This window comes from Pseudoxanthomonas jiangsuensis (assembly GCF_010093185.1).
Classification (GTDB): Bacteria; Pseudomonadota; Gammaproteobacteria; order Xanthomonadales; family Xanthomonadaceae; genus Pseudoxanthomonas; species Pseudoxanthomonas jiangsuensis.
In genome coordinates this window covers 1-52142 of record NZ_PDWL01000025.1, presented here as the reverse complement: position 1 = coordinate 52142, position 52142 = coordinate 1, and the positions used below count along the sequence as shown (strand labels likewise).

General features: G+C 70.4%; 69 protein-coding genes and 1 pseudogene (1 of these 70 running past the window's edge). 15 read left to right on the top strand and 55 right to left on the bottom strand.

The window, feature by feature from the left end; genetic code table 11:
* Window positions 1-621: the 3' portion of an arginyltransferase gene (locus CSC62_RS14315; protein WP_162407367.1), read on the top strand. Its footprint begins 126 nt before the window's first position; the window shows 621 of its 747 coding nt (coding positions 127-747); its start codon lies beyond the left edge, outside the window; it ends in the stop codon at window positions 619-621.
* Between the two features lie 72 nt (window positions 622-693).
* Window positions 694-1917 carry an endonuclease/exonuclease/phosphatase family protein gene (locus tag CSC62_RS14310; protein WP_162407366.1) on the top strand — a complete coding sequence of 408 codons (1224 nt, stop codon included), beginning with the start codon at window positions 694-696 and terminating at the stop codon, window positions 1915-1917.
* An 18-nt stretch (window positions 1918-1935) separates the two neighbouring features.
* On the opposite strand, the gene purT is transcribed toward CSC62_RS14310, so the two are convergent.
* A complete protein-coding gene (purT, locus tag CSC62_RS14305; RefSeq protein WP_162407365.1) occupies window positions 1936-3141 on the bottom strand; it encodes a formate-dependent phosphoribosylglycinamide formyltransferase in 1206 nt (401 codons plus the stop codon).
* A gap of 1009 nt (window positions 3142-4150) precedes the next feature.
* On the bottom strand, window positions 4151-4927 hold the full coding sequence (locus CSC62_RS14300; RefSeq protein WP_162407364.1) for a DNA adenine methylase: 777 nt from the start codon (window positions 4925-4927) through the stop codon (window positions 4151-4153).
* A 197-nt stretch (window positions 4928-5124) separates the two neighbouring features.
* Between CSC62_RS14300 and CSC62_RS14295 the strand changes: the two genes are divergently transcribed.
* A complete protein-coding gene (locus CSC62_RS14295; RefSeq protein ID WP_162407363.1) occupies window positions 5125-5751 on the top strand; it encodes a hypothetical protein in 627 nt (208 codons plus the stop codon).
* Here the strand turns inward: CSC62_RS14295 and CSC62_RS18210 are convergent.
* The 32 genes from CSC62_RS18210 to CSC62_RS14135 all read right to left on the bottom strand — a co-directional run bounded on the left by CSC62_RS18210 (window position 5709) and on the right by CSC62_RS14135 (window position 32581).
* Window positions 5709-6509, bottom strand: a complete 801-nt coding sequence (locus CSC62_RS18210; RefSeq protein ID WP_162407362.1) for a hypothetical protein — start codon at window positions 6507-6509, stop codon at window positions 5709-5711. The two genes, CSC62_RS14295 and CSC62_RS18210, sit on opposite strands and share 43 nt — an antisense overlap.
* Window positions 6510-6511: 2 nt before the next feature.
* Window positions 6512-8476, bottom strand: coding sequence for an SPRY domain-containing protein (locus CSC62_RS18205; protein WP_162407361.1), 1965 nt, complete (start codon window positions 8474-8476; stop codon window positions 6512-6514).
* Window positions 8473-9177 carry a LamG domain-containing protein gene (locus CSC62_RS14280; protein WP_162407360.1) on the bottom strand — a complete coding sequence of 235 codons (705 nt, stop codon included), beginning with the start codon at window positions 9175-9177 and terminating at the stop codon, window positions 8473-8475. The genes CSC62_RS18205 and CSC62_RS14280 overlap by 4 nt, the downstream gene beginning before the upstream one ends.
* A complete protein-coding gene (locus tag CSC62_RS14275) occupies window positions 9174-9572 on the bottom strand; it encodes a putative Ig domain-containing protein (RefSeq protein ID WP_162407359.1) in 399 nt (132 codons plus the stop codon). Before CSC62_RS14275 ends, CSC62_RS14280 begins: the two co-directional genes overlap by 4 nt.
* Complete coding sequence (locus tag CSC62_RS14270) at window positions 9569-11083, bottom strand: hypothetical protein (protein ID WP_162407358.1); 1515 nt, start codon at window positions 11081-11083, stop codon at window positions 9569-9571. The genes CSC62_RS14275 and CSC62_RS14270 overlap by 4 nt, the downstream gene beginning before the upstream one ends.
* A complete protein-coding gene (locus CSC62_RS14265; protein WP_162407357.1) occupies window positions 11080-16134 on the bottom strand; it encodes a tape measure protein in 5055 nt (1684 codons plus the stop codon). The genes CSC62_RS14270 and CSC62_RS14265 overlap by 4 nt, the downstream gene beginning before the upstream one ends.
* Before the next feature lie 10 nt (window positions 16135-16144).
* Window positions 16145-16381 carry a DUF1799 domain-containing protein gene (locus CSC62_RS14260; RefSeq protein ID WP_162407356.1) on the bottom strand — a complete coding sequence of 79 codons (237 nt, stop codon included), beginning with the start codon at window positions 16379-16381 and terminating at the stop codon, window positions 16145-16147.
* Between the two features lie 104 nt (window positions 16382-16485).
* On the bottom strand, window positions 16486-16851 hold the full coding sequence (locus tag CSC62_RS14255; protein WP_162407355.1) for a hypothetical protein: 366 nt from the start codon (window positions 16849-16851) through the stop codon (window positions 16486-16488).
* Window positions 16852-17002: 151 nt separating this feature from the next.
* Window positions 17003-17989: a hypothetical protein gene (locus CSC62_RS14250; protein ID WP_162407354.1), complete on the bottom strand. Its 987-nt coding sequence runs from the start codon at window positions 17987-17989 to the stop codon at window positions 17003-17005.
* Between the two features lie 6 nt (window positions 17990-17995).
* Entirely contained in the window at window positions 17996-18220 is a 225-nt protein-coding gene (locus CSC62_RS14245; RefSeq protein WP_162407353.1) for a hypothetical protein, read from the bottom strand.
* Window positions 18217-18666, bottom strand: a complete 450-nt coding sequence (locus CSC62_RS14240; protein WP_162407352.1) for a phage tail terminator protein — start codon at window positions 18664-18666, stop codon at window positions 18217-18219. Before CSC62_RS14240 ends, CSC62_RS14245 begins: the two co-directional genes overlap by 4 nt.
* The gene (locus tag CSC62_RS14235) at window positions 18663-19172 is read right to left on the bottom strand and encodes a gp436 family protein (protein ID WP_162407351.1); all 510 of its coding nucleotides are present in this window, start codon (window positions 19170-19172) and stop codon (window positions 18663-18665) included. Before CSC62_RS14235 ends, CSC62_RS14240 begins: the two co-directional genes overlap by 4 nt.
* Window positions 19173-19175: 3 nt before the next feature.
* Window positions 19176-19577, bottom strand: a complete 402-nt coding sequence (locus tag CSC62_RS14230) for an HI1506-related protein (protein WP_162407350.1) — start codon at window positions 19575-19577, stop codon at window positions 19176-19178.
* Window positions 19578-19936: 359 nt separating this feature from the next.
* A complete protein-coding gene (locus CSC62_RS14225; RefSeq protein WP_162407349.1) occupies window positions 19937-20836 on the bottom strand; it encodes a Mu-like prophage major head subunit gpT family protein in 900 nt (299 codons plus the stop codon).
* 34 nt (window positions 20837-20870) lie between these two features.
* Complete coding sequence (locus CSC62_RS14220) at window positions 20871-21272, bottom strand: hypothetical protein (RefSeq protein ID WP_162407348.1); 402 nt, start codon at window positions 21270-21272, stop codon at window positions 20871-20873.
* A gap of 32 nt (window positions 21273-21304) precedes the next feature.
* On the bottom strand, window positions 21305-22435 hold the full coding sequence (locus tag CSC62_RS14215; protein ID WP_162407347.1) for a phage protease: 1131 nt from the start codon (window positions 22433-22435) through the stop codon (window positions 21305-21307).
* Window positions 22407-22646 carry a ribosome modulation factor gene (locus CSC62_RS14210; RefSeq protein ID WP_162407346.1) on the bottom strand — a complete coding sequence of 80 codons (240 nt, stop codon included), beginning with the start codon at window positions 22644-22646 and terminating at the stop codon, window positions 22407-22409. Before CSC62_RS14210 ends, CSC62_RS14215 begins: the two co-directional genes overlap by 29 nt.
* Window positions 22647-22839: 193 nt before the next feature.
* On the bottom strand, window positions 22840-23391 hold the full coding sequence (locus tag CSC62_RS14205) for a phage virion morphogenesis family protein (RefSeq protein WP_162407345.1): 552 nt from the start codon (window positions 23389-23391) through the stop codon (window positions 22840-22842).
* Window positions 23392-23532: 141 nt separating this feature from the next.
* Entirely contained in the window at window positions 23533-24717 is a 1185-nt protein-coding gene (locus CSC62_RS14200; protein ID WP_162407344.1) for a PBECR2 nuclease fold domain-containing protein, read from the bottom strand.
* The gene (locus tag CSC62_RS14195; protein ID WP_162407343.1) at window positions 24710-26296 is read right to left on the bottom strand and encodes a DUF935 domain-containing protein; all 1587 of its coding nucleotides are present in this window, start codon (window positions 26294-26296) and stop codon (window positions 24710-24712) included. The genes CSC62_RS14200 and CSC62_RS14195 overlap by 8 nt, the downstream gene beginning before the upstream one ends.
* Window positions 26290-27858, bottom strand: a complete 1569-nt coding sequence (locus CSC62_RS14190; RefSeq protein WP_211369018.1) for a hypothetical protein — start codon at window positions 27856-27858, stop codon at window positions 26290-26292. The genes CSC62_RS14195 and CSC62_RS14190 overlap by 7 nt, the downstream gene beginning before the upstream one ends.
* The gene (locus CSC62_RS14185; RefSeq protein ID WP_162407342.1) at window positions 27858-28412 is read right to left on the bottom strand and encodes a phage protein Gp27 family protein; all 555 of its coding nucleotides are present in this window, start codon (window positions 28410-28412) and stop codon (window positions 27858-27860) included. The genes CSC62_RS14190 and CSC62_RS14185 overlap by 1 nt, the downstream gene beginning before the upstream one ends.
* Window positions 28413-28418: 6 nt before the next feature.
* Window positions 28419-28721 (bottom strand): VpaChn25_0724 family phage protein, encoded by a 303-nt coding sequence (locus CSC62_RS14180; protein WP_162407341.1) that lies wholly within the window; start codon window positions 28719-28721, stop codon window positions 28419-28421.
* Window positions 28721-29005: a hypothetical protein gene (locus CSC62_RS14175; RefSeq protein ID WP_162407340.1), complete on the bottom strand. Its 285-nt coding sequence runs from the start codon at window positions 29003-29005 to the stop codon at window positions 28721-28723. The genes CSC62_RS14180 and CSC62_RS14175 overlap by 1 nt, the downstream gene beginning before the upstream one ends.
* On the bottom strand, window positions 29002-29217 hold the full coding sequence (locus CSC62_RS14170) for a TraR/DksA C4-type zinc finger protein (protein WP_162407339.1): 216 nt from the start codon (window positions 29215-29217) through the stop codon (window positions 29002-29004). The genes CSC62_RS14175 and CSC62_RS14170 overlap by 4 nt, the downstream gene beginning before the upstream one ends.
* Window positions 29201-29395, bottom strand: a complete 195-nt coding sequence (locus CSC62_RS14165) for a hypothetical protein (protein ID WP_162407338.1) — start codon at window positions 29393-29395, stop codon at window positions 29201-29203. The genes CSC62_RS14170 and CSC62_RS14165 overlap by 17 nt, the downstream gene beginning before the upstream one ends.
* 23 nt (window positions 29396-29418) lie before the next feature.
* Window positions 29419-30075, bottom strand: a complete 657-nt coding sequence (locus CSC62_RS14160; RefSeq protein WP_162407337.1) for a hypothetical protein — start codon at window positions 30073-30075, stop codon at window positions 29419-29421.
* A complete protein-coding gene (locus CSC62_RS14155; protein ID WP_162407336.1) occupies window positions 30069-30749 on the bottom strand; it encodes a transglycosylase SLT domain-containing protein in 681 nt (226 codons plus the stop codon). The genes CSC62_RS14160 and CSC62_RS14155 overlap by 7 nt, the downstream gene beginning before the upstream one ends.
* Window positions 30746-31060, bottom strand: coding sequence for a putative holin (locus CSC62_RS14150; RefSeq protein WP_162407335.1), 315 nt, complete (start codon window positions 31058-31060; stop codon window positions 30746-30748). Before CSC62_RS14150 ends, CSC62_RS14155 begins: the two co-directional genes overlap by 4 nt.
* 155 nt (window positions 31061-31215) lie before the next feature.
* Complete coding sequence (locus CSC62_RS14145) at window positions 31216-31566, bottom strand: hypothetical protein (protein ID WP_162407301.1); 351 nt, start codon at window positions 31564-31566, stop codon at window positions 31216-31218.
* Complete coding sequence (locus CSC62_RS14140; RefSeq protein WP_162407334.1) at window positions 31563-31991, bottom strand: Mor transcription activator family protein; 429 nt, start codon at window positions 31989-31991, stop codon at window positions 31563-31565. Before CSC62_RS14140 ends, CSC62_RS14145 begins: the two co-directional genes overlap by 4 nt.
* On the bottom strand, window positions 31988-32581 hold the full coding sequence (locus tag CSC62_RS14135; protein ID WP_162407333.1) for a hypothetical protein: 594 nt from the start codon (window positions 32579-32581) through the stop codon (window positions 31988-31990). The genes CSC62_RS14140 and CSC62_RS14135 overlap by 4 nt, the downstream gene beginning before the upstream one ends.
* A gap of 44 nt (window positions 32582-32625) precedes the next feature.
* On the opposite strand from CSC62_RS14135, the gene CSC62_RS14130 reads away from it, so the two are divergent.
* Window positions 32626-33258, top strand: coding sequence for a hypothetical protein (locus tag CSC62_RS14130; protein ID WP_162407332.1), 633 nt, complete (start codon window positions 32626-32628; stop codon window positions 33256-33258).
* Here CSC62_RS14130 and CSC62_RS14125 read toward each other — a convergent pair.
* The 16 genes from CSC62_RS14125 to CSC62_RS14050 all read right to left on the bottom strand — a co-directional run bounded on the left by CSC62_RS14125 (window position 33222) and on the right by CSC62_RS14050 (window position 41691).
* Complete coding sequence (locus tag CSC62_RS14125; protein WP_162407331.1) at window positions 33222-33668, bottom strand: gp16 family protein; 447 nt, start codon at window positions 33666-33668, stop codon at window positions 33222-33224. The two genes, CSC62_RS14130 and CSC62_RS14125, sit on opposite strands and share 37 nt — an antisense overlap.
* Window positions 33668-33982, bottom strand: coding sequence for a hypothetical protein (locus tag CSC62_RS14120; protein ID WP_162407330.1), 315 nt, complete (start codon window positions 33980-33982; stop codon window positions 33668-33670). The genes CSC62_RS14125 and CSC62_RS14120 overlap by 1 nt, the downstream gene beginning before the upstream one ends.
* Window positions 33982-34605 carry a DUF3164 family protein gene (locus tag CSC62_RS14115; protein WP_162407329.1) on the bottom strand — a complete coding sequence of 208 codons (624 nt, stop codon included), beginning with the start codon at window positions 34603-34605 and terminating at the stop codon, window positions 33982-33984. The genes CSC62_RS14120 and CSC62_RS14115 overlap by 1 nt, the downstream gene beginning before the upstream one ends.
* 317 nt (window positions 34606-34922) lie before the next feature.
* A complete protein-coding gene (locus CSC62_RS14110; protein WP_162407328.1) occupies window positions 34923-35741 on the bottom strand; it encodes a hypothetical protein in 819 nt (272 codons plus the stop codon).
* Window positions 35734-36042: a hypothetical protein gene (locus CSC62_RS14105; RefSeq protein WP_162407327.1), complete on the bottom strand. Its 309-nt coding sequence runs from the start codon at window positions 36040-36042 to the stop codon at window positions 35734-35736. Before CSC62_RS14105 ends, CSC62_RS14110 begins: the two co-directional genes overlap by 8 nt.
* The gene (locus CSC62_RS14100; protein WP_162407326.1) at window positions 36026-36286 is read right to left on the bottom strand and encodes a hypothetical protein; all 261 of its coding nucleotides are present in this window, start codon (window positions 36284-36286) and stop codon (window positions 36026-36028) included. Before CSC62_RS14100 ends, CSC62_RS14105 begins: the two co-directional genes overlap by 17 nt.
* Window positions 36286-36495 carry a hypothetical protein gene (locus CSC62_RS14095; protein WP_162407325.1) on the bottom strand — a complete coding sequence of 70 codons (210 nt, stop codon included), beginning with the start codon at window positions 36493-36495 and terminating at the stop codon, window positions 36286-36288. The genes CSC62_RS14100 and CSC62_RS14095 overlap by 1 nt, the downstream gene beginning before the upstream one ends.
* Window positions 36492-36716, bottom strand: coding sequence for a hypothetical protein (locus CSC62_RS14090; RefSeq protein ID WP_162407324.1), 225 nt, complete (start codon window positions 36714-36716; stop codon window positions 36492-36494). The genes CSC62_RS14095 and CSC62_RS14090 overlap by 4 nt, the downstream gene beginning before the upstream one ends.
* Window positions 36716-37066 carry a helix-turn-helix domain-containing protein gene (locus tag CSC62_RS14085; protein WP_162407323.1) on the bottom strand — a complete coding sequence of 117 codons (351 nt, stop codon included), beginning with the start codon at window positions 37064-37066 and terminating at the stop codon, window positions 36716-36718. Before CSC62_RS14085 ends, CSC62_RS14090 begins: the two co-directional genes overlap by 1 nt.
* Window positions 37063-37380: a hypothetical protein gene (locus tag CSC62_RS14080; protein ID WP_162407322.1), complete on the bottom strand. Its 318-nt coding sequence runs from the start codon at window positions 37378-37380 to the stop codon at window positions 37063-37065. Before CSC62_RS14080 ends, CSC62_RS14085 begins: the two co-directional genes overlap by 4 nt.
* Window positions 37381-37409: 29 nt before the next feature.
* Window positions 37410-38147 (bottom strand): AAA family ATPase, encoded by a 738-nt coding sequence (locus CSC62_RS14075; RefSeq protein WP_162407321.1) that lies wholly within the window; start codon window positions 38145-38147, stop codon window positions 37410-37412.
* Window positions 38148-38149: 2 nt separating this feature from the next.
* Complete coding sequence (locus tag CSC62_RS14070) at window positions 38150-40363, bottom strand: Mu transposase C-terminal domain-containing protein (protein ID WP_162407320.1); 2214 nt, start codon at window positions 40361-40363, stop codon at window positions 38150-38152.
* Between the two features lie 59 nt (window positions 40364-40422).
* On the bottom strand, window positions 40423-40875 hold the full coding sequence (locus CSC62_RS14065) for a hypothetical protein (RefSeq protein WP_162407319.1): 453 nt from the start codon (window positions 40873-40875) through the stop codon (window positions 40423-40425).
* Complete coding sequence (locus CSC62_RS14060; RefSeq protein WP_162407318.1) at window positions 40872-41261, bottom strand: hypothetical protein; 390 nt, start codon at window positions 41259-41261, stop codon at window positions 40872-40874. Before CSC62_RS14060 ends, CSC62_RS14065 begins: the two co-directional genes overlap by 4 nt.
* Window positions 41258-41413, bottom strand: coding sequence for a hypothetical protein (locus tag CSC62_RS14055; RefSeq protein WP_162407317.1), 156 nt, complete (start codon window positions 41411-41413; stop codon window positions 41258-41260). Before CSC62_RS14055 ends, CSC62_RS14060 begins: the two co-directional genes overlap by 4 nt.
* On the bottom strand, window positions 41410-41691 hold the full coding sequence (locus CSC62_RS14050) for a DNA-binding protein (protein ID WP_162407316.1): 282 nt from the start codon (window positions 41689-41691) through the stop codon (window positions 41410-41412). The genes CSC62_RS14055 and CSC62_RS14050 overlap by 4 nt, the downstream gene beginning before the upstream one ends.
* A gap of 141 nt (window positions 41692-41832) precedes the next feature.
* Here CSC62_RS14050 and CSC62_RS14045 point away from each other — a divergent pair, with 141 nt between their 5' ends.
* From CSC62_RS14045 to CSC62_RS14010, 9 genes are all read left to right on the top strand, one after another.
* A complete protein-coding gene (locus CSC62_RS14045) occupies window positions 41833-42384 on the top strand; it encodes a hypothetical protein (RefSeq protein WP_162407315.1) in 552 nt (183 codons plus the stop codon).
* Between the two features lie 157 nt (window positions 42385-42541).
* Window positions 42542-42688 carry a hypothetical protein gene (locus CSC62_RS14040; RefSeq protein ID WP_162407314.1) on the top strand — a complete coding sequence of 49 codons (147 nt, stop codon included), beginning with the start codon at window positions 42542-42544 and terminating at the stop codon, window positions 42686-42688.
* A gap of 590 nt (window positions 42689-43278) precedes the next feature.
* On the top strand, window positions 43279-44154 hold the full coding sequence (locus CSC62_RS14035) for an SPFH domain-containing protein (RefSeq protein WP_162407313.1): 876 nt from the start codon (window positions 43279-43281) through the stop codon (window positions 44152-44154).
* Between the two features lie 14 nt (window positions 44155-44168).
* Window positions 44169-44462 carry a hypothetical protein gene (locus CSC62_RS14030; RefSeq protein WP_162407312.1) on the top strand — a complete coding sequence of 98 codons (294 nt, stop codon included), beginning with the start codon at window positions 44169-44171 and terminating at the stop codon, window positions 44460-44462.
* A 4-nt stretch (window positions 44463-44466) separates the two neighbouring features.
* Complete coding sequence (locus tag CSC62_RS14025; protein ID WP_162407311.1) at window positions 44467-44646, top strand: type II toxin-antitoxin system antitoxin; 180 nt, start codon at window positions 44467-44469, stop codon at window positions 44644-44646.
* The gene (locus CSC62_RS14020; protein WP_162407310.1) at window positions 44643-44822 is read left to right on the top strand and encodes a DUF4177 domain-containing protein; all 180 of its coding nucleotides are present in this window, start codon (window positions 44643-44645) and stop codon (window positions 44820-44822) included. The genes CSC62_RS14025 and CSC62_RS14020 overlap by 4 nt, the downstream gene beginning before the upstream one ends.
* 11 nt (window positions 44823-44833) lie before the next feature.
* Window positions 44834-44956 (top strand): hypothetical protein, encoded by a 123-nt coding sequence (locus tag CSC62_RS18200; RefSeq protein ID WP_281353322.1) that lies wholly within the window; start codon window positions 44834-44836, stop codon window positions 44954-44956.
* Window positions 44957-45010: 54 nt separating this feature from the next.
* Window positions 45011-45604 carry a PH domain-containing protein gene (locus tag CSC62_RS14015; protein ID WP_162407309.1) on the top strand — a complete coding sequence of 198 codons (594 nt, stop codon included), beginning with the start codon at window positions 45011-45013 and terminating at the stop codon, window positions 45602-45604.
* A gap of 9 nt (window positions 45605-45613) precedes the next feature.
* Window positions 45614-46435 carry a M15 family metallopeptidase gene (locus CSC62_RS14010; protein WP_162407308.1) on the top strand — a complete coding sequence of 274 codons (822 nt, stop codon included), beginning with the start codon at window positions 45614-45616 and terminating at the stop codon, window positions 46433-46435.
* A gap of 121 nt (window positions 46436-46556) precedes the next feature.
* Here the strand turns inward: CSC62_RS14010 and CSC62_RS14005 are convergent, their stop codons facing one another.
* From CSC62_RS14005 to CSC62_RS13985, 5 genes are all read right to left on the bottom strand, one after another.
* A complete protein-coding gene (locus CSC62_RS14005) occupies window positions 46557-47231 on the bottom strand; it encodes a DNA-3-methyladenine glycosylase family protein (protein WP_162407307.1) in 675 nt (224 codons plus the stop codon).
* Window positions 47231-47632 carry a DUF423 domain-containing protein gene (locus CSC62_RS14000; RefSeq protein ID WP_162407306.1) on the bottom strand — a complete coding sequence of 134 codons (402 nt, stop codon included), beginning with the start codon at window positions 47630-47632 and terminating at the stop codon, window positions 47231-47233. Before CSC62_RS14000 ends, CSC62_RS14005 begins: the two co-directional genes overlap by 1 nt.
* A 125-nt stretch (window positions 47633-47757) precedes the next feature.
* Window positions 47758-48936, bottom strand: a complete 1179-nt coding sequence (locus CSC62_RS13995; RefSeq protein WP_162407305.1) for a polyketide cyclase — start codon at window positions 48934-48936, stop codon at window positions 47758-47760.
* A gap of 177 nt (window positions 48937-49113) precedes the next feature.
* Entirely contained in the window at window positions 49114-49755 is a 642-nt protein-coding gene (locus CSC62_RS13990) for a response regulator (RefSeq protein WP_162407304.1), read from the bottom strand.
* Window positions 49752-50951, bottom strand: a complete 1200-nt coding sequence (locus CSC62_RS13985) for a sensor histidine kinase (protein ID WP_162407303.1) — start codon at window positions 50949-50951, stop codon at window positions 49752-49754. Before CSC62_RS13985 ends, CSC62_RS13990 begins: the two co-directional genes overlap by 4 nt.
* Window positions 50952-51160: 209 nt before the next feature.
* Here CSC62_RS13985 and CSC62_RS13980 point away from each other — a divergent pair, with 209 nt between their 5' ends.
* Complete coding sequence (locus CSC62_RS13980) at window positions 51161-51757, top strand: GNAT family N-acetyltransferase (RefSeq protein WP_162407302.1); 597 nt, start codon at window positions 51161-51163, stop codon at window positions 51755-51757.
* 1 nt (window position 51758) lies between these two features.
* Window positions 51759-52091, top strand: a pseudogene (minC, locus tag CSC62_RS13975) (septum site-determining protein MinC); the annotation flags it as partial.
* Window positions 52092-52142: the final 51 nt, after the last annotated feature.

Below are 52142 nucleotides of genomic sequence, written 5' to 3'. Positions count from 1 at the left end.
CACATCTATCCTCAGGCGCTGGACTGGGGCTTTCGCCGCTCCGGCGACATCGTCTACCGCCCGCACTGCGCGCACTGCCGCGCCTGCGTGGCGGTGCGCATTCCGGTGGCCGAGTTCGTGCCCGACCGCAGCCAGCGCCGCTGCCTGGCGCGCAACGCGGAGGTCGAGGCGCGGATCGTGCCGGCGCGGCGCACGCCCGAGCATTTCGCCCTGTACCAGCGCTACCTGGAAGCACGCCACCGCGACGGCGGCATGGACGGGCACGGCACCGCCGAGTTCGACCAGTTCCTGGTCGGCGCCTGGTCCGACACCCGCTTCCTGGAACTGCGCGCACCGGCCACCGCGGACGCGCCCGGCCCCTTGCTGGCGGTGGCGGTCACCGATCGCATCCCCACCGGACTGTCGGCGGTCTACACCTTCTACGAACCGGAACTGCACGCGCGCGGGCTGGGCACGCTGGCGGTCCTGCGCCAGCTCGAATGGGCCCGGCGCGAAGGCCTGCGCCACCTGTACCTGGGCTACTGGATCGACGGCCACGCCAAGATGGACTACAAGCGCCGCTTCCATCCGCTGGAAGCCTTCGACGGCCGGCGCTGGCGGCCGTTCCCGCATTCCCGGTAGATCATCGATACGGCCGCGATGCGCATCGGCGCCGACGCCGCGCCGTCATCGCCACGTGCCAGAATCGCGGCCATGCACATCCGCCTCCGCGCCCTGTTCCCGGCCCTCGCCCCCACCCTCGCCTTGATCCTTTCCGCCTGCGCCGGCCCCGTACCGGTCCCCACGCCCGCTGCCGATACGCCGGCCCGCCTGCGCGTGGCCACCTACAACACCTCGCTGTACGCCGAGGCCGAGGGCGGCCTGGTCGCCCGCCTGCAGGCCGGCGACGCCGGCGCGCGCAAGATCGCCGCGGTTTTGCAGCGCGTGCGCCCGGACCTGGTCCTGCTCAACGAGTTCGACTACGACCCCGCGCACCGCGCCGCCGACCTGTTCCAGCGCGATTACCTGGAACAGGCCCAGCCCGGCGGCGGCGAGCCCCTGCGCTATCCCTACCGCTACCTGGCCGAAGTGAACACCGGCGTGCCCAGCGGCCTGGACCTGGACCGCAACGGCACGATCGGCGGCGAAGGGCGCGACCGCGGCAACGACGCCTGGGGCTACGGCCTGCACCCGGGCCAGTACGGGATGCTGGTGCTGTCGCAGCATCCGATCGACGCCGGCCAAGTGCGCAGCTTCCGCCTCCTGCGCTGGGCGACGATGCCCGGCGCACGGCGCCCGCTCGACCCGGCCACCGGCGCGCCCTGGCACGCCGACGCGGTGTGGCGGCAGCTGCGGCTGTCGTCCAAGTCGCACTGGGACGTGCCGGTGCGCACGCCGGGCGGCACCGTGCACTTCCTGGTCTCGCACCCGACCCCGCCGGTGTTCGACGGTCCGGAGGACCGCAACGGCGCGCGCAACGCCGACGAGATCCGGCTGTGGCAGGAATACCTCACGCCGGGCGACAAGCCCTGGCTGTGCGACGACGCCGGCCGCTGCGGCGGACTGGCCGCCGATGCCCGCTTCGTGATCGCCGGCGACCTCAACAACGACCCGGTTGACGGCGACGGCCACCACGAGGCCATCGTCGGACTGCTCGAGCATCCGCGGGTGCTGCGCATGGCCACCCCGCGCTCGGCGGGCGGCGCCGAGACCGCGCGCGCCTATGCGGCCAAGGGGATCGCCCACCGCGGCGCGCCGGAGCACGTCACCGGCGACTTCGGCCCGCGCGCCGGGGCGATGCGGCTGGACTACGTGCTGCCGTCCACCGGCTTCGTCCTGCACGGCCAGGGCGTGTTCTGGCCGGCATCGGGCGACCCGGACGCGGCCATCGCCGACGCCAGCGACCACCACCTGGTGTGGGTGGACCTGGAACCGTAGGCGGGAAAACGCGCGGACTCAGTCCGCGCGCAGTTCGATCCCGATCGCCTCGGCCGCCGCGCGCGCCACCGTGCGCGCCGCGTCTACGTCGGCGCCGCGCGCCAGGGTCACACCGACCCGGCGCTGGCCTTCCACCTTCGGCTTGCCGAACAGGCGCAGGGCGGTGTCCGGCGCCTGCAGGGCCGCACCGACGTTGGAGAACACCGGCACGCCGTGGCCGTGCGCCAGCAGCGCGCACGAGGCCGACGGGCCGTTCTGGCGGATCGTGCCGCCCTCGCCCGCTCCGACCGGCAGGCCCAGGATCGCGCGCGCATGCAGGGCGAACTGCGGCAGGTCCTGCGAGACCAGGGTGACCAGGCCGGTGTCGTGCGGCCGCGGCGACACTTCCGAGAACCAGACCTGGTCGTCCTTCACGAACAACTCCACCCCGAACACGCCCCAGCCGCCGAGGTCGTCGGTGATCGCGCGGGCGATCCGCTGCGCGCGCTCCAGCGCCAGCGGCGACATCGGCTGCGGCTGCCAGCTCTCGCGGTAGTCGCCGTCGCGCTGCAGGTGGCCGATCGGCTCGCAGAACGAGGTGCCGCCGGCGTGGCGCACGGTCAGCAGGGTGATCTCGTAGTCGAAGTCGATGAAGCCCTCGACGATGCAGCGGCCGGCGCCGGCGCGGCCGCCGGTCTGGGCGTATTCCCAGGCCGCGTCGGCCTGGCCTGGGTCGCGCACGGTGCTCTGGCCCTTGCCCGAGGACGACATCACCGGCTTGACCACGCACGGCAGGCCGACCGCGGCGATCGCCGCGTGGTATTCCTCGAGGGTGTCGACGAAGCGGTAGGGCGAGGTCGGCACGCCCAGGGTCTCGGCGGCCAGGCGGCGGATGCCCTCGCGGTCCATGGTCAGGCGCGCGGCGCGGGCGGTGGGGATCACCTTCTGGCCGTGCTCCTTCTCCAGCTGGACCAGGGTCTCGGTGTGGATGGCCTCGATCTCGGGGACGATCAGGTCCGGCTGCTCGCGCGCGATCAGCTCGCGCAGGGCGAAGGTGTCGAGCATGTCCAGCACGTGGCTGCGGTGGGCGACCTGCATCGCCGGTGCGTCGGCGTAGCGGTCGGCGGCGACCACTTCCACGCCCAGGCGTTGCAGCTCGATGGCCACTTCCTTGCCCAGTTCGCCCGAGCCGAGCAGCAGGACGCGGGTGGCGTGCGGGGACAGCGGGGTTCCGATACGGACCATGGCGGCAGCGGCGCGGGGATGGGGGCGCACAGTGTAGCGGTCAGCGTTTGCCTGTGATGTTGGGGTGAAAGCCGCCGCGCTGTCTGTGTTGCTTTGAAGCAAAGGCGCCGGCTTCGGGCTGAGCAATATGCCGGTTGGATTGAAGCAAAAGCGCCGGCTCCGGTCTGGGCCGCCGTGTCTTGGGTCTGCGGTGCACCGCGCGGGCGGGCGTCCTGCCCGCAACGCGCGGCCGTGGCACGTCCCTGTGCCACTTGCACCGCAGACCCAAGGCACGACGGCCTCTGCGGGTGTGGAGTTCACCGCTTCGGATGCTTCCGCTCTTTGTAAGGCGCCGCATGGTTTGCTCAGGCCTGCCACATGGTCTGCACAAGGCCCAAAACCGCGTTCTAGGGCCCTTCGAGCAGGGGTCTAAGCCGCTCCGGACCGTCCTCGATCAGCGTCGGGTCCGCCACCGGCCACGACCGGAACAGCTCCGGCCCCAGAGATGGCAGCGCCGCCAGGCCGTCCAGACCCGGCGGGCCGCCCATTACCCAGTCCAGCACCCTCTCGGGTGGGAGGACCACCGGAAACCCGCCGTCTGGGTTGTGGCGGGCTAGAACCGAGAAGTCCCGGCCGGACCCCAAGCCGGCGAGAAACATCAGCTCCCCACCCGGGGGCTCGTAGTAGCGCCAAGGGCGCCTCGTGCTGACCAGGTGGAAGCCGCTGGCCAGGACGGCGACTGCCTCAGTTGGTGCCGCCTGAGCCAAGTCCACATCCCACAGGATCGGCCGCCCCGCCCGCCACTCCAACGAACCCCGGACCGGCTTCCCCCACTGCGCCCGGTACAGAAGCCCCGGAAAGCGGCCTGGCTCGATGCCCCAGGAATACGATTGGTCTCCGTGGCCACCCGGCCCTTCGTGCGGCATACCTGCCGCAGCTTCGTACTCGGTCCCGGGGTGGGTTCTGGCAATCAGCAGGCGCATGCCGCGAGGGTAGCCGGCAACCGTCTCTGGGGCTGCGAAAGTCCTCGCTACCAGCTCCTCACAGCCAGCTCGTACCGCCGCTGTCCCTTGCTCGCCGCGCTGCGACCGATCGTGTAGGTCGTGGCCAGGCGCTTGAGCCGGAAACCCGCGAACACCTCCCGCATGTCCGGGTGGTCGTTGATGGTCACCAGCACCCGGCCTTTGGCCCGACGCATGACCTCCGCCAGGGCCTGGTACTGGTCCAGGCCGAACGGGTTGCCGTAGCCCTCGGTCTGCCAGTACGGCGGGTCGGCGAAGAAGAACGTGGCCGGCGTGTCGTACCGCTGCATGCAGGCCTGCCAGTCTAGGTTCTCGATCACCACCCTGGAGAGCCGCAGGTAGGCGTCGCTTAGATCCTCCTCGAGGCGCAGCAGGTTCAGCCTGGCCGGGCTGCCCGGGTCCACTCCGAACTGGCGCCCCCGCACCTTGCCGCCGAAGCAGGTCTTCTGGAGGTAGAAAAAGCGGGCGGCGCGCTGGATGTCGGTCAGCGTGTCCGGCTCGGCTTGCAGGAGGCGCTGGAACTCGTCCCGCGCCACCAGCTGCCATCGGAATTGCCGGACGAACTCATCAAGATGGTGCTGCACCACCCGGTACAGCGTGATCAGGTCGCGCTGGGCGTCGTTCAGCACCTCGACCTTGGCCGGCTCGGGCCGGAGGAACAGCATCGCCGCGGCGCCTGCGAACGGCTCCACGTAGGTCTTGTGCGTGTTGTCAAAGAGCGGGAGCAGCTGGGCGGCGAGGCGGCTCTTTCCGCCTGGCCAGGGGATCAGGGTCTTGGTTTTCAACGTGTCTCAGCCTTTGCGATAGTCGGTGGCCAAGCTGTCCGGGCTCTCGCGGGAGCGCAGGGTCTTGGCCAATGCCACGCGGCTGATTCGCGTGTGTTGCGGTGGCGGGTCGATGCTTGCCGGCATCGGCCCGTCGCCCTGTTTCAATTCGGTCGGGTCGCCCCCATAGAGGTGGGAACACCAGGATCGGCGCCAGCATGCAGACCCCAGAAGAAGCCAGGGCAGCGGCAGACGCCGCGCTCATGAATGCCAGGAACGTTTTCCACGTCGCTGCCGCGGCATATGCGCTTCTCACCGATGAGGAACACGGCGGGTTGATCGCTAACTACCAGTTCTGGATCAGCGAGAAGGGATTCAAGGCTACCCGTAGGGGGGAGGAGCGCCCCCACGGCGACGGGAGCTACCGGCGCATCAGTTACGAGAGGCAAGTGGCGCAGGCCTCGGCCGACGCGATGATCGAACTGGTCACCGGCAAGATGATCTGCGATAGCTACGAAGCGACAAAGCGATACGCTATCGCCGTAGGAGAGTGGGAACAGTTGCGCGACCAGCCCTGGTTCAACTTCGCTTGGCATATTCGGAACGCCCACAGTCACAACGGGCGCTGGGACTTCAGGAGCAACAGCCGAGGACTTCCGGTGACCTGGAAGCGGTTCACCATTTCCATCGACTTGGAGGGCCAAGAGGTGGCTGGCTTTCTCCCGGTCTACGAAGCCTTGAACCTCTGCGCGCAGATGATCCTCTACGTGCAGGGCTACGTGGACTTTGCGCAGCAGCCGGCTCAAAGCGGCGGCACCTCTTCGAAAGACCAGGCGACGCCATAGTAGTCCGCCCCGAGGTGGCCCATCGCACCCGCGGCCGCCCGGCCATAGACAGCGGTCCGGTGCAGCTCGGCTGCGTCGATCTCGGCCGCCAGCGTCTTCCAGCGCGGCACCGCGATCGCCCGCGCCGCGCCGGTCACCGCCACGCCCAACGTCTCCCAGCTCATGCCGTTGGCCAGGCCTGCGGCCCGTGCCTGCGCCAGGCCATCGGGAGTGAAACCGACCTTGAGGCGACGGTAGGTGCGCCGGGCCACGGTGTGCAGACCGCTGGCGATCGTGCGGGACACCAGGCTAGGGTCCACGCGCTCGATCTCCCAGTCGCCCTTGATGGCCACCTCCACCCCGCGCATCACCACCAGCTCGCCGGCGTCGAACGCGCCGGCGCCGACCGTCAGCTGCAGGCCGACCAGGGGCGTGTTGTCGGCCGGCAGGACGAACCACGCGGCGCGGCTGCCGTCGGGCAGTTCGACCACGGTCTGGGTCGCGGCGTTGCCGCCCAGGGCGTAGGGATAGCCGCTGTCGCCGCTGCGCTTGCCGGTGAGCGTCAGCGTGGTGCCGGCGGCGCAGGTCAGACCCAGGGCACCGACGATGCGGATGGGCGCGGCGCCGGCCCAGTCGGCGCGCAGGTTGGCGCTGCCGGTGCCGCCGCTGATGCGGGCGATGCTGGCGGGGTGGCCGTCGACCAGGGCGGCGGCGTTGACGACGGCCGCGCCGTTGACGGTGGCGGTGATGCCGGCCGGCTGGCCGTATCCGATCAGCATGCTCAGGCTCCCCAGAACTTGACGGTGTGCTCGCCGGTGACCGGGTTGCCGATCGCGCTGGCGACCAGCACTTTGCGGCCGGCGGCCAGGCCGTAGCGGCCGTAGGTGATGCGGATGACCTGGCCGGGGCGGAACTGCAGGTCGGTGCGGCCGCGGACCCGGCCGATGTAGAAATTCCTCGGCACGGCGTACAGGGCGATCACGCGGTCGATCTCGGCCTGGGCGTCGGCGCGGCGGTCGAACCGGCTCAGCATCGGCGCGGCGGCCTCGGCGCGCACGTAGCGGCTGGCCAGCGGGCCGCCGGCGTACACCTGGCCGCGGTACTCGCCGGCCAGCTGCTGGCGCATCGCCGGCGGCAGCTGCTCCAGGTCGGTGATCATGTCGCCGGTGGCCAGCGGGTAGGCGTTGGGCTGGTAGGCCATGCGCCGGCTCAGGCCCGGGGCCAGGTCCGGCTGCACGACCAAGTCGGCGTCCAGGGCGGTCCAGTCCAGCTCGAACGCCTCGGCGAGCGTGTCCGGGTCGACCAGGCGCGCGATGCGCAGCACGCCGTCGCCGTCCTGCCACCAGTCCGCCGTGTAGCTGGCCAGCAGCGCGGCCAGGGCCTGGCGCGGGGTGCCGCCGTCGCCGGCGTAGTAGCCCACGCCGGCGTAGCCGGTGGCGGTGTCGATTGCCGCGGCGTCGGCCGACGACCACGCGGCCTTGTTGATGCGCCGGAAAACCTCGGTCAACGCCTGTTCGAGCGTGGCCGGCGCCATGCCGGCGCCGATGCTGGACACATCGGCGATCAGCGGCCCGACCGGGGTGGCGTCGAACGCGAGTTGCTGGCCACCGGCCACTAGGGTGTAGCCGTCGCCGGCGAGGATCTCCGCGCCGCGGTCCAGCACCCGGTCCACGCTGGCCAGCGGCGCGTCGGAGATCCACTGCACGCTGCCGTCGCTGTTCACCGGCACCATCGGCGCGCTGCGCACCGCGCCAATGACCACCGGCTGCGGCTGCCAGGCCACCTGGTCATTGATCGAGGGCAGGAACACGGCCCGGTGCAGCGGTGCGTCTAGGTCGTCGTGCGGGTCGCGCAGGACGGCGGTCTTGCGGCCGTCGTCCTCGATGTCGATCCGCTCCAGGATGTGCCGGCTGACCGCCGTGGCGCCGGCCAGCGCCTCGCCCTGCTGGACCAGGCGCACCCGGACCGGCACGTCGCGCACGTCGCCCAGGGCCACGTCGTCCAGCACGCCGTGGGCGTCCTGCAGCTTCACCTGCGCGGCAGCGCCGCGGCTGCCGCCGTCGGCCCAGGGCCAGAAGCTGACCGCGGCGATCGACTGGATGCCGTCGCCGGCGACCAGCTCCAGGTAGCTGGCATTCGCCGGGCTGTCGCCCGTCGCGCTCATGTACGGCTCGGTGGCCAAGCGCAGGGGCTCGATCTCGGCCGCCGGCACCGGCCAGCCGGCCAGCGCCGGGGCGAATCCCTGCCACTGCCCGGCATTGACGATGCAGCGCAGGCCACCGGCGGCGGTGCTGGCCAGCGACACCGCGAAGTGCAGATCCCCGGACAGCGCGAGGCTGCGGCTGTGGACCACGTCGCCGGCGAGGTAGAACGCCACGGTGCCGGCGTCCAGATCCACGCGCAGGCCGACCACGTCGCCCTTGGCCACGGCCGGCAGGCCGCTGGCCACCACCACGCCGCCGGCGACGACCTCGCCGCTGTGCAGCCGCCAGCCCAGGCCGCCGGCGCTGCCCACCTGCGCCGACAGCGAGGCGGCCGCGGTGACCAGGCCCACGGTGGCCTGCAGGTCGTCCTCGCCCCAGAACGTCCACTCCACGCCGCGCACGCCGTCGACGTGCGGCAGGTCGCTGCGCGCGGCGCTGGCCAGGCTCGTGGCGTCGGTGGTGGCCAGCGACAGGCCGCCGTCCTCGGCGACCAAGGAAGGGCCGATGGGTGATGCGGCGAAGCGGGAGAACATGATGGTCATAGCGAGTGAGGCCCCGATGGCGTCGTGAACGGCGCCGTGTACAACGCCACGCCCTTAGCGATCCGGACCTCATCAATGTAGCCACGCCAATAATCCGTGGACGTAACCAGGTTGCAGCCGATGTTGGGCCCATTGGTGCGCGCCAAGTTCTGCGTATTTGTCCCGGAGGCGACCAGCGCGCCATTGAGGAACAGACGTAGGACCCCCGCCTGCCGCGTCACTGCAATGTGGTACCAGGTATTGGCAGCGATCAAGCCGGTGGATGAGCCGAGACTCGTGCCGTTTGTATTCAGGTGCAATGACCCGGCGGGGCCAACGAAGATGCACCAGCCATTGCTGCTGGACCAGTTTCCTACAGGCGAGACGTAATACGGCGACGACGGGAGGGCATCAATTCGCGCGAAGCACTCGATCGTGAAGTCACCCGTTCCGAAGGCCCAATCGTCGGATGCAGCAGTGGAGCGGACGGTTCCGTTGGTGCGGAGACTGGCGCCACCGAAAACACTCTGCGCGGTACTCAGAACAGCTGATCCGCCCCATGTTCGGCCAGTGTCATCCAGAACAGTGGAGCTGCCATTGGAACCGTCAAAGTGCAGAAGCGCCTTCACACCACCGGCAGGATTCACCGTGATGGAGACGGCGCGCGTTGCAACGCGACCTAGCGCGTCCTCCGCCTTGATCAAGGCCACGTAAGTGGTCATGCGACTGTCCCTACGATTCGCCCATCGACCAGACTGAGCGCCGACGGAAGACTGCCCTCGACGATGCAGAATGAAGCAGGCCCATAGCCTCCGATGGTCTGCACCGGAACGTCGATAGTGCTTCCCACCATCACGGTCAGGTCGACGGGAAGGATCTGGAACGCGGCGGCGGGCGCGCCACTGATCACACCCGTGGCGGAGTCGATGAACAGCCCCGGGGGGAGAAGACCGACGACCTCCCAAAACACCGGTCCGGTAGCACCATGCAGAGTTAGGGACGCCGAGTAGGCCTCGCCGATCACTGCGTCCGGCAGCTCCCCGGACAGATAGATGCCCGGCGTGATCCCGCCCAGCATCAGCGCGTAGTACGCCTCGGCCTGCTGGTTGCTGCTCACGAGAGGCGCCCCCAGCTGGCGTCGTCGGCGTTGATGACGTAGTTCTGAGCGGTGCGGAACAGCACGATCGCCAGCCTCGCCTTGCCTGCGCCGGCCGGCGCGGGCGCCGACGGGATCGTGGATGGGTGCTGCGCGCCGCCGCTGCCGTTGTTGACGATGTTGCCGTCGCTGTTGGAGATGAAGGTGCCCGCGGCGGTGTACCACTTGATCCGCACGTAGCCGCCTGCCTTGCCGGCGTCTGACGCGCCCTGGTGGATCATGCAGCGGGCGGTCAGCACCATGCCTTCGGCCACCGTGGCCTGGTACTGGTTGATGCTCTCGCTGGTGCCGGTGTACCCCGTGTTGAGCTGCAGCGATCGGGTGCCGGTGTACGGATGCGCGGCGGCGGTGGTCGCGCTCGTGCCGAAGTCCCAGCCGGTGTTGCCGCTCTCGAACCCGGGGTTAAGCAGGCCAGCGGCGATGTCCTCTACGGACACGATCCGCTCCAGTCGGATCGTCACCAGAGAGTTGACCTGCCGGCCCAGCGCATCGGTGAACACCACGCGCCAGGCCTGCGTCTCGTTGTAGTTCGTGACGCCGGTGGCGATCGAGAACACCGGCGAGGCCGAGGTGGCGTCATCGACCAGGAAGTCGGCCGCGGCGCCGCCGTCGACCCGGGTCCACTCGCAGGTCACCGGCTCAACGCCGTTCACCTGCTCGGCGGTCATGGCCTGCGAGGGCGCCACCGGCGTGACGCCGTTGCAGTAGACGGTCTCGTAGGCCGGACTCGGGAACGCGGTCACCGCGAACGCGCTGCCGCCGGCGGCCGGCTGCTGGGCGATCAGCGACCAGTTCAGGCCCTGGTCGTCGGTGTCCAGGCCCAGCACGTCGATCGAGCCGGCGACCGGCGAGGTCACATAGGGCACGCCGTTGATCGAGGACACGTAGGGCGGGAACGTGAGCAGGTGGCCGCCGCCCGACTGGGTGACGTACATCAGCACCGTCTTGGTCGGCGGGACGTTGATGAAGGCGGTGACCGCCACGTCCTGGTCCAGCAGCAGCTGGAACTTCGTCCAGCGGCAGTCGATGACCACGCCGCCGTCCTGGATCTCCAGCACCTTGGTCGGCGGGTTGCTGGCGTAGGGCCACTGGTAGATGGGCGCGGTGTAGTCGCTGTACTTGCCGTTGCGCACCGCGCGCACCCGGTACCAGTGCCCGTCCACGCTGTTGGCGTTGGTGGTGGCGGTGTAGCGCAGCTCGCTGGTGGCGGCGATCTGGATCCACGCTTCGTCGTCCGGGTCGCCCTCCACGTCCTCGGTGCGCTCGATGCGGAACTCGATGCCGCGGCCGCCCGGGTGCTGCCATTGCAGGAACACGCCATCGGCCACCGGCGCGGCCGACAGTTCCGTGGGCGCGGCCGGCGGCGGGGCGACGTAGACCAGCGGCACCCAGCTGGCCAGCACCGGCACCACGGGGGTGATCGCCGGCAGGGCGGCGTCGCCGATGTCGACCAGGACGACGGGGCGGCTCATCGCAGCACCTGCAGTTCCTGGGCGTTGGCCTGGCGCTGCAGCAGCACCTCGATGCGCTGCAGCGCGGCCAGTGCGGCCGGGTCGGTGACGTTGCCCAGGGTGGCGCCGCTGCTCGAGGAGGCGCCCGGGGTGCCGGTGGTCGGCACCGTGCCGGCGGCCGGCGCGACGGGCACCTCGCGGTCGGCCAGCACGGTCACCAGCTCGGTGGCGATGCGCCGCGGCAGCTCGTAGAGGATGTCGGCCAGGTCGCCGATGTCGGTCTGCTGGGCGGCCAGGTAGTCGCCCAGCTCGCCTACGGACAGGCCCAGGTCACCGGCCAGCGTCTCCGGGGTCAGGCCGGTCACGCTGCGCAGGATCTCCAGCGGGTCGCGGCCGTTGACGCCGGCCAGGTCGGACACGCCCTGGGCGATGCGCTGGGCGCGCTCCAGCCGGGCGGCGGCCTCCTGCTGCGACTGCAGGGCGGCGCGCTGGGCGTACAGGTCCTCCAGGCTGGCGGCGCTGCCCTCGCCGCCGAAGCGGCCGGCCAGCTGCAGCACGCGGTCGTAGTCGGCCTGGTAGCCGGCCGCGCTGGCGTTGAGCCGGCGCGACACTTCCAGGAACTGCTGCGCGTACTGGGTGAAGGCGTCGGCGTCGCCGGCGAGCGCCGCGGCGCTCATCAGGTCGTTGGCGGTGACCCGCTTGGTGGCGTCGGTGTCCGGCGAGAGCTGCTCGCTCAGGCGCAGGCTGTTGATGAACGCCTCGATGCTGCTGCTGGCGCCCTCGGCCGCGCCGCCCAGTTGCTCGATCTGGTCGTTGATGCGGTTCAGGGCCAGGTCGACCAGCTCCGATTCCAGGCTGGCCACCAGGGCGTCGGTCTTGGCCTGGGCGGCGGCGCGCACCGCGGCCAGGTCCTCCTCGCGCGCGGACAGGCCGTGCAGGGCCTTGGCCTGCTCCTGCAGGGCGCGGATGCGCTCCTTCTCTTCCTGGCGCACCTGCAGGAGCGACTTGGCGAAGTTGCTGAAGCCGGCGGTGGCCACGTCCTGGTAGGCCGCGGCCGCGATGCTGCCGTAGTTGCTGGCGCCGGCCATCACCCGCTGATAGGCCTCGGTCAGGGTCTCATCGCCGCGGGCCAACACCTCGATCAGGTCGGTCAGCCGCTCCAGGCCGCCGGCGCTGAGCAGGCCGGCGCCGTTGTTGAAGTCGACCACGGCAGCCAGCAGGAACTGCGCGCCGTCCAGCAGCTCGGTCGCGCTGGAGCGCCAGCGCTCGGCGATCGCGCTGGCGGTGTCGTCCAGCTGCTCGATCTGGGCGATCACGTTCTCGGCGCTCAGGCGCTGCTGGAACTCCTCGATCGACTCGTCGTAGACCTTGCCCAGGATGGTCGAGAACGACCGTTTCAGCTTGCCCTTGGAGTCGGACACCTGCTGGAAGCTGCCGGCGATGATGTCCACGCTGGCCAGGCCCAGGGTTTCAGCGGCAGAGCGCGCCACGCCGTCGATCGCGTTGTACAGCTCGTCGGCGGCCTCGCGGGCTTCGTCGCCGGCGTCCACGGTGCGCGTGCGGCGCTTCTTGCCGCGGAACAGGGACTTCTGACCCTCCTCGTACACGCTGGCCGCGGCGGTTCCGCCCTCGGCCCCGACGCCGATGGTCTGGGTGACCTCCTTGGCCTTGTAGTCGGTGCCGAACAGCTTGCCGCCGGAGAGCTTGTCGATGGCGATCGCCGCCAGGGCGATCCAGCCCACGACCGGGATCGCGCCCAGGGCCGCAGAGCCGGCCGCGGCCGCGCCGGCCGTACCGGCCGCGGCATAGCCGGCGGCCACGGTGCCCACGGCCGTGGCGCCGTAGTAGCCGGCCACGCCGTAGGCCGCCGCGCCGCCGATCTTGCCGGCGGTGTCGCCACCCTGGTTCCAGCCGTACAGCGCGCCGGCGCCCGCGGCCAGATAGCTGGCACCGGCGATGGTGCTGCCGCTGATCCCACCGCCGCTCACGGCCTGGTACACCTTGCCGCCAATCTGGATCACCGCGCCCAGGTTGCCGCCGCCGCTGGCACCGCCGCCGGCCGCCATGCTGGTCAGCCCGGAGACGTTGTTGCCGAAGCCCATCATCGAGCCGGCACCTGCCAACGCGCCCGCCCAGCCGCCGCTGGCGGCCATCGCGCCGGTACCGGTGAGGTTGCTGCCGCCGCCGATCAGGCCGGCCAGGCTGGACAGCCAGCCGCCCTGGCCAGCACCCGACATGGCACCGTTCACAGCGCCGCTGATCAGGTTTTGAAGCGCGTTCTGGAACGGTCGGACCACGCTCTGCTCCAGCAGCGTGCGGATCGCGTCCCGCCAGCCGCGGCGGAAGATGTCCTTGATGTCGTCCCACGCGCTCTGCGAGCCGTCGCGCATGCCCGACAGGGTGTCGGCGAACAGGTCGGCGAAGTCGGCCACGCCGCGGGTGGCCACGTCCGCCCACTCGTTGAGGTTGGCGACGTGCTCCTCCAGCGCGATCGACAGGTCGGCGTAGGCATGCGCCTGGTCGACCAGCTCTGCGGTCATCTCGGCGGTGATCTTGGCGCCGGCGCGGTTGGCCTCGTTGACGGCCTGGCGCATGTCCTCTTCGGCGCGCAGGCGACGGTACAGGCGCTCGCGCTCCAGGCCCACCGCGCCCAGCATGCGCAGCTCGCCGGACATGGTGTCCAGCAGCGCCTGGGGCGCCGCCTGGGCCTGGGCCACCTCGGCCGCACGCTCGCGTTCCACCCGGGTGGCCTGTTCCACCAGGGCGTTGTAGGCGGCCTGGGTGATGTTGTGCGCGGCCAGCTCGCGGTCCAGCTCGGCGATGCGCTGCTGGCGCTGAGCCTCGGCCACGGCCAGAGGACCGGCGATCTCCGCGGTGGCGATCGCGGCCTCATCGGCATAGCGGCGCTGGGCCTCGGCCTGCTGCTCGAGGACGCGGGCGCGCTCCTCGGCGGCGCGACTGGCTTCGGTGTCGGCGGTCTTCTGGGTGCGGGTGGCCTGGGTAGCGGCGTCCAGGGACGCGGTCAGCGCGATCAGCTGCTCATTCTGGGTCCGCAGGGCCTGCGCCTCGGCACTGGTCGGGTCGATGCCCTGGTCGGCTAGCTCCTTAAGGAAGCCGGCCCGCATCGCTGCGGCTTTGCCTTGGGTCTGCTCGATCAGCCGCAGCTGCACCTGGTTGATCTGCTGGGCCAGGCCCTCGTTGACCTCCTTCAGCGCGTCCTTAATGGCCTTGCCGGAGTTGCCTGCCGCAGTCGCCACCTGGTCGAAGCTCGCGGCCGCGACGCGGTTGGCGGTGTCCACGTCGTACTGCTTGCGTGCCCAATCCACCAGGAGCGGACGGAGCTGCTCGATCTTCTGGCCCTGACCCGACGTGCGCTCCAGCAGCTGTTCCAGGCTGCGCCGCTGGGCCTCGTTCGCCGACGTGATCCCGGCGGAGGACAACACCAGGTCTGCCGAAACGTCGACGGCCCGCTCGTAGCCGGCCACCAGCTGGCTCACGCGCAGCTGCGCCACTTCGATCGCCTGGGCCTGCTCCTCCATGGCCTGGCGGAAGCCCGGCGTCACCATGCCGGTGCCAGCGGATGCGGCGGTGGCCTCCATGCGGGCGTACTCGTCCGCCAGCGCCTGGACCTCCTTCTTCGCCTCCTCCAAGGTCTGGATCGAGCTGGCCAGATTGGCGAAGCCGGCGTTGGCGGTCTCCTTGTTGAAGTTCTCCAGCGTGTCGATCGCCGGCTGGAAGCCGGCCGTGACCGCCTTGGACAGCTCCTCGGCCTTCTTGCTGCTGTTCGTAACCCACATGACGAACAAGGTCAGCGCCGTCACCGCCAGGCCCACCGGGCCGCCGAACGCGGCCATGGCCACGTTGACCGCGCGCATGGCGGCGGCCTTGGCGGTCAGTGCGATAGAGGCCGCCTGGGTCGCTGCGGCAGTGCGGAGCTGGGCCGCAGCCAGGTTCGCCTCGGCCGCGGCCGGGCTGCCGGCGGCGCCGACACCGGCCCGAGCTGCCTGCAGCTGCGCCGCGGCCGCGGCCTCGGCCGCCCGAGCCGCCTGCAGCTCGGCCGCGGCCAGCTGCCTGGACTGCACGATCGCCTGCACCTTGGCCGCGGTGGCCAGCGCGAGCTGCGCCACCAGCCGCCCACCGAACGCGACCGCCACCACTCCGGCCGCGGTGGCCAGCACGTCCAGATTGTTGGCCAGCAACGCAATGCCCTGGGCCAGCGCGCCGGAGACGCCGAAGTCCTGCGAGGCCTGACCCGCCGCCTGGGTGATGCTGTTGCGCAGCTGCACCATCGCCCGCTCGACGGTGAGCGGCATCGACTCGAACTCGGCCGCGATGACCGCCGACTGGCTTTCCAGCGCCTGTACCAGCCGCTGCACGTCGATCAGGCCCGCGTTGACCTGGGCGCGCAGCTCGCCCATGCCGATGCCCAGGCCGTCGGCCAGCGCCTTGGCCAGGCGCGGGCTGTTCTCCACCACCGAGTTGAACTCCTCGGCGCGCAGCACGCCGCCGGCCAGCGCCTGGGTGAACTGGGTGATGGTGTTGGCCGCAGCCACTGCGCTCGCGCCGGACACCGCGAAGGTCTTGTTGATGGTCTCGGTCAGGGCCAGCTGCCGCTGCTGGCTGATCCCGTATTCGGCGGTGGACTGCGCCAGGCGCGCGTACAGGGTCGCGGTGCTCTCCAGTGCGGTGGAGGTGCGCTGGGAGATCGCGTAGACCTCCGCCTGGGCCACCGCGAACGCCGCCTGGCTTTCCGTGGCCAGGCGCAGGCGACCGGAGATGTTGGCGTACTGGTCGGCCATCCGGGTCAGGCCGGCGATCACCTGCACGGCAGCCACCGCGCCGACGGCCGTCTTGACCTGGTTGAGCACGGCCGCCATCGCCGACGCCTTGCGCGAGGCCTGGTCGCTGGCGACGCCAATCTGCCGGATACCCTGGGCGCCGGCCGCGGCCTGGCGCCCGGCTGCGGTCCCGGCAGCGCCCAGCTGCTGGACCGCCTGCGTGGACTCGCGCGTGGCCGGCAACAGCTTGCTGTTGTCGGCCTGCAGTCGGAGGGTAACGACCGGATCGGTCACGGGGCGATTCCTACGGTTTGGCTTCGCTGTAGGCGCTGCGGGTGGCGGCGACCATCACGTCCACGCATGCCAGGATTTCGGGCTGGTCCTGCGGCGGGATCTGCAGCAGCCGGAACGCCGATTCGATCTCCAGGGCCGGGATGCCGTCGTACATCGGGGCGTGCATGCCGGTGAGCCAGGTGGGGCGGCACCGGCGGAACACCATCACGGCATTCCAGTTCTCGGCGAAGACCTCGACCTCTTCCACTTCCTGGAGCGCCTCGGCGCCCCCGTCGCGCAGAAAGTCCGCCGTGCTGACGGTGTCGAGACCTTCTGTGTCCCGATCACCGCCAGCACGTGGACCCTTCCCAATCAGCGCCCGCGCGACGGCTTCGAGTTTTTTGCGCGGGCGTCGCCGAACTGCTCGAAGTAGTCCTGGATGATCGCGGTGGTCAGGTAGGTCGACCAGCGGCCGTGCTTGACCTCGTGCAGCGCCGCCTCGCCGGTGATGGCGTTGCCGTTGGCATCGCCCAGGCCATCCACGGACACCACCAGGGAGTCGATGTACTCCAGATCGGTCAGGCCCCGATCGGCCAGCTCGGTCAGCTCGTCCTTGGTCTTGATGCGGGCCTGGACGTTGATCGTGCCCTCCTGGAACTTGCCGGCGGTCTGGGTGGGCAGCCGCAGGGTCACCGGGCGGGTGATCGTGTCGATCGCGGTCAGGATGAGTTTGCTCATCGTGCGAATCCTCTTGGGAAGGGGTTTAAAGGCGCCGCCTGGTGGCGGCGACCTGGTCACGATGCCCTCGCGCGCGCGGCGGTTGGGAATGACGCGCGTCATTGCAGAAAGAAGAAGCCCCGCGCGAGGCGGGGCTTCCTGTGAGGGCGGATCAGACCGAGGTGTCGCCGAACTCGATGTAGAACTCGTCGCCGCCGGTGTCGCTGGCCACGCACGGGCCGGACAGCTCCCAGCCGTAGTCGCCGTCGATTTCTACCTCGTTGATCGTCTCGATCTGGCCGCGGATGCCCAGCTCGCTGTACAGGTTGCCGGCCTGGCTCAGGCGCAGGGCCACGGTGATCAGCGTGCCGGCGTCGCGTACCGTCCAGGGGTTGAAGTCCGCCAGGGCGGTCTTGGCCAGGCGCAACGTCCAGGTCGGCGTGCGGTTGGTGATGCCGCTCTCCTGGTGGCTGGTGTACTCCTTGTTGGCGATGGTGTTGCCGAAGTCCACGCCCAGGGACTTGGCCCACACCACCAGCGGCGTGCCGCCGGGCAGCACGGTCACCGTGGTCTCGGTGTTGCTGGCGCGGGCCACCACCGGAACCGTGGTCGGCAGGGTGATGCTCGGCAGCGCGTCCTCGCCGATGGTCTCGTAGCTGCCCTGGACCCGCACGTTGCCCTTGAACCGATCGCCCACCGCCAGCACCAGGCTGGTGATGTTGTGGCGGGCGGCGTCCACGGCCTTGAGCGTGCCGGCGTGCCACCACTTCGCATCGGAGACGGCGATGGCAGCGCTGACCGGGTTGTAGCGGGTGGTCTTTTCGACCTCGTCCTTGACCACGGTCATGCCGGCCGGCAGCAGCAGCACGCCGCAGTCGGCATCGCTGGTGGCGGCCGCGCCGGGCGTGGCCGGCGGGTAGAGCTCGAACTCGCCCTCGATGAAGGCACGCTTGGCGCCCACGGCGAACGGCTCGCCGGTGAAGAACGGGCGGTCCACCGGCCGCTCGATCTTGTCGAACTCGGTACCGGAGGTGCCATTGAACAGCAGGATGCCGTTGGTGGCGGCACTGGGGACGACCGGCACGCCCGGAGTGCCGGAGGCACGCAGGGCCAGCGCCAGGCCGCGCTTCTTGAAGGCTTCGAGTTGGGGCTGCGCCATGGCGCGTTACTCCTTGGACGGGGTCTTGTTGCGGCCGCGGTGGCGCGGCGGATTGGGCGCATCGGCGGGCGGCACGGCCAGGCCAGGGCCGCCCTGGCGCACGTCGGCGGAGGCGATCAGCGGTGCCTCCGGCGTCTGCTCGATCACGGCCGCCAGCACGACGCTCTCATCGACCAGCTGGCCGTTGCGCACGCGCCAGGCGCCGTGGATGGTGGGGGTGGGTTTGCTCATGCGGTCACCTGCTGCTGCATCCGGTAGTTGGTGCCGAACACTTGCTGGTTGCACAGCCAGCCGGCGTGGTAGGACTCGTCGCGACCGGCCTGGAAGGCCAGGGCGTCGAAGGCATCGGCCGGCGTCCAGCCGAACAGCGCGCCGCGCACCTCGGCGATCACCGCGGCCATCTCCTCGGCCGCGGCCGCGCCGGAGCCCTGGCCGCGCAGGTTCTGGACGAACAGGACACAACGCACGGTCACGTCGCAGTTCTGGATCGCCACCGGGCCGGTGTACTTGATGGGCTTGCCGATCTCAGCCGTGGTCACGAACACGGCCGGCGCCACGCGCGGGGCCTGGTCCAACGCTGCGCGCAGCCCGGCCGCACCGTCGATCAGCTTGATCAGGTGCTTGCGCTCCTCCAGCCGCTGCAGCACCTGGGCGACCGGGAACGGTGCCACGCTCACGGCAGATGCTCGCGGCCGAACACCTTGTGCCCGGGGTTGATCTGGATCTCGCCGGCGGCGGCCGGGCCGGTGGTGGGGTCGTCCAGGCCCAGGCTGAACTTGCCGGCGGCGATCAGCTCCAGGAAGCGGATGGCGTCGCGATAGTCGCGTGCCACCGGATCGGTGCGGTCGTCGGAGATGCGATCGGCATGCAGGGTGTAGCGGGTGATCGAGCGCGCCCACTTCACCAGGATGCCGGGCGTGCTGGCCAGGGGCAGCGTGTACCGCCTGGCCAGGTAACCGTCGATCACGGCGCCGGCTTCCACCACCGCCTCGCTGATGCGGGCGGCGGCCTTGTCCGCCTGGTCGATCTCATCGGCTGACCAGGCGCTGCGATCGCTGCCCCGCAGCGTCGCCTCCATCAGCGTGGCGTCGACCACCGCGGCGGCGTGCTGGTTCGTGGCCACCTGGGCCAGTTCCAGGGCGCCCGGGATCTCCGCCAGCTGAGGGAGGGTGACGTAGGCCATGGGTCAGGCCGCCGGCGCCAGCTGCGCCTCGATCAGCGTGACGCGCTCGGCCGCCGGCAACTTGCCCCAGGCCTTCGCATCGAGCTCGCCCTTGACCTGGGCGGCCTTGGTCGCAGTCGCCCAGGCTTCCGGGTTCGCGGCGATCGCGGTCTGCTCGCGCTCCAGCGCGGCAGCATCGGCGGCCTCGGCGGCGGCCTGTGCCTCGGCCTTCTCGCGCGCCTTGCGCTGGGCGTCGGTCTCGACCGGCTCGACCACGACCAGGTTCGGTTCGTTGCGGATCGCCTCCAGCTGCCGCTTGGTCAGCGCGCCGGTGTCCAGCTCGCGGCCCTCGCGGGTGAAGTACAGGCCCGCGCGGTAGAAGCCGCGCTCGGGCTTGGCCTTGACGATGATCTTCTGGGTTGCCATTGGCAGCTCCTGGGAATGGGGTGCCGGTCTTTCCCGGCTGTCACGGCAGCGCATGCCGTCCTGGCACTGAGATAACCGGCTCGTCGATCCGGGCTGAGTGGCTATGGCGGTTCAGCTCCCGCCTCGGTTCCGGCGGCGTTCTGAGGCGCCCGCGACCGAAAAGCGTCCCCCTCCGCAAGGACCGCGCGCGATGCTTGCGGAGGGGTGCCGGTCTCTCCCGGCTGTCACGACTTGGTTTGTGGCTTGCTGAGTGGACCGTCGTTCCGCACCCATCTCCCCGTAGCCTCTGGGGGCGGCCCCTTCCCGGATCGGGAGCCGCGTCGAACGCAGCGCTCACGCGCTGGCCGGGGTCGAAGGCCTTACGCCAGCCAGGGCGAGACCACCACGTCCACCAGACCCTTGAGCACGTTGTCCGCACCGTTGGCCAGGGTCGTGGCGTTGACCAGCTTGCGCGCGGCGAATTCCAGGCCCGGCGGCACCACCAGCTTGGTCGGCTTGATGCCCAGCGGCCGGCCGTGGTCGCCCAGGCGTTCGGTCATGGCGGTGTAGGCGGCCACCAGGTTGGTCTCGTCCAGGGCCTTGCGGCTGCCATAGGCCAGCTGCCAGAAGCCGAAGCCGACGTTGCAGCGGCTGTCCACGCCGTAGACGTATTCGTTGCGGTCGAACACGTTGTCGTCGGTCTCGCCGGTCTTGGCCACGAAGTTGGGCTGCTTCCGGTTCTGGAAGATGATCGGCTTGAGCGCGCGGCTGGTGTCCAGCAGGTACCAGGCCGTGCCGCTGCCGCCGTTGTTGTCCCAGTTGGCCTGGGTGACGATGCTGCCATCGGCTGCGATCACCGGATGGTCGGTGTCGAAGAAGTTCTGGCCGTCGTAGCACAGCGTGGCCGCGCCGTTCTTCAGCAGCTGGAAGCCCAGCTGATCCGGATGCGCTGCGGCGGCGCGGCCCATCTCGCTCATCATCGGCGAGTAGATGCCGTACTGGTCGTCCTCGATCGCCGGGCGCGGCACGCCCACGGTCATCTCGAACGACTTGTTGCGGATGGTGTAGCCGTGGGTGGCCATGCCATTGACGACGCGATCGCCCAGCCACTCGCGCATGTTCGGGAAGGCGCCCAGCCAGCCGTATTCCTCGGCCGAGGTGCTGGACGGAACGGTGGTGGCGATCTGGTCGAGCTGCGGCGCAGCCTGGCCCAGGCCGGCGGCGAACGCGGCCTTGAACGCCACGAACAGCGCGGTGAGGTTGCCCTTGTTGATGATCATCGGGTCTTGTCCTGGTGAGGAAGGTTGAAGGGGATCAGCCGACCTCGACCCAGACGCCGTTGGCGTCCACGTCGATGATCTTGCCGGCGGCCTTGCGGGCCGCGCTGTTGTCGGTCTTGGCCACGGTCTGGTTGTCCACCAGGTAGCAGGTGGCGCCGATATCGCCGTGGCCGATCAGGTCACCGCTGGCACTGTTGGCGAAGTGGAACGTGCCGCGGCGGTAGGTGACGGTCTTGGCGCCGTCGCCGGTCACCGTCTCCTCGGCCACGCCGACCGCCGGGCCGGCGCTGGCGGTGCCGCCGGGGACGATGTTGCCGTTGGCGGTCAGGCGGGTGACCAGGGTGCCGGCGTAGATCACGGCCGCGGCGTTGACCAGGCCGACGATCAGGGTGGAGTCGCGCCGCTTGGTGTTGCGGCCCTCGGTAGCAGCAGTCATGTGGGTTTCCTTGGGTCAGGTCAGGGCGCGGATCAGGCGGCCTTGGCGGCGGCGTAGTCCTTCGGGTCGACGCCGGCGGCGGTGCAGATGGCCAGCTCGGCGCCCGTCAGGCCGTTGCCGTCCTTGCCACCTGCCGGCGGCTCGCCGTTGGTCTGGCTGCCGGCCAGGGCCGCGATCGGCTGGGCCTTGTCCAGGTAGGCCGACAGCGCGGCCAGATCCTTCTTGCCCAGGTCGGTGGCCCAGTCCTTCATCGCGGGCAGGATGCGGCCGTCGGCCAGGCCGGCCTCGACCAGGGCGGTGACCTCGCCCTGGTTGATCTTGGAGCTGAGCGCAGCCAGCTCGTTCTGCACGGCGGTCAACGCCGCCACCGGCACGTACTTCGCCGGGTCCGGCTCGCCGCCGGCCTGCAGCTTGCTGGTGCAGGCGGCCAGCACGGCGGTGCCGTCGCCGACTGCCTCCACGCCGACCGCCTTGGCGATGCCGCCCAGGGAAGCCAGCTGGGTCTTGAGGGCCGAGCAGGCGGCGATGGCCTGGTCCTCGGTAGTGGTCTCGGGCAGGCCCAGGGCGGCCAGCAGCGCGGCGAGCAGGGGATTCATCAGGTCTTCCTCTTCGGTGTCGGGGGCGTAGGAGCCGAACGTGGCGGCGGCGCGCAGGGAGAGCGCGTCCATGCCATCGATGGCGGCGTGGTTGGTCAGGGCGGCCATCTCGATGGCCAGCACTTCCCCGGTCTGCGGGTCGTAGTGGAAGACCGGGGAGGCGAAGGCGTACTCGCCGGAGCGGACCATCTCGGCGGCGCGGGCGGTCAGCTCGACCGTCGCCCACAGGCCGGACTCGCGCCATTGCAGCGCCCGCATCCAGCCAGCCGCCGGCGCCGGCTGCCCGTTGGTCTCCTTGTGGAGGGTCTGGTGCTCGTAGTCGACCACCGGCGGGTTCCGCCGCGCCTGGAAGCGCCCGATCACCCGGGTGGCGATGGCCTGGTCGATCTTCCAGGCGGGCACCGGCATGGGCCGGCCGTCGCTGGGCTTGAACGCCCCGGCCGGGGTCAGCTGCATCTCGATGGTGGTGCCGTCGGCCAGCGGCGGCAGGGCGAAGCTGCACGCCGCCAGGGCGACGGCGGCCGCGAGTGCGGAGGGGTTACGGCGGCGGGCGGTCGGATTCGACATGCCGGCCAGCTTCGGCCGGGTCGCGCGCGGCGTGGGAATGACGCGCGTCATTGCACGCATCGGTCCACTGCCGCCAGCCGCGTTCCCAGGATCGGGCCAGGGGGCCGTCCGGGCTGTGGGGGTTGTCCTGCATCTGGGCGCCATCGCGGGCGGCCTGCCGGCCCTCGACCCACGCCTCCGCCAGCTCCACCTGGCGCACCTGCTCTTCCATGGCCGCGTCCTCGTCCTGAGGTGGCCGGACGATAGCACCAAGGGGCGAAATCGGGGGTCGGGCGTTGACGCCGCCCTCACGCCGGGACGGGACGGCGTTTGAAACCCGTTTAAATCCTTCCTGACGCCCCGACCACCCCCGACCCGGGACCATGGTGGCCCCCGGGGGGCATCCGAGGCCCGTACAGGGCGTTTCAGGCGGGGGCGCCTCCGGGGCCGATCTCGTCCAGCTCCAGCCAGGCCACGGCCAGGCGCTCGATGGCTTCGCCGTCCGCCTGGCTCAGGCCCATGAAGGGGCGCGCCGGCAGGCCCGGGTGGTTGACCTTCTTGACGTACCCCGGCACTTCGGCGCCGGCAGCATTGGTCCGGGTACGCATGCCGGGCCACGACAGGGCCTTGCCCGGCTTGGCGTGGATCTCGTAGGGGTCGGTGCCTTCCTGGTGCCAGCGGGCCTGCTTGGCGTCGGCGCGGATCTCTACCCAGTCCACCCCGGAGAGCGGGTGGATGCCGTCGCGCGTGCGCCGGGTGTCGTTGAGCGGGGTGCGGCCGCTGCCGTCGGCCAGCGGTTCCCAGGCCACGCCGTCCGGGCCGATGCCGGTGTCGAAGCGGGCCTGCGTCGCCTCGGTCTCGTATTCGCCGATGTCGGCCATCAGGCCGGACAGATCGGCGCTGCGCGCCTGCAGGCGGCCGAACCAGCGCAGCGCCTGGTCGGCATCGACGTGGAGGATCAGGGGTTCGTCGGCCATGCTAACCTCGCATCACGGGCCGGGGACCAGCCGCCCCCGGTGTAGCGGCCTCGCCGCAATCATCCCAGGAAGCGGGCCACCACCCGATGCTCCCCAGGGATCGCCGCAGGGCGTGTTGGCGCGCCTGCAGGCAAAGGCTCCTCACTCCGGCCGCCCCCACACCAGCACGCCCTGCCGCGATCGCGCCTGGGGCCGGGCGCCGCGGAAGAAATCGAACGATCCCCACACGCCACCTGGCAGCACCTCGGCGATCATCGTCAGCGCCAGGCGCTTGTCGTCCTCGACCACTTCCACCCGCTTGACGTAGTAGCGGCGCAGCCCGAGCTGGCCGGCCTCGTTGCGGGCGAAGTTGGCCCAGATCTCGAACGGCTTCTCGATCGTCTCGGCCAGCAGCGGCAGGTACCGCTCGCGCCCGTCCAGGCGGCCGGGCTTCTCCAGCCAGTGCTCGATCACCTGGTCGGTGAGCTGCACCTGGGCGCCGGACGGATCGCGCAGGGTCGTGGCCTTGCCGTACAGCCGCTGCCAGGCGGCCCGCAGCTCGGCCGGGTCGCGCACGGCGCGGGCCAGCGGCGCGGCCGCGGCGGCATCGAGCGGCAGCTGCGCCGGCCGGCCGTAGTCGGCCGCGGTCCGCCCCGGGATCTCGGTCCACTTCGTCGCCGTGTCCTTGGCCAGCGCCGCATCGGCGATGTGCTGGCCGCTGGCCGCATGGCCCACGTGGTAGGCCCACTCCGGCGGCGGGTCGCCCTCGATCGCCGGCGGCGCCGCGTCGGGCGTTTTGCCGTCGGCCCGCAGCCTGGCGGCCGAGACACCGACCACGCTGCAGCGGCAACCCCAGCCGTTGGGCGGATAGTGCGTCTCCCACCAGGGATCGTCGCTGGCGATCACCAGCCCGTCCCAGGCCTTGTGCGCTTCGCGCGGGTTGCGGACGGTGTTGTGCTTGTACTTCAGGTACGGGAAGCGCTTGAGCGTTTCCCAGCGCCCGGCCATGTACGAGGTGCGCAGGTTGGTGTGGTAGATGACCGCGGTGCGCCAGGCCTCGCCGCCGGGCGTGCCTTCGCCGGTCCAGCCGGTCCAGTCGTTGCGCGCCACGATCTCGCGGAAGCGCTTGCGGAAATCCTCGAGGGTCTCGCCCTTGCTGATCGCCGCGTCCACCGCCTCGCGCAGGTCGGTCAGCAGGGCATCGCGCGTGGCGCCGGCGACGACGAAGGCGCGAGCGTGCTGGCCCTGCCACAGGTCGTCCCACGCGCGGGTCGGCAGGTTGACCTTGCCGCGGAAGTAGCGCTCGGCCTCCGGCAGCGAACCGAAGTTGCCGCGGATCTCAGGCACGGCTCTCGTCCAGGGCATCGAGCATGCCGGCGGCGCCGGCGATCGCCAGGGCGTGCTGCATCACCTGGGCGAACCGGCCGGCGTCCAGCTCCGGCAGCAGCTGCAGCAGGCCCTCGCGCAGTTCCTCCAAGGAGCCGGCGCCATCGACCAGGGCCTGCACCTGGTCTACCCACTCCAAGACGACCGGATTGGCCGTGTCGGCCAGCAGCGCCACCAGCTGGTCCTCGCGGTCGCGGGGGCGCACCTGGGCGGCGGCGGCCGCGATGCGGGCGGTGGCGGCGGCCACTTCGGTCGGAGCCGGAGGCGGCGCCACCGCCGCCTCGGTCACCTGCAGGACCGGCGCGCCTTCCTCGGCCATCGGGATGCCCAGCTCCTTGTGCGCCCACTCCACGCCGATCCGCATGCCGGCCTTGGCCAGGACCGGCAGCGACTCGGCGAACGACTTCACGTCCTGCGTCTCTGCCGTGTCCAGCACCAGGCGCGGGCAGCGGCCGTAGCCGTTGCGCGCCATGCCGTTGAGGACCGCGATCGGGTAGACCAGGTCGCGGCTCAGCGTGGCGGCCACCTGCTTGGCGTCGGCGTCGCGCAGATCCTTGCGGACCTCGTTGTGGACGTTGCCCAGGGCGTTGGTGTTGCTGCCCCGGTCGGCCTGGCTGGTCAGGGTGGCGCCCAGGATCACCTTGGACACGGTGCGCTCGCACCAGTCGATCATCAGCTGGAACGCAGCCGGATCGCCATCGGCGGCATCGTGGAAGTCCAGGCTCATTCCGTCCGGGATGATGCCGGCCGCGTTGCGTCCCACCTGCATCAGGGCGCGCAGCAGGGTGGTCTTCTCCTTGTCGCTGGCGCCGGGCTGGTATTTGCCGATGCGCAGCGGGATGCCGTAGATCTCCAGGAACTCGGCCAGGTCGCCGACCGAGTAGTTCTTGAACAGGTACGGCCACACCAGGGCGCGGAAGATGTTGGCCCGCTCCACGTAGCCGCTGCGGGCCTTGTGGGTGTGCGTGATCCAGTTGAGCGGGCGCAGCACCGCGCCCTCGGGCGAGTTGTCCCGCAGGCGGATTTCCTGCCGGTAGCCGCGGTGCAGCCGGAACCAGGACTGCGGCCGGTGCTCGATCGACTTGGGCAGCCAGCTGCCGTCCGTGCGCTGCCACTCGATCTCCTGGCAGCTGAAGCCCTTGCCGATCGCGTCGGTGGTGTCGAACAGGATGCCGTCCAGGTCCTCGATCGCATTGAGCAGCTGGCGCAGGCGCGCGGCCTCTTCCTTCTCGGCCGCGGTGGCGTCCTCCGGCGGCACCACGTCCCAGGTCAGGCCCGAGACCACCCGGCGGCGCTTGGTCATCTCCGACAGGATGTGCCCGTCGCGTTCCTCCATGTCCTCGAACAGCTCGTACTGGGCGATCACGTCGCCCTGCTCGGCGCCGATCAGGATGCTGTTGAGCTTGGAGGGCGTCAGCCCGCGCGCCGGGTGGGTCTGGAACTCCTGGTGCAGGAACCCCAGCTGGCTGGTCTGCGGCTCGGCGATGTCCGCCAGGCGGATGGGCTGGCCGTCGGGGCCGAGGATGCGGGAGGTCACCATGCCTGCTGTTCCGGAATGCTGAAGTCGTTGTCGATGTCGGTCTCGTGGTCGAAGCCGCGGCTGGCGCGGGGCAGCGCGGTCCACTCGATCTCCGCGCCGGGGAAGCGGCTGGCGTAGTACATGAGCGCCACAGCGATGGCCGCGTCGCCGTGGCGCTGGCCGCCGTCCTTGCCCACGGTGCGGTCAGGCACCCGGGCCACGCCCTTGATCACCTTCACCGCGCGCAGGTCGGTCAGAACGTCCTTGTCGCGCGGCAGCGCGATGGTCGCGTCCTCGAACGCCTTCTTAAGCGGCGGCATGTGCTCGCGGTACCAGCCCTCGGTTGCCATCACCAGCTCGATGCGCGAATAGCCGAACTCCTGAGCCAGGAACTCAGCCAGCGCGTGGCCGTTGCCGCGAGCATCGAGCGCGCCTTTGACGAACCGCGGCAGGCGCTTGATGACGAACTTCGCCACCTGCTCCTGCTGGCGGTGCGGCATGTTCCGCAGCTCCAGGACGAAGGGCACCTTGCGCCGCAGGTTCTGCTCGATCTGCGCCGGTACCATCACGCTCAGGTCGCCGGTGCGGCCGAAGTCCTGGCCATACACGCTGGTCAGGTCCGGGTCCAGCGCGGCCAGGCGCGGGGCTACTTCGGAGTCCAGCCACTCCTGCACCTGGCGCCAGCGCTCGCCGTCGGGCAGCTGCTCGAACCCCTTGGGGCAGGTGTAGCGCAGCACCGGCGCGTCGTACATGCGCGCCTCGACCAGGGCGGTGGTCAGCCAGGCGCCCGTGCCCTGGGAGGGCACCACGTCCAGCTCTTCCTCCGCGGCCGCACCGTAGAAGGCATACACGTCCGAGATCCACTTAGCCTGGGCGTCGGCATCCCAAGGCACGCCCTTGCGCATGCACACGCGGCCGAACAGCCCCTGCTCGATGGCCTCCTTGAACGTGATGCGGTGGACGCGGCCCTTGCGGTCGCCGCTCCGGATCTCGTTCACCAGCTCGTTGAAGGCGTTCTGATCGCCATCGTGGGTGCTGATCACCCGTACCTTGCCACCCCAGATCAGCAGCGCCAGCGCCGCCTTGAGCAATTCGTCCAGGGCGCCGTGGAACGCGGCCTCATCGATCACCACCACGCCCTGCTTGCCGCGCAGGTTGGCCGGGCGGGAGGACAAGGCCACGATGCGGAAGCCGCTGGCGAAGCGGATGGTGTAGGTCTTGATCGCCTTCTCGTCGTCGCCGTCTTTGAAGACCTCTTCGCCTTCCTCGATCTCCCCGGCGACCTCGTTGAAGATCTTGGCCCACATGGCGCAGGCCTCGATGTACTCGATGGCCATGTCCATGTTGTAGCCGATGTAGTACACGTTCATCCCGCCGGCCTGCTTGGCCTTGGCGGCGATCAGCACGTTGTCCGAGGCCTCGGCCCAGGTCAGGCCGATACGGCGGCTCTTCTCGGCAACCTTCAGGTCGCTGTCGTCGGCGATCCAGGCGGCCTGGTAGGGCAACAACACCGCGTCGGTGGCGGTGTTGATCGTGGCGGCGGTGGCCTTGGGCAGCTCGGCCCGCAGCAGGTCGGCGCTCATCACCCGATCCCCAGGATCTTCTTGCGGATGTCCTCGGCCGCGTCGGCGGACAGGCCGCCGGACTTGACCACACTGTCCAGGGCCATGGCCTGCTCGCGCTGCAGCTGCTCGCGCGCCTCGGCCTCGATCTGCCGGCGCACCGCCAGGCTGACCCGCTTGCCCTCGTTGGCGTTCTTGGCGATCTGGCTGGCCTTGCGCACCTCGTCCAGGTCGGCATTGCCCCGCGCGCTCAGGTTGAGCACGGTGTCGGTGGCCAGCACCACCATGGCGTTGGCCAGCAGGGTGCCGCTGTCGTCGCCGGCGTTCCGGCCGTACTTCTCGGCGATCACCCGGGCGGAGGTCTCCAGCTCGTGCATCCGCTCGGTGAAGTCGCGGATGCCCTGCTCGTAACGGTGGACGCCGCTGCGGCTCACGTCCTCGCCCGGGAACTCGGCGCGGATGATCGCCACCATCTCGTCCAGGGTGTGCCGACCTTCGCGCAGCAGGGCCTCCAGCCGCGCCCGGTAAGGCGCGCGGTGGACCTTGCCCTTGCGCTGGCGCTTGCCCGTGGCCATGGCGGCTTACTTCGGGCCGGGCCGGCGCACGCCGGGTACGATGGCTTGGCCGGTGGCCACGTCATGGCCGCGGATGCTCAGGGTGACCACGTGCACGCCTTCCAGCGCAGTGGTCATCTCCACGTAGCCCTGGTCCTTGAGCCAGGCCAGGTCGGTGTTCACGTCGTCGCGGCTGCCCGGAATGGCCAGGAACGACAGGCCGGCGTGCAGCGTGGAGCTGTTGGCGCGGTACCCCGCCTGCTCGGCGAGCAGGCGCAGCAGCACCAGTCGGCGCTCCTCCCGCAGGTGATCGTTGTAGGTCTTGCTCATCAGTCCTTCTCCAACAGGAACTCGTGCATCGTCTGGACCAGCCGGTTCGTCGCCCGCGCCTCGGTCTCCACCGCGGACATGCGTTCCTGCAGCGCATGCAGCTCTTCGCGGGTCAGGGCGGACTCGCTGCGCGTCTCCAGGCGGGTCACCCGGCCGACCAGGCCCACGTGACGCCACCACAGGATCAGCAGGCCGCCGATGGCCACGCCCACGAGCACCAGGGCGATGGCCAGCAGCGCGATCAGGGCCACCTGGTAGAACGGATCGACCAGCAGGCTGTTCATCGGCGTTCCACCTCGGCCGCGCAGCGCGTACAGCGCCGGGTACGGGGCACGGCCAGCTGCCGCTCCACCGACACGTCGTCGCCGCAGTCCAGGCACTGGATGACCTGGATCGATCCGGCGTCGATCGGCCTACGACGGGCCCTCAATCCCTCCTCGAACAGCTGCATCGCGCGCTCCTCGTCCTCTGCCGCCTTGTCAGCTGCGTCGTGCACTGGGGTGGTCCCTTCCCTCGATCAGGTCGTTCAGGTCGGACGCGATGGCGCTGCGCTCGCGCGCCTGCGCTCGCAGCCCTGGCCGGCGCGCCGCGTCCGCGGTTCGCGCGGCCTCGCTCGCCTGGCGGGCCATCCGCTCGTAGTCGTCACGGAGACGCACCAGGTCGCGGGTCGGCACGGACGGTCCGCCGCGGGCAGCCATCAGCCTTCACCCCGGCCGCGGTCACCGCCTGGCAGTACCAGGCCCACGCCGTCTCCGACCACTCCCGCGCCGCCGCGATCAGCGCCGTCTTGCCGCTCCTGCAGTCGTGGTACAGCCCGGCCACCTGGTCGTGGTTCTCCAGCAGGGTTCCCCAGCGATCGTCCGGTGCCGCCGGCAGCGTCGGGCACGGCTGCAGCAGGCTCGGCGCTATCGGCGGCGGCGGCGCCGGCGGTGGGTTGCCCTGCGTTGCTGCGGTTCCAGTGCTGCAGGACGTCATCGCCAGCACGGCCATCGCGCAGATCAGGGCGCGCGGCCAGCAGGCGCGCCAGGTCCGCCCGCATCGCCTCGCGATGCGCTCGATTCGATTCACGGTCCTTCTCCAGCTGTTCGGTGATCAGGTCCAGGCGCTGGGCGGCCTGGTCGTAGGCCAGCGTCGCGTCGGTGGCCAGCTCGCGCAGTTCGGTGATCCGGGTGGCCTGCTGTTGGGCGGTCGCGCGCAGCTCGCGGCTTTCCTCGATCGCGTGCTGGCCGGCGGCCCAGCGGTTGCCGGCCCACAGCCCGGCACCGGCCGCGGCGAGGATCGCCAGCACGATCCCGCCCAGTACCCAGGGCAGCAGCTGCGCCTTGGCCGGCGCGAGTGCGGTATCGGTCAGCACGTGCGCGCCCCCGACCAGCCCGCGGCCAGGTAGGCCGGTTCCAGCACCAGCAGGATGCGGCGCGGATAGGCGGTGTTCTCCTTGTGCGCCCAGCCTGCCCGCACGCGGTAGCGCGCCACCTCGTTCCAGTCGTTGGGATCGGCGCCGGCCGCCTGGGCGGCGCGACGCTCCCGCGTGAGCCAGCCCTCGCCGCCGTTGTAGCCGCGCAGGGCAAAGGCCCAGCGGCTGCAATTGCTCATCGGGCGGCCGCGCCAGGGAGTGACCCGGTCGTACAGCCAGCGGTCGTACAGGGCGGCGGCCATGATGGCCTGCTGGGCGTTCCAGGGATCGAAGCCGGCCAGTTCCTCCGGAAACACCGTGGCGATCCAGCGCGCCGTCGACGGCATGAACTGGGCCATGCCCTGGGCGCCGGCCGCGCTCTTGGCGTTGGGGCGAAACGCCGATTCCTGGTGCAGTTGCGCGGCCAGGCGGGCGCTGGAAGCCTCCACGCCCCAGGCCCGCGAGGCTGCCTGCTCCACGCGGTGGCGGTACAGCGCCGACGCCGGTGCGATCCGGACGGCGGTGGACTCGGCCGCGGCGGCCGGCGCCGCGGCGCAGCTGTAGAGCGCTGCGACCAGGATGGTCAGCAGAAAGGCCAGGCCGAACCAGTGCACGGAAGGGCTGCGCCGGCTCATCCGATCAGCCCCGCGGCGATCATGGCGGCGGCGATCAGGATGCCGCGGCGGCTCTGGGCCATCGACTGCTCGATGCCCTGCAGGTAGCGCGGGTCACCGCCGCGAAAAGCGGCCCAGTCCACGCCGTAGCCGACGGCGCCGGCCATGAGCATCTTGCTGGCGGCCCAGGTATAGCTGGCCAGCAGCACGGGGTTGATCGGCGCCACCAGCATGAGCAGCAGCAGGCTGACCAGCAGCCAGAGCCACATGTAGCCGATGCGGTCGAGCAGCGACGTCACCGACGTCGCCAGGCGGAGGAAGCGGTCGCGCATAGCGGTTCCCTGTAGGCGGGCCGGCAGTGCCGGCGGAAGGCGGGGCTTGGCCCCGTTGCCTGGTCAGGTTGCGCGTGCGCGTGAAGCGGGTGGGAATGACGCGCGTCATTGCCCGGAAAGAAGAAGCCCCGCCGGAGCGGGGCTTGAGGTGCGGGTCACTGGTCCCGGCGAATGCCTCTGCAGTTCAGAAACCCACCCAGCCAGGACGCCTTGTCGAAGGGATGCGCGTCCTCGTCCGGCGCGAACCGCAAATGCTGGCCTTGGGATACCAGGAAGGGCTTGAATCCAACATATGCCCCGAATCGATTCTTCCCGTTCACCTCACCGCAGACCACCCCATCACCGACCAGCATGTTGCGGAACTGTGCGGATGAAGGGTCGATGAGCTGCTCAGTTGCGATCTTCTTTGCTTGACGGATTTCCCACCAGTCACCGCCTTTCCATGCCCCCAGTAGCGCCACGCCACCAACAATGGCTGTAACGGCGACGATCACCCAGGTCTTCATTCCCCCTCCATGTCCTCGAACAGGCGCCCTTGGATCTTGTCCAGGTGCAGCTTCCGTTGCTGGCGGCAGATCCGCCAGATGTGCCGCTCGGTCAGCCCGTACTCGCTGGCGAGCGTGAGGATGTTACCGCGGTGCGCCCGGCGGTAGATCTCGGCATCGCGCAGGGCCGCCTGGAGGGCATCGCCCTGCGGCATGTACCACTGCCGCCCGCCGAAGTAGCTGGACATGGCCAGCACGGCGGCACGTGCCAGGCGGAACGCCTCGGGCTTGTCGTGGCCCAGGCGCACGAAGACGGCCTCCTGGACTTCGACCAGGCGCACCAGGAACTCGGGCCAGCGGCCGGCCGGCACCGCATCCAGGTCGGCCTGCAGCAGGCCGGTCGGGTCGATCGGGGCATCGGGCAGCAGGTCGGGCTGTTCGCTCATTCGGTCACCCCGTAGCGCTCGCGGGTCTTGCGGCGCTCTTCCTCGGCCTCGGCCGCGGTGAAACCGCCCGCGTCCTCGGTCTGCTTGATCCACCGCATGTGGTTCTCGTAGGGGCTGTTGCCGGGCGCCGGCGTGGTTGCGACCGGGCTGGTCAGGTGCCGGCCCGCCCTGGCGCTCTCCTCGCGCTGGCGCTCGGCCGCAGCGTCGGCCTTGTCGGCCAGGCCGTACACCACCGCCCGCAGGTAGCCGTGCGACTCCAGCGGCAGCGACAGCGCGGCACGCTGTGCCAGCATGGTCTCGATGCCGATCGCCCAGGTGGTCGGCGTGGCCGGTCGGCGCACACCGGTGCGCTCGTCCTTGCAAACGTCGCCGGTGGCTACCAGGGCCGCCAGCTCCTGCACCAGCTTCACCGCGCGGGACAGTCGAAGGGCGTTCTTCGGCGGCTTGAACAGCCCCAGATAGGCGATCACCGCCCGGCCCAGCTCCGGCTGCATCTCGGCCAGCAGCGCGGCCAGGCGCTTGCCGTCGTCCTCCACGAAGAAGGCCGACAGGTGGGCCTGGGCGCCGCAGTCGGGGCAGGTGGCGCGCATCAGGAGCCCCCCAGTACGATTGATCTACACACGGGGGGATTTCGATGAATCGATTCCATCAGAAGGTGTTCGGTTGGCTTTCCGAACGCGTTGCGCTGGCGTTCTCCTTCTTGCTCGGGGTAGTAGCAGGAATCACGGTCTGCGCTCCGTTGGTGGGCTTCTCTCTCCGGCCTGAAGCCTCCGACATCATTGGCGCTGCACTGGGTGCGCTCTTGGCTATCGCCGGCGCGGTTCTGATCAGCCAACGTGAGGAGAGAAATCGTCGCAACACCATCCGCGTGCTTGCCGGACATGCTGTTGACATGGTGATTCCTCGCATCAACACCGCCTATCGAGCATTGCTCTCGCTGCAGCGCGCTTCGCTGGAAGGTAGAGCAGCCTCTATCGACATCTGTGTGGAAGACTTCTTGGCCGAGCTCCACGTTCTTAGAAGCATGGCTGCGGTGTGCCTGGACCAATTTGAAAAGCTTCGTGACGCCTATTTCTCGGCGGGCGTGGAGGCCGCGAGCGTTCACTATCACGTTGTCGATAGCCTCAGAACAATCGTTCAGAGCTCGGAATTCCTTTCCAAACTTCCCACGCTCCGACTTCACGCCCTTGAAAGACAGCCATCCGAGATCATGCGAGATATCCATGATGCTCAAGTCTCCATTGAGGACGAACTTCGGCGCCTCTGACGCTGCGAGTCGATCTGCAGCGCAGCGACCAGCTTGTGCAGCTGGTCGCTGTCCAGCCACTCGACCCGCGCCACCTTGAACATCTGCCGGGCGGTGTTGTGGGCGTAGGCCCAGGGCCGCTTGGCGTCGGCCAGAAGCGCCTCGACCTTGCCCAGCATGGGCACCTGATCCACGTTCTTCGGCTTGCCCTTCCACGTGCGCGCCGGCCTGGCCTGGGCCTCCTTGAAGCCCAGCCGCACCAGCTCGGCGATCACCGCGTTGCGCTGGGCGGTGGTCATGTCCGCCGAGGACGCCTTGCCGGTGACCCTCGTCAGCAGGGCGCGGTAGGTGTCCTCATCCAGCGCCAGCTGCTTCTTGGCCTGGTGGATGCGCGCGAGCTGCTGGCGTCGCGGGTCGCGGATGGCGGCCATCAGCCCGGCTCCCTGTCCTCGAACCGCACCAGGTACGGGGCGTCGATGTAGCGCTTCATCCGCCAGGGGAACACGTCGCCCCGGGCGTCGATGTAGGCCATGGCCCACTGCACCCGCAGCAGGTCTTCTTCCTCAGGGCCGTCCTCGGCCAGGCGGCGGGTGTCGTAGATCGGATGGCCGTCCTCTTCAGTGCCGGCACACGCGGCGTACAGCTCGATATCCGAGCGCACGGTGCGGTCAGCCAGCACCAGGGACAGGGACAGCAGGTTGAGGGCCTTGAGCAGGTCGTGTTGGCCGGTGGTCAGGGCGCCCATCACACCACCGCCAGGTCGAGGCTGATCGGCTGGTAGAGGCCGTTCGCGTCGCGCTCGTAGATGCGGACGTAGGTCTTGCTGCCGACCACGGTCAGGGCGTCGCTGATCGCGGCCATGGCCCGCTGCCAGCGGTCGTCCTCGATGCTGAGGTTGCGCAGGGTCAGCACCTGGGCGGTTTTGATGTTGCCGTCCTGGTCCACCCGGAAGGCGCTGTTGATCAGTGCCACCAGCTCGCTGCGGCTGCCCTCGGTCCACTCGTCCAGGCACTCATCGATGAGCGCCTTGGCGGCCTGCAGGCGCTCATCGAACGCCAGGCTCTCCTGGATGGCCCGGATGACCTTGTACTGGCCGTCGAAGGAGAACAGGGTCACGTTGCCCTTGTTGCCGCCCACGCGCGCCTTGTACTGCTCGGCGCTCAGCTGGACCAGGGCGGTGATGTTGTCGAAGACCTCGCGCTTGAAGGCCGCCAGCTGCTCGCGCAGACCCTTGGCCTTGCCGACTACGTCCACGACCAGGGCGTCGCGCTCCAGGTCTACGGCCCGGATCTGCTGCTCGGGGATGAGACGGCCGTTGCGGTCCTTGCGGTAGCCGGGCGGGATGGTGTCGGGTTCGGTAGTACTCATAGGTCGGATTTCTCTGGTCGGGTGTCGGTGGTGCCTGACCGGTTGCCGCCGGCTCGGCGTGAACGTCTCGCGGGTCTGAGGCCCTTGGGCCAGGCAGGCGTGAAGTCCCTTCGGGGTGCGGGGCGCTCGATGCCCTTGGCGTCGCAGTAGGCGTTTCGCCAGCGGTAGGAGTGCGAGTAGGAGGTGCCGAAGTGCGCGGCGATCTCCTCCGGCGTCGGCACGTGGCCGAGTCCTTCGGCCCATAGCGCGAACCGCACGTGCAGCTCCAGGTGCGATTCCGCGTGGTTGACCTCGGGAAGGCGACGCCGGGGCATCGCTCAGCGCCCGATCGCCAGCAGCGCCCGGTGCGCGGCGCTGTTGGCCGCCACCAGGTGCAGCAGCAGCGCGTGGGGCAGTTCGGCCCTGCAGGCGTCCTCCAGGGCGTCCTGGGTGTCGCCGGCGATCGCGGTCAGCCGGTCGCGCAGGGCGAAGCGGTCAGCCACCGGGGGCGAGGGGGCCACCTGGACCGGTGCCGGGGCCACGCGCGGGTCCGTGTCGGGCGCCGGCTCCCAAGCGCCCAGCTCATCCCCCGCACCCGCCGCCGGCGACGACGCGGCCTGCTCGGCTGCGGGGGGAGGCGCAGCAGCATCGTCCGTGGGAGCGGCGCTGTCGGCCGCCGGCGGCGCGGTGAAGGGCTTGGTGCCCGCGAGTGACCAGTGGCTTTCCTTGCCAACTCGCACGCGCACGAGCTGGTCCTGCCCTCTCTTGAGCCGGTAGTTCAGGCCATTCGCAAGCGCCTGCTGATCGACTTCAGAGACGCTCCCCATTTTCAGGATCGCCTCCTTCAGGGCTGCGGTGGAGAGCGGGTGCTGGGCACTGGCCAGCACTTCCAAGGCGCCTCTGACCACGGCCTCCATAGGCGTACAGCCACGATTGGGCGTCCAGCCCGGGCTGACCGTGTAGACGACCTGGCCGTCGATCTCCCCCCGGATGTACTCGCCGGCAGTCGCCCGTTCGACCAGGTATGCGCGAACGACGGCCTCCGTGATCTTGATTCCCTGCGCGCGCAGCGCCTCGCAGACCTGCCGGACCTGCAGAGAATCATCGGCTGCGGCCAGAATGTCGCGGATGGCATCGTTGATGTTGGCCTTAGCCACGGGCCACCCCCGCCGGTCGGGCCGGCTGGTGGTGCTCAGTGATCTCCCACTCCACCTGACAGTCGTGGAATGCCGTGGCCATCACCATCCGCGTCACGCCGTTGAAGGTCTCCCGGCGGCGCATCGCACCGCGCAGGAAGCCCCCAGCCGGCGGCGGGTCGATCTCGAACACCGGACGCGAGCCGCTCAGGCGGATGTCGCGCACGCACAAGCCGCGCTCGTCCAGCAGGTGCAAGGCGCCCATGGCGGCCTTCAACAGGCCGTTGAAGCGGGCGGAAGCGGGGTTATTCAGGCCGGGCATGGGGCGCCTCCTGGGCAGTGGCGGTGCGAAGGGCGTCCAGCAGGCGGGCGGCGGCGGAGTAGCCGATGCCACGCAGCAGGCGCGTGAGGGGCGTGCCGTACTCGGCACGGATGCCGGCCCGTTGCAGGGCCGGGGTGTGCAGTTCGGTGATGTGCGCCAGCGGCAGCCGGGCCACGCGCATGGCGTGGCGGATGCGGCGGCGCTGCATCTCGGTGGAACTCGCCTGGGTGCTGGCGGTGGCCATCAACGCACCTCCGGCGGCGTGACCGCCTGGGCGGCGGCCGAGGCGCCGGGGTAGTGCTGCTCGATCAGCTGGTCGACGTGGCGCCGCACCTGCAGCAGGAAGCGCAGGCGCTTCGCCGTGGGGTACGCAGGGTCTTCCACGACGGAGGTCACCACGGTGGCCACCGCGTTGGTGACCTGGGCGATGCTTGGCGCAGCGAGGATGCTCATGCCGCCACCCCGCTCGTCTCCGGCTCGCGCCGGGCCTGCCGGGCCAGCTGGATCAGTTCGCCCACAGTGAGGTAGTCCACGACGGCCGAGCCCTCGGCGATCAGTTGCACCAGGCGGCAGCGCGCCCGGATCGGCATGCGGTCGATCTGCGCCAGCTCGGCCGCGGCGGTGATCAGGTCCGCGGTCACCCGCGGCACCAGGGAATGGGCGTGGGAGCGCATCAGCGGACCTCCGTCTGCCGGGCCTGGTGCCGGTTGTGCTTGCACTCGGGGCAGCTGCGCGAGAGCTGCACGCGCAGGTGGTTGGTCGCAGCGAAGGCCTGGCGCTGGTATTCCAGGCACCGGTTGCGCGGCAGCTCGCCTACGACCGGGCAGTTGACGGTCACGCCCATGAAGGCGCCCTCCACCTTGGCCTGTACGGCCTTGAGGTCGCCGGCGTACTTGCCGCCCAGCACCTGGCTGATCACCGAGGTGCTGTAGCCCAGGCGCTCGGCCACCTTGCGCTGGGAGCTGTTGGGCGCCGCGCACGCGGCGCGTAGCACCTCCAGCCAATCGGATTCGGGGATGGTCATTTGATCGGGTATTCCTGGTTGGTGTTGTGATCCCAGACCACGCCGCGCGCGAGCAGCACGCCGGGACACTTGGGGCCGGTGTTCCGCACCAGGCGGAAGGTGGTTTCCTGTTGCAGGCGGCGAGGCGCGGGTATCGCGGCCAGAAACCCGGCGCGGGCCAGGCGCTGGCAGTAGTTGCGGGTGTTCCTGCGGCTCTCCACCTCGGCCACGGCCATCAGCTCGCTAGGGGTGAAGCTGCGCAGCACGCGCATCGCGTACCACAGCCGTGCCTGCACGCCCTGGTCGCCCTCCCGCTTGAGCAGGGATTGGGACAACCGCCGGCTGCGGCTCAGGGCGGGCGTCATCAGGCGACCGCCAACTTGCGGGCCGGCACCTGCGGCGCGGTGCCCATGAAGAAGTCCAGGCTCTTGGGCCAGTCGGCCGCGGAGACCTTGGACAGGCCGCGCGATCGGGCGACGTGCTCGATGCGGCCAAGCCCGACCACGATCAGCCGCACAGCGCCATGGGCGGCAGTGTGCAGCCGCTGCACCAGCTCGTCGGCAACATCCACTTCGCACAGCTCGCGTGCCAATACGCGGGCGTCGTCCAGGCTGGACTCCTGGAACTCCACCCACTGGGCGATGCGACCGGCCAGCTGCTCGCGCGTGCTGACCGCGCGGCGCAGGTGCTGCATGCCGATCAGGATCACCGGCACGCTGGCCAGGTCGTGGATGTCGCGCAGGGTCTCGACCAGGCGCGTGCTGCCGGTGATGTAGTCGGACTCGTCCACGAACAACGGCCGGTTGGTCTCGGCCAGCCGCTCGACGATCACCTCGATGGTCGCCACGATCGACTGCCGCCGGGCGATGCCCAGCTCCTTGCAGATGCTCTCCACCAGGGAGCTGGGCGTGGTAGTGGCCAGGGCGCGCACGAACACGCCGTGCTGGCGAGTGGCCAGCCAGGCCACCGCAGTGGTCTTGCCATAGCCGCTCGGGCCGTAGACCAGGCCCATACCGGGCATGCCCGGTGCGCGGTTGAGCAGCGCGTCACCCGCTTCGGACAGGCGGGCGACGTTGGAGATCGGGACGATCCTGGAACGCATGGTTATTCCCCTTGTTGAGCCCGGTGGAGACGGTCGAACGCCGCGCCATCGGGCAGCAGGGCGGCGTATGCGTCTGGAAGCTGGAAGGCGGACACGCCGAAGTCCTCGAACAGAGCCCATCGGCCCCGGAACTCGGGCGAGTTGCAGTGGTTGCGCAGGTACTGCCGGTCGAAGTCGTTGCGCTCGGCCTCCGGCTTCATCAGCAGATCCAGGGCGCGGCGGAAGCGCTGCTCGGCGGTCTCGTCCTGGGCTTGCTCGGCGCGGCGCACGTCGCGCAGCTCGGCCAGGTGGTCCAGGGTGGTCGGGGTCTGCCACGGCTCCAGGGGGCGCGCCTGCGCCGCATCCAGGGCCTCGGCAGCCTCGCTTGCCGCCTCCAGGGCCGGGGTCAGGTGGACCACGTTCGGCGCCGGCAGCGCGGCCAGGGCCCCGTGCTGGCGCGACTTGTGGTCCAGGATCTCGCGGGCGATGTCGCCCACCTGGGCCTTGCGCTTGGCCGCGCGCATCTGCGCCTTGGCTTCCTGGACGGCGGCGGCCTGCTTGGCCTTGGCCTCGATGGCGATCTCGCGGCGGGATACGCCGGCCACCTCGGGGCACTCGGCCACGCACAGGAATAGCCCGTCGGCGTAGACCACGGCCCGACCGATGTCGGCCTCGTCCATCCGCACCAGCACCTGCTGGCCGATCACCGTGGCCAGCTCCGGGGCGATGTAGTTCAGCCGCTCGATCCGCAGGCCCTTCTTGGTGACCGTGCGGGTATGCCCCTCGCCCAAGAGCAGATCCAGGGCGCGCACGTCGCCGATCCGGCGGACCACGTCGCGCAGCTGGGCGAAGCGTTCGAACGGGGTTTGCCCCTGCAGGCCGTCGTGACGCTCATGGGCGTAGTAGTCCTGGCACCAGCGGTCGCAAAACTCCTGCAGCTCGGCCGCGGTCAGCTTGATCTCCACCACCGCGTTCTTCTGGAACAGGCGGTCCGCGAACGAATCCCGGGCGCGGATGGCCTGGGCCTCGGCCACGTTGTGGCCGGTGTAGCCCGGCAGCAGCTCCAGCAGCGAGTGGCTGAAGGTGCGGAAGGCACGCTCGATGTGGGGCTTTTCCCAGGGCGAGAACGGGGCGCTGAAGCGCGGCTCGATGTTCAGGCCGGTCAGCAACCGCGCGAAGCGCTGGCTGGCGTAGTCCGAGCCGTTGTCCATCTTGATGGCCTCGGGCACGCCCCATTCCAGGATCGCGCGGCGGGTGAGCTGGCTCACGCCCTCGGCGTTGCTGGTCTTGACCACGTGCAGGCGCAGGCCGCGCCAGGCCACATCGATCACGCCGATCAGGGTGTAGCGCCCATCGACCAGCTGCAGGTCGGCCGGGGTGCTGTCCATCATCCACAGCTGGCAGGCGCGGGTGATGCCCTCCGATGCGCTGCCAAAGGCCGCCATATGGCGGTTCTTCCAGGCGTCGGGGTTGGTCGTGGCCAGGTACGCCTCGGCGTGGTCCTGCTTCCAGCGGGCCAGCCAGCGGGCGACGCTGCGCTCTGCCGGCAGCGCCCGATCGGCGAACCGCGCCTGCAGTGCCTCGCACACCAGCTTGGCGCTGATATGCGGCTTGGCCGCGATCAGGCCGATGACGAAGTCGCGCAGCGCCTCATCGGTGTCCAGCTGGCCGCTGCCGCGACGGTTGCCATAGTCGCCGGCCAGCGCGGCCGGGCCTTGGGTCTTGAGCTGCTTCTTCCACCGGCGCAGCGTGGTCGGGTGCAGGGTTACGCCGGCGAACTGGCGCACGTCCGGGTCCACTTCGATCCGGCCGGCGTTGTAGGCCGCACAGAACTCCTCCAGGGCGGCGCACTGGCCGATGCTGCGGATGGCGGCGTAGGCGGCCAGCCTGGCCAGCACGTCCAGCTTGGCGGCCATGCGCGCCTTGGCGGCACCCGCCAGGCCGGCCGCGGTGGCGGCGCCGGACTCGCGGGCACGCTGGATCACGCGGCCATCGACCGCCTCGCCGATGGTCAGGCGGCGCGCCAGGGCGGCGCCGGCCTGGTAGTGGCTGCTGGTGGAGGCGGCGTTGGCCACGCGCAGAGATTCGGCGCGGCGCAGGGCGGCCTGGGTCGTCACGGGTAGACTGGTGAGGGAGTACTCACGCCCGCCACCACGCGCTTGCCGGGGACGATGTGCCCACTGCTCGCGCGCAGCCATATCGCGCACAGCGCGCTCGGTACCCGGCAGCCCGGGCATGCCGGCTAGCTCCGCAGGGCTGTACCAGGATTCCTGGTGCGGGAGATTGCCGTCAGCCATCAGGGCACCCTCCGGCGCAGCTCTTTCAGTTGGCGGATCGCATCGGCGGCGTTGTGCCGCTCGCGCTCCAGGCGGCCGATCTCGGCATCGATCGTCGCCGCACCCAGCAGCAGCTGCCCGCCCACCACCTCGCCATGCCACTCGGCCAGCGTGGTGCTGCTGCAGACGATCTCCAGGACCGGCGCCAGCCAGAGCGGGCAGTTGAAGGCGTCGCGCGCCTCGGAGGTGTAGCCGTCCAGCATGTTCTTGGACACGTCGTGCCCGGACAGGCGGCTGGCCTGCGCGGCCACCTCCCAGCGGTCCAGGCCGGCGGCGCGTGCGTCGTCCAGCATGTCGCTGATCCGGCCGCTGACCACGGCGCGGAAGTTCATGCTGCCCGGCACCTTCGCCGCCGGACGCGGCACCGCGAACATGTCGCCGGTGAGGGCGTCGGAACGTCGCCTGCGCGTCATGCTCCGACACCCTCACCTGCGGCCGCGGACGAGGTCGCACGGGCGGAGGTCCCCAGGTGCGCAGCGCCGCGCACCTGGTCCGCAACGCGGTTGACCCGCTCCCTCGATGCCGGGGTTTTCAGGGCATGTCCGACCCCGGGGCACGCGCGGGCAAGCCCGCTCCCGGCTAATCCCCACCCGTTGGCCCGGGCCAGGCTGTAGTTGTCGCGCGCCACGGCCACGTAGGCCGCCCGGCGCCGCGCGGCGTCGACCGCCAGCCGGGCGTTGCGGGCGCACAGGTGATAGACCAGGTCGCGGTTGGCCTCGCGTGCCATCGCCACCGCCGCCGTGCAGCGCAGGATCGGGTCGGCGCCCGGCACCAGGGCGCGAGCGGTACCGGCGTTCAAGCGCCCACCACCGCCGGCGACTCCGGCAGCTCGTGCGGCAGCGGGTAAACCAGGATCGGCGCAGCGCAGTCCCGCGGCGGCGGCGGCATCCACTGGCAGCTCTCGGCCAGCAGCTGGGCGTTGTCAGCCTGGTAGAGGGAGGCGGTATTCATGCCGCGGCCCTCGCCTGCAGATTGCGCGTAGCGGCCCCGGTGGTAGCCTTCCCGGACGGGCGGCTTGCCAGCTCCTCCTCGCTGCCGGGCTTCAGGCCCAGCAGCACGGCGATCTCGTGCGCCTTCCCGTAGTGGGCCTTGGCCTGCCCGTTGAGCACCCGGTACACCTCGTTCCGGGTGAAGCCGTGTTCGGCCGCCCACTGGGTGGTCGTCTTGCCCTGCAGTCGCAGGCGCTCCTTGACCTGTTCCGGCGTGAGGACCTTGGCGGTTCGGGACATCTAGGGCGGCTCCGTGATGCAAACAAGGTGGCGGTATCTACGGAGCAGATATTACCGCCAATAGGCGGCATGTCAACGCCTTTGGGCGACCTAATTCGCCCATCAGCGGCTTCCGAGTTCACCTTGCACCGCCATTCAGCGGTGAATCTCCGCAAAATACTGATTAAAAAAGGGTTTTTTCTGATGTCGGAAGTTCCAGAAGCCGCAGGAAGCCAACTTCCTAGTTCTGAATCGGAACTCGGAAGCCGCCTTTTGGCGGTAATAGATGCTCTGGGGTCGCGCCAAAAGGCGTCAGAAATAGCTGGTCGCTCCACCGACCAGTTGCTCAAGTACGTCAAGGGAACCGCGGAGCCGCCTTTCATGGCGTTGGCCCGGCTGTGCATGGCTTCGGGCCGCAGCCTGGAATGGCTCGCCACGGGCGTTGAGCCAGCGAAGCCCTTGCAGGACAAGCCCTCAACGCCGTCTCACGCCCTGCAACTGGAGAACGTGAAGATCGCCGCGCAGCTGCTCCAGGAGGAGCTGGACGCGGCGGATGTGGCCTTGGCCCCCGCCGCTTTCGGCGAGGCGACAGCCATCCTGGTCCAGCTGCTGGAGAAGGGCCTGGCGGAGGCGGAAGTCATCCCCCTGGCCCAAGGCATGCTCAGGACGGCCACAGGGGGCGGACGTGGAGGAAAGGCGGCAGCTGGTAGGTGATTTGCGGGCGGTACTGCGCGCGGCGCTCGCGCGGGGGCCGGTCCCTGAACTCAGTTTCGAGGCCCGCACGCGCCTGGCGGCGGCCTATCCGTTCCGGCGCCGGCAGGCGATCCGAGAGATCACCCACCTGGCCGACAGGTGGGGCTGGCGCCGCGTCGTGGACCAGACGCTGGCCGAGACCGGCGCCCACGGCCTGAAAAGCCTGGACGCCGACCAGCTGGAAGCCCTGCTGGCACGCCTACGGACGTTCGAGGACGCCCTGCAGACCGCCGCCGACCCGGCCGACGCGCCCCCGGCGCGCTGATCAAACCATGTGGCAGGCGCACGCCGGCACGCTCGGCGTCGCGCAAACCATGTGTCATCCCGCCCACGGCGGGACACGCCCCTCAAATGCGCCTGAATCGCCTGTTTTTCAGGCCTTTTTGTCCCGTTTTCATTCCGCTTTTCCCGCTTTGTCCCGTCTAACAAACCATGTGGCGGGGAACACTCTTCAGGCCTTGGCTCCACTTTCCCATACCCGTCGTCCCGGCGAATGCCGGGACCCAGTGTCTTTGCTCCCCTTGCAGGAGCAATGCGAACCGGGGAGGCAAGGCACTGGGTCCCGGCATTCGCCGGGACGACGGTTCGATAGAGGTCCTGAACTTCCAGCGCGCAGAAGACGCGGCGAACCGGTTGTGTTGGGGCAGCGGACATGGATGTCCGCGGTAGCGAGTGCGCACACGGATGTGCGCCCGAGCGGCCACAACACGGCCGGTTCGCCGCGGCTCAGTCCGAACCCGGCCAGACCTGACGCCTTTGTCTGCCTCTGCTTGACCCTGTGCCCCCTGCCGACAGCCCTTCTTGACGACTGATATCAATTTGATATCTTTTCACCGTCAACCGGAGAACGACGCCATGAAAGAACGTGCCCTCGCATCCCTGCCCGGCATCCCCGTCCTGCTCGGCGTCATCGCCGCGGCCGCGGTCGCCGCCTGGCTGTTCTTCGCCGGCGTGCGGGCCGCGCCCATGGGCGGAGGCGCCCTGCCGCTGATCTCCGCGGCGGTGCTGGTCGCGCTGGCGGTGTTCACCGTCACCGGCCTGTACTCGATCCAGCCCAACCAGGCCGCGGTGCTGAGCCTGTTCGGCAAGTACGTCGGCACGGTCAGGGAGGCCGGCCTGCGCTGGAACAACCCCTTCTACTCCAAGCGCAAGATCAGCCAGCGCGTGCGCAACTTCGAGAGCGGCAAGCTCAAGGTCAACGACCTGGACGGCAGCCCGATCGAGATCGCCGCGGTGATCGTCTGGCAGGTGGTGGATGCGTCGGAGGCCGTGTTCAACGTCGACGACTACGAGAGCTTCGTCCACATCCAGTCCGAAGCGGCGCTGCGGGCGATGGCCTCCAGCTACCCCTACGACCAGCACGACGACGGCCAGACCGCCCTGCGCGGCCATCCGCAGGAGATCTCCGAGCACCTGCAGGCGCAGATCGCCGAACGCCTGGGCACCGCCGGCGTGGAAGTGATCGAGGCCCGCATCAGCCACCTGGCCTACGCCCCCGAGATCGCCCAGGCGATGCTGCAGAGGCAGCAGGCCAATGCGGTGATCGCCGCGCGCACCCGGATCGTCGCCGGCGCCGTGGGCATGGTCGAGATGGCCCTGGCCGAGCTGCAGAAGAACGACGTCGTCCAGCTGGACGAGGAGCGCAAGGCGCAGATGGTCAGCAACCTGCTGGTGGTGCTGTGCGGCGACCGCGGCACCCAGCCGATCGTCAACGCCGGCTCGCTGTACTGAGGCGGGGGCGCGCGATGGAAGCCCTGGTCCCGCTGATGGTCGCCCTGTCCGGACTGCCCGCCCTGGGCATCGCCGGCTGGTACGCCCGCGGCCAGCCGGGCCCGCAGGCACGCGGCCTGGCCCTGCGCTGGGCTGCGCTGGCCCTGGCCCTGTTCCTCGGCGCGGCCGGCCTGTACTGGGCCGGGGGCGAACAGGCGCGCACGGTCGCGGTGGTGGTGGCGATGCTGGTCGCGGTCAACGCCCTGATCGTGTCGATGGTCCTGCAGCTGCGCCGCGGCGGCGGCGGCGGCGGCGGCGGGGAGTCGTAGCGCGATGGCGGAGAAGAAGGCCTACCCGCTGCGCATCAATGCCGAGGTCCTGGCCGCGGCGCAGCGCTGGGCCGACGACGAGCTGCGCAGCCTCAACGCCCAGATCGAATACGTGCTGCGCGACGCCCTGCGCAAGGCCGGCCGGCTGCCCAAGCCCGGCGAGGACACGGAGGCGACCGGATGAACACGCGCTGGAAGTACCAGGTGGTGGAGGTCAAGCCGACCCTGATGGGCGGCTTCAAGCAGGAGCAGGTGCAGGCCGAGCTCGACCGCCAGGGCGGCCTGGGCTGGGAACTGGTGCAGATCGTCGCGCCGGTGCCGATGGCGCCGATGCTGTTGGTGTTCAAGCGGCCCAGCTGAGGAGAAGCGCCATGCTGCACGTCGTCCATCTGATCGAACGCCGGTGGGGTGCGCGTGCGCTGCGCACCATCGCGGCCCTGGCGACACTGTCGGCACTGGCGCTCGCCGCCGGGCTGGCCGTGGCGCTGCGCTGAGGCGGGCCGCGGCATGTCCGCCCTGCCTCCTTCCGCGTCCCCTGGAACCCTGCCGTGACGTCCACCGCCGATCCGCGCCTGCAGCTCGCGCCGCCCGGCCCACGGGCCGACACATGGCTGTTCCTGCTCGCCTTCGTGCTGCCGCTCGCCATCGGCGCGGTCGCGGTCGCCGTGCCCCTGGCGCGCGGCAGGACGCTGCCGCTGATCGACGGCAGCCCGGTGCTGACCGCCGCCGCAGCCGTCGCCGGCGCGCTGCTGGCGTGCGCCGTGCTGTGGCGGGTGATGGCGCGGTTCATGCGCCGGCAGTCGCTGCGGCTGTCGCCGGACCTGCTCGAGGTGCGTTCCAGCTTCTACCGCTGCAGCACGCCGCTCTCGGCGCTGAAGCTCGAGCAGGCGCGGGTGGTCGACCTGGACGATCGCACCGAGCTCAGGCCGACGCTGAAGACCAACGGCTTCTCGATCCCCGGCTTCCACAGCGGCTGGTTCCTGCTGCGCAACCGCCGCCGCACCTTCGTCGCCGTGGTCGACGGGCGGCGCAAGCTGTGGCTGCCCGGCGCGGGCCGGCACGACCTGCTGCTGGAACCTGCAGACCCGGCCGCCCTGCTGGCGCGGCTGCGCGAACTGGCCGCGCCCGGCGGCCGTGGCTAAGCTGCACCGATGCGCCCGCCACCGGCTCCCCTGCACGCTCGCCTGCTGAACACCGCCGAGATCGAACTGTGGCCCGCGACCCTGCTGCGTGCGCGCGGCAATGCCGATGCCCGCGCCCTGGCGCGTTCCCAGACGGTGCTGCGCCGCAAGCGCGACGGCCGCTACCTCGCCGCCGTCCTGGCCGACGGCCTGCTGCCGCTGGTGCCGCGACTGGCGCGCGAACCGGGGCTGGACGCGGCGCTGGACGCGCTCGATACCGGCATCGCGGCGCGCGTCCGCGGCAATCCGGCGGTCGCCGCCGCGCTGCCGCTGCACCGCCTGCACGAACGCCTGCTGGCTTTGGGCGTGGACGCGGACGATTACGCCGCACGCACCGGCCTGGCCCTGGTGGCCGAACCGGAATGGCTGGCCTACGCCGGCCGCGACCGCTTCGCCCGCCCCCTATGGCTGACCGCCGGCGCTGCCCGCGCCTGGCGCGCCATGCGCCACGCCGCCGCCGCCGATGGCGTCGCCCTGGACGCGATCTCCGGCTACCGCAGCCACGACTACCAGCTCGGCATCTTCGAACGGAAGCGGGCGCGCGGACAGGCGCTGGAACAGATCCTCACCGTCAACGCCGCGCCCGGCTACAGCGAGCACCATGGCGGCGACGCCCTCGACATCGGCACCCCGGGCGAGCCGCCGGCGGAGGAGTCGTTCGAGGCCACCCCGGCCTTCGCCTGGCTGCAGGCGCACGCCGGCGACCACGGCTTCGCCCTAAGCTACCCGCGCGGCAACCGCCACGGCATCGTCTACGAACCTTGGCACTGGCGCTTCGGCAGCAGCTTCTGACCCCTCAGACTCAGCTAAAGGCAACAGCGACCAAACAAGGCGCTGGGTCCCCGCCTGCGCGGGGACGACGGTGGAAGGAGGCACGGACCCCGAAGTGCACGCATCCGCCCCCTTCGCGGGATCACTCCTGCGAGCGCGGCGTGGCCGCTTTGGCCTCGCTGGCCAGGTCGGCGATCTTCCACAGGTAGAGGCTGGCGTAGGTCCGGTACGGGCCCCACTTCTCGCCGCGCGCGGCCAGTTCCTTCGGGCTGGGCATGGCCTCCAGCCGGTCCACCTTCTGCGCGCCCTTGCGGATGCCCAGGTCGTCCACCGGCAGCACGTCGGGCCGGCCGAGGCGGAACATCAGCATCATCTCCACCGTCCAGCGGCCGATCCCGCGCACCGGCACCAGCGCGGCGACGATCTCGTCCTGGTGCATCAGCGCCATCCGCCGCAGGTCCGGGATCTGCCCGCCGGCCTCGCGCGCGGCCAGGTCGCGCAGGGCCAGGGCCTTGTTGCCGGACACCCCGCAGGCGCGCAGGGCCGTATCGTCGATCCGACCCAGGGTGTCGTGGTGCAGGCGGGTGCTGCCGATCGCCGCCTCGACCCGGCCGACGATGGTCGCCGCGGCCTTGCCCGACAGCTGCTGGAACAGGATCGCCCGGGCCAGCGCATCGACCGGATCGAACGGCTTGCGCCAGCGCGGCTCGGCCGGCAGCGGGCCGAGCCGCTTCATCCAGGCGCCGAGGCGGCGGTCGCGCCGGGTCAGGTGGTCCCAGGCCGCCTCGACGTCGAAACCGCGGGCATGGCGCGGCATCAGCGCCTCCCGCCGCGGCCACGCCAGGCGGCAGCCGCCCACAGCAGCCAGCCCAGCATCATCAGGCTGCCGCCGGTCGGGGCCAGCCGGGTCGGCCAGCCGGCCAGCGCACCGCCGGCCAGACTGCCGCAGAACAGGAGCACGCCCAGCAGCAGGACCGCCAGCGCCACGCGCGCCAGCCGGCCGGCGGCCCAGGGTCCGAGTGTGGCCAGGGCCACGCCGTGGCCGAAGGCGTAGAGGCAGGCGGTCTGCAAATTAGAACGCGCGTGGGCGTCGTCGATGCCGTGGGCGGCATACGCCGACAGGCCGATCGCCAGTGCGGCCAGCACGCCGCCGGCCACGCCCGGCCAGGCCGGCGTCCCGCCCTGCCCCGCGTCCACGCCCTGCAGGTCCCGCGCCATCGCCTCTCTCCCCGCTTCCCGGCCGTGCGCCGGGGTGGCCGGCAGCCTAAACGAAAAGCGCCGCTTGCGCGGCGCTCTCGCTGGATCTTCACCGGCCGTCAGCAGCCGGGCCGGGACTGGCAGGCTTACTTGATCTGCCAGTAGACGTCGTACTCGCCTTCGGCGGTGAACGCCTTGTCCACGCCGCCCTTCCAGATCTCGAACGGACGGTCGGTGACCTCGTAGCCGTTGGTCAGCGCCCAGGCGCGGACCGAGCTGCGGACCGCGTCCAGCTCGGCCATGTAGCCGGTGTACTGGCCGAAGGCGGCGCGGTGCGGCGCGGTGCGCACGTACTGGACCGGGGCGCCGGCCGGGATGGTGACCTTCAGCTCCTCGCCGCTGGCGGCGGCCAGGACGGCCGGGGCCTTCGCGGCCTCGGCGGCAGCGGCCGCGGCGGCATCGGCGTTCTCGCCTTCCGCGGCCGGGGCCGGGGCGGCGGCGGCCGGGGCCGAGCCCTTGCGGCGGACCGGCACGGCCACGTCGAACGCGTACTTCTCCTGGCCGAAGTCGGTGGTGATGATGCGCACCGGGCCGGCGGCCTCCAGGTTGCTGGCCTCGAGCGTGCGCTTGATCCACTCCTGGTTGTTCTTGATCGACTGCTTGATCGCCTCGTTGTTGCGCTCGATGTTGCCGGCGTTGACCACCAGCAGGTCCTCGGCCGGCAGCTCGGCGATCTTCAGCCCACGCAGCGGCACGCCGTCGGCGCGGTAGTCGAAGTTCGGCACGGTCGCCAGCATGTTGGTCAGGCGGCTCAGGCCCAGCTTGACGTCGTCGCCGACGTGGCGGCTGACGTACAGGCCGGCGTAGCGGCCCAGGAGGTTCCAGCCGTAGTCGACGTCGTAGGTCTGGGTGATCTTGACGTTGCGGTTGTTCTTGCCGGTCGGCTCGAGCAGGAACTGCACGATCTTGTCGTCGCCGCGGCGCTCGTCCTCGACCTGGATCACGACCTTCTCGTTGGGAACGCTCTCGGTGATCTGCCAGCTGCCCTTGCCGATGTGCGACTCCTGGGAGACGTAATCGAGGCGGGCGCCCACGCCGGACTCGGCGCCGGACACGTTCAGCTGGATCTTGGGATCGCGCAGCACCAGCGGGTTCCAGTCCTTGAACCGGCGCAGATTGTTCACCGTGTCGTACACGATGGTCATCTTGCGGTTGGTCTCGACGCTCTCGGAGATGTGGCGGTGGGAAGGCAGGACAACGCCGATCACCAGGGCCAGCACGGCCACGATCCCCAGGGCGATCAGGAACTCGATAAGACGGGTCATTCAGCAGTCTCCGGCGCCGATTCCACGGCTGGTTGGCAAGGCGAGCCGGGAATCCTATCAGGCTTCTGCGCCCACGCGCAGCCGTCGGTACCGCCTCGACCCGGAACAAACGGAATTCTTACATGCCATGCGGGGGCGTCCGGGACCGATGTCCCGAGGACAAGGGGGGCGCCCGCCTCAGACCAGCTGCAGCTCGAAGGCCTTGAGTACCGCCCGGGTGCGGTCGCGCACGCCCAGCTTGCTGAGGATGTTGGACACGTGGTTCTTGATCGTGCCCTCGGCCACGCCCAGCGAGTTGGCGATCTCCTTGTTGGAAAAGCCCGACGCCATCAGCCGCAGGATCTCGGTCTCGCGGTCGGTCAGCGGGTCCGGGCGGTCCAGGCTGACGAAGTCGTTGCGCATGTGCTCCAGGCCCGAGAGCAGGCGCTGGGTCACCGCCGGCTGGACCAGCGAGCCGCCCTCGGCCACGGTCCGGATCGCCCCGACCAGCTGCTCCAGCGACACGTCCTTGAGCAGGTAGCCCTTGGCCCCGGCCTTGAGCCCGGCCAGCACCAGCTGGTCGTCGTCGAAGGTGGTCAGGATGATGGTCGGCGGCAGCTGTTCCTGGCGCGAGAGGGTCTGCAGGGCCTCCAGCCCGGACATCACCGGCATGCGCATGTCCATCAGGACCACGTCCGGGCGGACCTGGGGGATGGTGTCCACGGCCTGGCGGCCGTCGCCGGCCTCGGCCACCACCTCGATCCCGCCGTCCAGCGCCAGCAGGGACTTGATGCCCTGGCGCACCAGGGTCTGGTCGTCGACCAGGCAGACTCGGATCATGGCAACGCTCCTTCGATGGCCGTCCTGGCCGGTGCGGAAAGGGGAACGGACAGGCGCAGCTGGAAACCGGCGCCGCGCCGGGTCTGGATGTCGAGGGTACCGCCGCAGTGCTGCAGGCGTTCGCGCATGCCGCGCAGGCCGTTGCCGGGCACCAGGCCGTCGGCGCCCTGGCCGTCGTCGCGGGCCTCCAGCCTGATCGCGCCGTCTTCGCGCCAGACCCGGATCGCCAGGCGGCGGGCGCCGGCGTGGCGCACGGCGTTGGTGATGATCTCCTGGGTGCAGCGCAGGACCACGTGGGCGCGCTCGGGATCGTCCACCGCCAGCGGCGATTCGATCTGCAGGTCGATGTCCAGCGCCGGCACGTGGTCGGCGAGCGGGCGCAGGGCCGTGGCCAGGTCGATCCCGCCGCTGGCGTCGCGCAGCTGGCTGACCGCCTCGCGCACGTCGGTCAACAGCAGCTTGGCCAGGGTGTGGGCCTGGCGCACGTGTTCCTGGGCGCGGCCCTCGGTCATGTGGCTGGCCACTTCCAGGTTCAGGCTCAGCGCGGTCAGGTGGTGGCCGAGCAGGTCGTGCAGCTCGCGCGAGATCCGGGTGCGCTCGTTGACCCGGGCGCTCTCGGCCAGGAGGGCGCGGGTGGCGCGCAGTTCGGCGTTGAGCCGGCGCTGCTCGTCGCGGGCCTGGGCCTGCTGGCGGGCGACGTAGGCGGTGGTCAGGACGAAGGCCGAGAAGCCCACGTAGAACAGCGACTGCAGCAGCGACTCCCAGAAGTTGAAGTCGTCGCGGGCCATGAACGAGGGCACCAGGGCGATGTGCGCCACCACCAGCCACAGCACCGCGATCCGGATCCCGGCCAGCCACGGCAGGACTCCGGCCATGATCATCAGCAGCACCGCGCCCAGGCCGGTCTGGGTGTAGAAGCCCACCCCGATCGCGGCGGCGTTCATCGCCAGCAGCAGGAGCACGTTCCAGGCCGCGGCCCGGCGCCCGCCGCGGCCGAGCGAAGCGGTCGCCAGCCAGTAGCAGGCGCCGAAGCTGAAGTACGCCAGCGCCGTCATCGGCACGCTGATGCCGTCGCCGTCCAGCCCGCGCGAAGGCGGCAGGAACCAGATGTTCAGGATGATCGGCAGCCCCACCAGGGCCCAGGTGTAGATGCCCGCGTAGCGCAGCAGATTGGTGTGGCTCAGCCTTCCCAGCATGGGGCTACGGTCTCGTGTCGGCGCGGCCGGCACATGTGCAGGAAGCCATGCGTTCGCGGCCGGCCGATCTTAACCTCCCGGCAACGAATGGCCCGCAGGCCCGCGCCGTGGGCGCCCGGATCGCTCGCCGGCCCCAGCCCCCCATGCAATAATCCGGGCCGGCCGCGCGACCGCGGTCGCTCCACCTCCCCTGAACCGGTTTTCCCCCAATGTCCATCGTCATCCGCGACGTGCGCGAACACGAGCTGGATTCGGTCCTGGCGCTCAACAACAACGCCGGATCGGCGATCCTGCCGCTGGACACGGCCAAGCTGCACGGCTTCTACGAGAACGCCGAGTACTTCCGCGTGGCCGAGCGCGACGGCAACCTGGCCGGCTTCCTGGTCGGCTTCGGCAGCGGCAGCGGCCACGACAGCAGCAACTTCGCCTGGTTCAAGGCGCGCTACCCCGATTTCTTCTACATCGACCGGATCGTGGTCGCCAGCCGCCGCCGCGGCGGCGGCGTGGGCCGGGCGTTCTACGCCGACGTGCAGAGCTACGCCGAGCTGCGCTACCCGCAGCTGTGCTGCGAGGTGTTCCTCGACCACGGCGCCGACCCGGCCCTGCTGTTCCACGGCAGCTTCGGCTTCCACGAGGTCGGGCAGAACCTGATGACCGACGTGGACGTGCGCGCCAGCATGATGGCCAAGGAGCTGTGCAGCTACCCGTGGGTGCGCGAGACCTACGGCGACGCCCTGCCCGACCTGCCCTGGGTCGGCCGCCCCCGCCAGCAGCAGGCCGGCGCCGCCCGCGCCACGGGTACCTGACGTGGCCGTGGCGGCAACCGATTACGAACAGGCGGGCGAACTGAAGATCGGCCAGGTCGGCATCGCCAACCTGCGCATCCGCAGCCTCGACGTGGACCAGCTGGTGCGGGAGATGCGCGAGCGAGTCGAGCGCGCGCCCAAGCTGTTCGGCCGCGCGGCGGTGATCGTCGATTTCGGCGGGCTGTCGCAGACCCCGGACGCGGCCACCGCCGGCGCCCTGATCGACGGCCTGCGCGAGGCCGGCGTGCTGCCGGTGGCGCTGGCCTACGGCACCCGCGACAACGACGCCCTGGCCGAGGCCCTGGGCCTGCCGGTGCTAGCCAAGTTCCGCGCCTGTCTCTTATTCTATACCCCTCTGACGCCGCCGACCTAGGGGGGTGTGGAG

Bases quoted from the DNA above. Each gene is read 5' to 3' on its own strand.
- CSC62_RS14310 (WP_162407366.1), top strand. From the start codon at position 694: ATGCACATCCGCCTCCGCGCCCTGTTCCCGGCCCTCGCCCCCACCCTC.
- purT (WP_162407365.1), bottom strand. From the start codon at position 3,141: ATGGTCCGTATCGGAACCCCGCTGTCCCCGCACGCCACCCGCGTCCTG.
- CSC62_RS14295 (WP_162407363.1), top strand. From the start codon at position 5,125: ATGCAGACCCCAGAAGAAGCCAGGGCAGCGGCAGACGCCGCGCTCATG.
- CSC62_RS18210 (WP_162407362.1), bottom strand. From the start codon at position 6,509: ATGCTGATCGGATACGGCCAGCCGGCCGGCATCACCGCCACCGTCAAC.
- CSC62_RS18205 (WP_162407361.1), bottom strand. From the start codon at position 8,476: ATGACCATCATGTTCTCCCGCTTCGCCGCATCACCCATCGGCCCTTCC.
- CSC62_RS14280 (WP_162407360.1), bottom strand. From the start codon at position 9,177: ATGACCACTTACGTGGCCTTGATCAAGGCGGAGGACGCGCTAGGTCGC.
- CSC62_RS14270 (WP_162407358.1), bottom strand. From the start codon at position 11,083: ATGAGCCGCCCCGTCGTCCTGGTCGACATCGGCGACGCCGCCCTGCCG.
- CSC62_RS14255 (WP_162407355.1), bottom strand. From the start codon at position 16,851: ATGAGCAAACTCATCCTGACCGCGATCGACACGATCACCCGCCCGGTG.
- CSC62_RS14250 (WP_162407354.1), bottom strand. From the start codon at position 17,989: ATGGCGCAGCCCCAACTCGAAGCCTTCAAGAAGCGCGGCCTGGCGCTG.
- CSC62_RS14245 (WP_162407353.1), bottom strand. From the start codon at position 18,220: ATGAGCAAACCCACCCCCACCATCCACGGCGCCTGGCGCGTGCGCAAC.
- CSC62_RS14235 (WP_162407351.1), bottom strand. From the start codon at position 19,172: ATGGCCTACGTCACCCTCCCTCAGCTGGCGGAGATCCCGGGCGCCCTG.
- CSC62_RS14230 (WP_162407350.1), bottom strand. From the start codon at position 19,577: ATGGCAACCCAGAAGATCATCGTCAAGGCCAAGCCCGAGCGCGGCTTC.
- CSC62_RS14225 (WP_162407349.1), bottom strand. From the start codon at position 20,836: ATGATCATCAACAAGGGCAACCTCACCGCGCTGTTCGTGGCGTTCAAG.
- CSC62_RS14220 (WP_162407348.1), bottom strand. From the start codon at position 21,272: ATGACTGCTGCTACCGAGGGCCGCAACACCAAGCGGCGCGACTCCACC.
- CSC62_RS14215 (WP_162407347.1), bottom strand. From the start codon at position 22,435: ATGTCGAATCCGACCGCCCGCCGCCGTAACCCCTCCGCACTCGCGGCC.
- CSC62_RS14210 (WP_162407346.1), bottom strand. From the start codon at position 22,646: ATGGAAGAGCAGGTGCGCCAGGTGGAGCTGGCGGAGGCGTGGGTCGAG.
- CSC62_RS14205 (WP_162407345.1), bottom strand. From the start codon at position 23,391: ATGGCCGACGAACCCCTGATCCTCCACGTCGATGCCGACCAGGCGCTG.
- CSC62_RS14195 (WP_162407343.1), bottom strand. From the start codon at position 26,296: ATGGTGACCTCCCGCATCCTCGGCCCCGACGGCCAGCCCATCCGCCTG.
- CSC62_RS14190 (WP_211369018.1), bottom strand. From the start codon at position 27,858: ATGAGCGCCGACCTGCTGCGGGCCGAGCTGCCCAAGGCCACCGCCGCC.
- CSC62_RS14185 (WP_162407342.1), bottom strand. From the start codon at position 28,412: ATGGCCACGGGCAAGCGCCAGCGCAAGGGCAAGGTCCACCGCGCGCCT.
- CSC62_RS14180 (WP_162407341.1), bottom strand. From the start codon at position 28,721: ATGAGCAAGACCTACAACGATCACCTGCGGGAGGAGCGCCGACTGGTG.
- CSC62_RS14175 (WP_162407340.1), bottom strand. From the start codon at position 29,005: ATGAACAGCCTGCTGGTCGATCCGTTCTACCAGGTGGCCCTGATCGCG.
- CSC62_RS14155 (WP_162407336.1), bottom strand. From the start codon at position 30,749: ATGAGCCGGCGCAGCCCTTCCGTGCACTGGTTCGGCCTGGCCTTTCTG.
- CSC62_RS14150 (WP_162407335.1), bottom strand. From the start codon at position 31,060: ATGCGCGACCGCTTCCTCCGCCTGGCGACGTCGGTGACGTCGCTGCTC.
- CSC62_RS14145 (WP_162407301.1), bottom strand. From the start codon at position 31,566: ATGAAGACCTGGGTGATCGTCGCCGTTACAGCCATTGTTGGTGGCGTG.
- CSC62_RS14140 (WP_162407334.1), bottom strand. From the start codon at position 31,991: ATGAGCGAACAGCCCGACCTGCTGCCCGATGCCCCGATCGACCCGACC.
- CSC62_RS14135 (WP_162407333.1), bottom strand. From the start codon at position 32,581: ATGCGCGCCACCTGCCCCGACTGCGGCGCCCAGGCCCACCTGTCGGCC.
- CSC62_RS14130 (WP_162407332.1), top strand. From the start codon at position 32,626: ATGAATCGATTCCATCAGAAGGTGTTCGGTTGGCTTTCCGAACGCGTT.
- CSC62_RS14125 (WP_162407331.1), bottom strand. From the start codon at position 33,668: ATGGCCGCCATCCGCGACCCGCGACGCCAGCAGCTCGCGCGCATCCAC.
- CSC62_RS14120 (WP_162407330.1), bottom strand. From the start codon at position 33,982: ATGGGCGCCCTGACCACCGGCCAACACGACCTGCTCAAGGCCCTCAAC.
- CSC62_RS14115 (WP_162407329.1), bottom strand. From the start codon at position 34,605: ATGAGTACTACCGAACCCGACACCATCCCGCCCGGCTACCGCAAGGAC.
- CSC62_RS14105 (WP_162407327.1), bottom strand. From the start codon at position 36,042: ATGCCCGGCCTGAATAACCCCGCTTCCGCCCGCTTCAACGGCCTGTTG.
- CSC62_RS14100 (WP_162407326.1), bottom strand. From the start codon at position 36,286: ATGGCCACCGCCAGCACCCAGGCGAGTTCCACCGAGATGCAGCGCCGC.
- CSC62_RS14095 (WP_162407325.1), bottom strand. From the start codon at position 36,495: ATGAGCATCCTCGCTGCGCCAAGCATCGCCCAGGTCACCAACGCGGTG.
- CSC62_RS14090 (WP_162407324.1), bottom strand. From the start codon at position 36,716: ATGCGCTCCCACGCCCATTCCCTGGTGCCGCGGGTGACCGCGGACCTG.
- CSC62_RS14085 (WP_162407323.1), bottom strand. From the start codon at position 37,066: ATGACCATCCCCGAATCCGATTGGCTGGAGGTGCTACGCGCCGCGTGC.
- CSC62_RS14075 (WP_162407321.1), bottom strand. From the start codon at position 38,147: ATGCGTTCCAGGATCGTCCCGATCTCCAACGTCGCCCGCCTGTCCGAA.
- CSC62_RS14070 (WP_162407320.1), bottom strand. From the start codon at position 40,363: ATGCCCGGGCTGCCGGGTACCGAGCGCGCTGTGCGCGATATGGCTGCG.
- CSC62_RS14065 (WP_162407319.1), bottom strand. From the start codon at position 40,875: ATGACGCGCAGGCGACGTTCCGACGCCCTCACCGGCGACATGTTCGCG.
- CSC62_RS14055 (WP_162407317.1), bottom strand. From the start codon at position 41,413: ATGAATACCGCCTCCCTCTACCAGGCTGACAACGCCCAGCTGCTGGCC.
- CSC62_RS14050 (WP_162407316.1), bottom strand. From the start codon at position 41,691: ATGTCCCGAACCGCCAAGGTCCTCACGCCGGAACAGGTCAAGGAGCGC.
- CSC62_RS14035 (WP_162407313.1), top strand. From the start codon at position 43,279: ATGAAAGAACGTGCCCTCGCATCCCTGCCCGGCATCCCCGTCCTGCTC.
- CSC62_RS14030 (WP_162407312.1), top strand. From the start codon at position 44,169: ATGGAAGCCCTGGTCCCGCTGATGGTCGCCCTGTCCGGACTGCCCGCC.
- CSC62_RS14025 (WP_162407311.1), top strand. From the start codon at position 44,467: ATGGCGGAGAAGAAGGCCTACCCGCTGCGCATCAATGCCGAGGTCCTG.
- CSC62_RS14020 (WP_162407310.1), top strand. From the start codon at position 44,643: ATGAACACGCGCTGGAAGTACCAGGTGGTGGAGGTCAAGCCGACCCTG.
- CSC62_RS18200 (WP_281353322.1), top strand. From the start codon at position 44,834: ATGCTGCACGTCGTCCATCTGATCGAACGCCGGTGGGGTGCGCGTGCG.
- CSC62_RS14010 (WP_162407308.1), top strand. From the start codon at position 45,614: ATGCGCCCGCCACCGGCTCCCCTGCACGCTCGCCTGCTGAACACCGCC.
- CSC62_RS14005 (WP_162407307.1), bottom strand. From the start codon at position 47,231: ATGCCGCGCCATGCCCGCGGTTTCGACGTCGAGGCGGCCTGGGACCAC.
- CSC62_RS14000 (WP_162407306.1), bottom strand. From the start codon at position 47,632: ATGGCGCGGGACCTGCAGGGCGTGGACGCGGGGCAGGGCGGGACGCCG.
- CSC62_RS13995 (WP_162407305.1), bottom strand. From the start codon at position 48,936: ATGACCCGTCTTATCGAGTTCCTGATCGCCCTGGGGATCGTGGCCGTG.
- CSC62_RS13990 (WP_162407304.1), bottom strand. From the start codon at position 49,755: ATGATCCGAGTCTGCCTGGTCGACGACCAGACCCTGGTGCGCCAGGGC.
- CSC62_RS13985 (WP_162407303.1), bottom strand. From the start codon at position 50,951: ATGCTGGGAAGGCTGAGCCACACCAATCTGCTGCGCTACGCGGGCATC.
- CSC62_RS13980 (WP_162407302.1), top strand. From the start codon at position 51,161: ATGTCCATCGTCATCCGCGACGTGCGCGAACACGAGCTGGATTCGGTC.